Source organism: SAR86 cluster bacterium (genome assembly GCA_023703615.1).
In the GTDB taxonomy this organism is placed as follows: domain Bacteria; phylum Pseudomonadota; class Gammaproteobacteria; order Magnimaribacterales; family D2472; genus MED-G85.
The window spans coordinates 1,095,756-1,152,351 of sequence record CP097971.1; the positions used below are offsets into that span (position 1 = coordinate 1,095,756).

The 56,596-nt window shown below is 31.1% G+C and carries 68 protein-coding genes and 1 tRNA gene (2 of these 69 only partly in view); 37 read left to right on the forward strand and 32 right to left on the reverse strand.

Annotated features, from left to right (window positions below; translation table 11 throughout):
- The 11 genes in view from M9C80_05650 to M9C80_05700 are tightly spaced (at most 18 nt apart) and all read right to left on the reverse strand, a layout consistent with a single transcriptional unit that may run on beyond the window.
- Positions 1 to 250 carry the 5' portion of a DEAD/DEAH box helicase gene (locus M9C80_05650; protein URQ69417.1) on the reverse strand. It extends 920 nt beyond the left edge of the window, so the window shows 250 of its 1,170 coding nt (coding positions 1–250); the start codon lies at positions 248 to 250; its stop codon lies off the left edge, out of view.
- Entirely contained in the window at positions 247 to 996 is a 750-nt protein-coding gene (trpC, locus tag M9C80_05655; protein URQ69418.1) for an indole-3-glycerol phosphate synthase TrpC, read from the reverse strand. The genes M9C80_05650 and trpC overlap by 4 nt, the downstream gene beginning before the upstream one ends.
- Positions 996 to 2,006, reverse strand: a complete 1,011-nt coding sequence (gene trpD / locus M9C80_05660) for an anthranilate phosphoribosyltransferase (GenBank protein URQ69419.1) — start codon at positions 2,004 to 2,006, stop codon at positions 996 to 998. Before trpD ends, trpC begins: the two co-directional genes overlap by 1 nt.
- On the reverse strand, positions 2,003 to 2,566 hold the full coding sequence (locus M9C80_05665) for an aminodeoxychorismate/anthranilate synthase component II (protein ID URQ69420.1): 564 nt from the start codon (positions 2,564 to 2,566) through the stop codon (positions 2,003 to 2,005). The genes trpD and M9C80_05665 overlap by 4 nt, the downstream gene beginning before the upstream one ends.
- Positions 2,563 to 4,029, reverse strand: coding sequence for an anthranilate synthase component I (trpE, locus tag M9C80_05670; GenBank protein ID URQ69421.1), 1,467 nt, complete (start codon positions 4,027 to 4,029; stop codon positions 2,563 to 2,565). Before trpE ends, M9C80_05665 begins: the two co-directional genes overlap by 4 nt.
- Positions 4,022 to 4,468 (reverse strand): DUF192 domain-containing protein, encoded by a 447-nt coding sequence (locus M9C80_05675; GenBank protein URQ69422.1) that lies wholly within the window; start codon positions 4,466 to 4,468, stop codon positions 4,022 to 4,024. The genes trpE and M9C80_05675 overlap by 8 nt, the downstream gene beginning before the upstream one ends.
- Complete coding sequence (gene rpe / locus M9C80_05680) at positions 4,428 to 5,096, reverse strand: ribulose-phosphate 3-epimerase (protein URQ69423.1); 669 nt, start codon at positions 5,094 to 5,096, stop codon at positions 4,428 to 4,430. Before rpe ends, M9C80_05675 begins: the two co-directional genes overlap by 41 nt.
- Before the next feature lie 3 nt (positions 5,097 to 5,099).
- The gene (locus M9C80_05685; GenBank protein ID URQ69424.1) at positions 5,100 to 5,771 is read right to left on the reverse strand and encodes a nucleotidyltransferase family protein; all 672 of its coding nucleotides are present in this window, start codon (positions 5,769 to 5,771) and stop codon (positions 5,100 to 5,102) included.
- On the reverse strand, positions 5,768 to 6,724 hold the full coding sequence (locus M9C80_05690; GenBank protein URQ69425.1) for a phosphotransferase: 957 nt from the start codon (positions 6,722 to 6,724) through the stop codon (positions 5,768 to 5,770). The genes M9C80_05685 and M9C80_05690 overlap by 4 nt, the downstream gene beginning before the upstream one ends.
- A gap of 1 nt (position 6,725) precedes the next feature.
- Complete coding sequence (locus M9C80_05695; GenBank protein URQ69426.1) at positions 6,726 to 7,583, reverse strand: NAD(P)-dependent oxidoreductase; 858 nt, start codon at positions 7,581 to 7,583, stop codon at positions 6,726 to 6,728.
- Between the two features lie 18 nt (positions 7,584 to 7,601).
- Complete coding sequence (locus M9C80_05700) at positions 7,602 to 8,342, reverse strand: SDR family NAD(P)-dependent oxidoreductase (protein URQ69427.1); 741 nt, start codon at positions 8,340 to 8,342, stop codon at positions 7,602 to 7,604.
- Positions 8,343 to 8,384: 42 nt separating this feature from the next.
- Between M9C80_05700 and M9C80_05705 the strand changes: the two genes are divergently transcribed.
- The 9 genes from M9C80_05705 to M9C80_05745 are packed head-to-tail and all read left to right on the forward strand — an operon-like array spanning position 8,385 to position 17,966.
- Positions 8,385 to 8,984, forward strand: a complete 600-nt coding sequence (locus M9C80_05705) for a 2-hydroxychromene-2-carboxylate isomerase (GenBank protein ID URQ69428.1) — start codon at positions 8,385 to 8,387, stop codon at positions 8,982 to 8,984.
- 55 nt (positions 8,985 to 9,039) lie between these two features.
- Positions 9,040 to 11,370, forward strand: a complete 2,331-nt coding sequence (gene lptD, locus M9C80_05710; protein URQ69429.1) for an LPS assembly protein LptD — start codon at positions 9,040 to 9,042, stop codon at positions 11,368 to 11,370.
- Positions 11,371 to 11,377: 7 nt separating this feature from the next.
- Positions 11,378 to 12,616, forward strand: a complete 1,239-nt coding sequence (locus M9C80_05715) for a peptidylprolyl isomerase (protein ID URQ69430.1) — start codon at positions 11,378 to 11,380, stop codon at positions 12,614 to 12,616.
- The gene (pdxA, locus tag M9C80_05720; GenBank protein URQ69431.1) at positions 12,613 to 13,596 is read left to right on the forward strand and encodes a 4-hydroxythreonine-4-phosphate dehydrogenase PdxA; all 984 of its coding nucleotides are present in this window, start codon (positions 12,613 to 12,615) and stop codon (positions 13,594 to 13,596) included. Before M9C80_05715 ends, pdxA begins: the two co-directional genes overlap by 4 nt.
- Positions 13,593 to 14,360, forward strand: coding sequence for a 16S rRNA (adenine(1518)-N(6)/adenine(1519)-N(6))-dimethyltransferase RsmA (rsmA, locus tag M9C80_05725; GenBank protein URQ69432.1), 768 nt, complete (start codon positions 13,593 to 13,595; stop codon positions 14,358 to 14,360). Before pdxA ends, rsmA begins: the two co-directional genes overlap by 4 nt.
- Position 14,361: 1 nt before the next feature.
- The gene (locus M9C80_05730) at positions 14,362 to 15,168 is read left to right on the forward strand and encodes a symmetrical bis(5'-nucleosyl)-tetraphosphatase (GenBank protein URQ69433.1); all 807 of its coding nucleotides are present in this window, start codon (positions 14,362 to 14,364) and stop codon (positions 15,166 to 15,168) included.
- On the forward strand, positions 15,165 to 16,187 hold the full coding sequence (locus tag M9C80_05735; GenBank protein URQ69434.1) for a tRNA nucleotidyl transferase: 1,023 nt from the start codon (positions 15,165 to 15,167) through the stop codon (positions 16,185 to 16,187). Before M9C80_05730 ends, M9C80_05735 begins: the two co-directional genes overlap by 4 nt.
- The gene (locus tag M9C80_05740; protein URQ69435.1) at positions 16,180 to 16,908 is read left to right on the forward strand and encodes a pteridine reductase; all 729 of its coding nucleotides are present in this window, start codon (positions 16,180 to 16,182) and stop codon (positions 16,906 to 16,908) included. The genes M9C80_05735 and M9C80_05740 overlap by 8 nt, the downstream gene beginning before the upstream one ends.
- On the forward strand, positions 16,905 to 17,966 hold the full coding sequence (locus M9C80_05745) for a phosphotransferase family protein (protein URQ69436.1): 1,062 nt from the start codon (positions 16,905 to 16,907) through the stop codon (positions 17,964 to 17,966). Before M9C80_05740 ends, M9C80_05745 begins: the two co-directional genes overlap by 4 nt.
- A gap of 3 nt (positions 17,967 to 17,969) precedes the next feature.
- On the opposite strand, the gene M9C80_05750 is transcribed toward M9C80_05745, so the two are convergent.
- The 4 genes from M9C80_05750 to tsaD are packed head-to-tail and all read right to left on the reverse strand — an operon-like array spanning position 17,970 to position 20,301.
- On the reverse strand, positions 17,970 to 18,578 hold the full coding sequence (locus tag M9C80_05750; GenBank protein ID URQ69437.1) for a PepSY domain-containing protein: 609 nt from the start codon (positions 18,576 to 18,578) through the stop codon (positions 17,970 to 17,972).
- On the reverse strand, positions 18,579 to 18,953 hold the full coding sequence (gene folK, locus M9C80_05755; protein URQ69438.1) for a 2-amino-4-hydroxy-6-hydroxymethyldihydropteridine diphosphokinase: 375 nt from the start codon (positions 18,951 to 18,953) through the stop codon (positions 18,579 to 18,581).
- Entirely contained in the window at positions 18,953 to 19,300 is a 348-nt protein-coding gene (folB, locus tag M9C80_05760; protein URQ69439.1) for a dihydroneopterin aldolase, read from the reverse strand. The genes folK and folB overlap by 1 nt, the downstream gene beginning before the upstream one ends.
- A complete protein-coding gene (gene tsaD / locus M9C80_05765; GenBank protein ID URQ69440.1) occupies positions 19,297 to 20,301 on the reverse strand; it encodes a tRNA (adenosine(37)-N6)-threonylcarbamoyltransferase complex transferase subunit TsaD in 1,005 nt (334 codons plus the stop codon). The genes folB and tsaD overlap by 4 nt, the downstream gene beginning before the upstream one ends.
- A gap of 50 nt (positions 20,302 to 20,351) precedes the next feature.
- On the opposite strand from tsaD, the gene rpsU reads away from it, so the two are divergent.
- The 5 genes from rpsU to M9C80_05790 are packed head-to-tail and all read left to right on the forward strand — an operon-like array spanning position 20,352 to position 22,985.
- Positions 20,352 to 20,567, forward strand: a complete 216-nt coding sequence (gene rpsU, locus M9C80_05770; protein URQ69441.1) for a 30S ribosomal protein S21 — start codon at positions 20,352 to 20,354, stop codon at positions 20,565 to 20,567.
- A gap of 2 nt (positions 20,568 to 20,569) precedes the next feature.
- A complete protein-coding gene (locus M9C80_05775) occupies positions 20,570 to 21,013 on the forward strand; it encodes a GatB/YqeY domain-containing protein (protein ID URQ69442.1) in 444 nt (147 codons plus the stop codon).
- 16 nt (positions 21,014 to 21,029) lie between these two features.
- A complete protein-coding gene (rph, locus tag M9C80_05780; protein ID URQ69443.1) occupies positions 21,030 to 21,731 on the forward strand; it encodes a ribonuclease PH in 702 nt (233 codons plus the stop codon).
- Positions 21,732 to 21,734: 3 nt separating this feature from the next.
- Positions 21,735 to 22,373 (forward strand): orotate phosphoribosyltransferase, encoded by a 639-nt coding sequence (pyrE, locus tag M9C80_05785; GenBank protein ID URQ69444.1) that lies wholly within the window; start codon positions 21,735 to 21,737, stop codon positions 22,371 to 22,373.
- On the forward strand, positions 22,374 to 22,985 hold the full coding sequence (locus tag M9C80_05790) for a riboflavin synthase subunit alpha (protein URQ69445.1): 612 nt from the start codon (positions 22,374 to 22,376) through the stop codon (positions 22,983 to 22,985). It begins immediately after the preceding gene.
- On the opposite strand, the gene M9C80_05795 is transcribed toward M9C80_05790, so the two are convergent.
- From M9C80_05795 to M9C80_05840, 10 genes are all read right to left on the reverse strand, one after another.
- Entirely contained in the window at positions 22,965 to 23,870 is a 906-nt protein-coding gene (locus M9C80_05795; protein URQ69446.1) for an aspartate carbamoyltransferase catalytic subunit, read from the reverse strand. The two genes, M9C80_05790 and M9C80_05795, sit on opposite strands and share 21 nt — an antisense overlap.
- On the reverse strand, positions 23,863 to 24,249 hold the full coding sequence (locus tag M9C80_05800) for a RidA family protein (GenBank protein ID URQ70209.1): 387 nt from the start codon (positions 24,247 to 24,249) through the stop codon (positions 23,863 to 23,865). The genes M9C80_05795 and M9C80_05800 overlap by 8 nt, the downstream gene beginning before the upstream one ends.
- 71 nt (positions 24,250 to 24,320) lie before the next feature.
- Entirely contained in the window at positions 24,321 to 26,510 is a 2,190-nt protein-coding gene (locus tag M9C80_05805; GenBank protein ID URQ69447.1) for a bifunctional (p)ppGpp synthetase/guanosine-3',5'-bis(diphosphate) 3'-pyrophosphohydrolase, read from the reverse strand.
- A gap of 18 nt (positions 26,511 to 26,528) precedes the next feature.
- Entirely contained in the window at positions 26,529 to 26,804 is a 276-nt protein-coding gene (gene rpoZ, locus M9C80_05810) for a DNA-directed RNA polymerase subunit omega (GenBank protein ID URQ69448.1), read from the reverse strand.
- Positions 26,805 to 26,844: 40 nt separating this feature from the next.
- Entirely contained in the window at positions 26,845 to 27,465 is a 621-nt protein-coding gene (gmk, locus tag M9C80_05815) for a guanylate kinase (protein URQ69449.1), read from the reverse strand.
- Entirely contained in the window at positions 27,455 to 28,306 is an 852-nt protein-coding gene (locus M9C80_05820; GenBank protein ID URQ69450.1) for a YicC family protein, read from the reverse strand. Before M9C80_05820 ends, gmk begins: the two co-directional genes overlap by 11 nt.
- 44 nt (positions 28,307 to 28,350) lie before the next feature.
- A complete protein-coding gene (locus tag M9C80_05825) occupies positions 28,351 to 29,019 on the reverse strand; it encodes a hypothetical protein (GenBank protein URQ69451.1) in 669 nt (222 codons plus the stop codon).
- Positions 29,020 to 29,072: 53 nt separating this feature from the next.
- Entirely contained in the window at positions 29,073 to 31,043 is a 1,971-nt protein-coding gene (locus tag M9C80_05830) for a sodium-translocating pyrophosphatase (GenBank protein URQ69452.1), read from the reverse strand.
- 64 nt (positions 31,044 to 31,107) lie between these two features.
- On the reverse strand, positions 31,108 to 32,364 hold the full coding sequence (locus M9C80_05835; protein URQ69453.1) for a dicarboxylate/amino acid:cation symporter: 1,257 nt from the start codon (positions 32,362 to 32,364) through the stop codon (positions 31,108 to 31,110).
- Positions 32,364 to 32,534, reverse strand: a complete 171-nt coding sequence (locus tag M9C80_05840; GenBank protein ID URQ69454.1) for a rubredoxin — start codon at positions 32,532 to 32,534, stop codon at positions 32,364 to 32,366. Before M9C80_05840 ends, M9C80_05835 begins: the two co-directional genes overlap by 1 nt.
- Before the next feature lie 65 nt (positions 32,535 to 32,599).
- Between M9C80_05840 and M9C80_05845 the strand changes: the two genes are divergently transcribed.
- The 8 genes from M9C80_05845 (at position 32,600) to ntrC (ending at position 39,723) form a co-directional block, all read left to right on the forward strand.
- The gene (locus M9C80_05845) at positions 32,600 to 33,088 is read left to right on the forward strand and encodes a chorismate lyase (GenBank protein URQ69455.1); all 489 of its coding nucleotides are present in this window, start codon (positions 32,600 to 32,602) and stop codon (positions 33,086 to 33,088) included.
- 8 nt (positions 33,089 to 33,096) lie between these two features.
- Entirely contained in the window at positions 33,097 to 33,945 is an 849-nt protein-coding gene (locus M9C80_05850; protein URQ69456.1) for a 4-hydroxybenzoate octaprenyltransferase, read from the forward strand.
- 2 nt (positions 33,946 to 33,947) lie between these two features.
- Positions 33,948 to 35,087 carry a GNAT family N-acetyltransferase gene (locus M9C80_05855; GenBank protein URQ69457.1) on the forward strand — a complete coding sequence of 380 codons (1,140 nt, stop codon included), beginning with the start codon at positions 33,948 to 33,950 and terminating at the stop codon, positions 35,085 to 35,087.
- 2 nt (positions 35,088 to 35,089) lie between these two features.
- Positions 35,090 to 35,533, forward strand: coding sequence for a DUF1249 domain-containing protein (locus tag M9C80_05860; GenBank protein ID URQ69458.1), 444 nt, complete (start codon positions 35,090 to 35,092; stop codon positions 35,531 to 35,533).
- Complete coding sequence (locus tag M9C80_05865; protein ID URQ69459.1) at positions 35,526 to 36,095, forward strand: esterase; 570 nt, start codon at positions 35,526 to 35,528, stop codon at positions 36,093 to 36,095. Before M9C80_05860 ends, M9C80_05865 begins: the two co-directional genes overlap by 8 nt.
- A gap of 140 nt (positions 36,096 to 36,235) precedes the next feature.
- Positions 36,236 to 37,216, forward strand: coding sequence for a glutamine synthetase beta-grasp domain-containing protein (locus M9C80_05870; GenBank protein URQ69460.1), 981 nt, complete (start codon positions 36,236 to 36,238; stop codon positions 37,214 to 37,216).
- A 43-nt stretch (positions 37,217 to 37,259) separates the two neighbouring features.
- A complete protein-coding gene (glnL, locus tag M9C80_05875) occupies positions 37,260 to 38,348 on the forward strand; it encodes a nitrogen regulation protein NR(II) (protein URQ69461.1) in 1,089 nt (362 codons plus the stop codon).
- Complete coding sequence (ntrC, locus tag M9C80_05880) at positions 38,341 to 39,723, forward strand: nitrogen regulation protein NR(I) (GenBank protein URQ69462.1); 1,383 nt, start codon at positions 38,341 to 38,343, stop codon at positions 39,721 to 39,723. The genes glnL and ntrC overlap by 8 nt, the downstream gene beginning before the upstream one ends.
- A gap of 1 nt (position 39,724) precedes the next feature.
- Here ntrC and M9C80_05885 read toward each other — a convergent pair whose 3' ends face one another.
- A complete protein-coding gene (locus M9C80_05885) occupies positions 39,725 to 40,138 on the reverse strand; it encodes a rhodanese-like domain-containing protein (protein ID URQ69463.1) in 414 nt (137 codons plus the stop codon).
- Positions 40,139 to 40,188: 50 nt separating this feature from the next.
- Here M9C80_05885 and M9C80_05890 point away from each other — a divergent pair, with 50 nt between their 5' ends.
- The 8 genes from M9C80_05890 (at position 40,189) to M9C80_05925 (ending at position 47,452) form a co-directional block, all read left to right on the forward strand.
- Positions 40,189 to 40,806 carry a 2,3-bisphosphoglycerate-dependent phosphoglycerate mutase gene (locus M9C80_05890; GenBank protein ID URQ69464.1) on the forward strand — a complete coding sequence of 206 codons (618 nt, stop codon included), beginning with the start codon at positions 40,189 to 40,191 and terminating at the stop codon, positions 40,804 to 40,806.
- A 5-nt stretch (positions 40,807 to 40,811) separates the two neighbouring features.
- Complete coding sequence (locus tag M9C80_05895; GenBank protein ID URQ69465.1) at positions 40,812 to 41,822, forward strand: A/G-specific adenine glycosylase; 1,011 nt, start codon at positions 40,812 to 40,814, stop codon at positions 41,820 to 41,822.
- Positions 41,815 to 42,084, forward strand: coding sequence for an oxidative damage protection protein (locus tag M9C80_05900; GenBank protein URQ69466.1), 270 nt, complete (start codon positions 41,815 to 41,817; stop codon positions 42,082 to 42,084). Before M9C80_05895 ends, M9C80_05900 begins: the two co-directional genes overlap by 8 nt.
- Before the next feature lie 130 nt (positions 42,085 to 42,214).
- Positions 42,215 to 44,818 carry an FAD-dependent oxidoreductase gene (locus M9C80_05905; protein URQ69467.1) on the forward strand — a complete coding sequence of 868 codons (2,604 nt, stop codon included), beginning with the start codon at positions 42,215 to 42,217 and terminating at the stop codon, positions 44,816 to 44,818.
- A gap of 57 nt (positions 44,819 to 44,875) precedes the next feature.
- A tRNA-Phe gene (locus tag M9C80_05910) sits at positions 44,876 to 44,951 on the forward strand.
- 62 nt (positions 44,952 to 45,013) lie between these two features.
- Positions 45,014 to 46,285, forward strand: a complete 1,272-nt coding sequence (locus M9C80_05915; protein ID URQ69468.1) for a malonyl-CoA decarboxylase — start codon at positions 45,014 to 45,016, stop codon at positions 46,283 to 46,285.
- An 11-nt stretch (positions 46,286 to 46,296) separates the two neighbouring features.
- The gene (locus tag M9C80_05920; protein URQ69469.1) at positions 46,297 to 46,785 is read left to right on the forward strand and encodes an AAA family ATPase; all 489 of its coding nucleotides are present in this window, start codon (positions 46,297 to 46,299) and stop codon (positions 46,783 to 46,785) included.
- 1 nt (position 46,786) lies between these two features.
- On the forward strand, positions 46,787 to 47,452 hold the full coding sequence (locus tag M9C80_05925) for an NAD-dependent epimerase/dehydratase family protein (GenBank protein URQ69470.1): 666 nt from the start codon (positions 46,787 to 46,789) through the stop codon (positions 47,450 to 47,452).
- On the opposite strand, the gene M9C80_05930 is transcribed toward M9C80_05925, so the two are convergent.
- From M9C80_05930 to M9C80_05940, 3 genes are all read right to left on the reverse strand, one after another.
- On the reverse strand, positions 47,449 to 47,700 hold the full coding sequence (locus tag M9C80_05930; GenBank protein URQ69471.1) for a hypothetical protein: 252 nt from the start codon (positions 47,698 to 47,700) through the stop codon (positions 47,449 to 47,451). The genes M9C80_05925 and M9C80_05930 overlap by 4 nt on opposite strands.
- A 99-nt stretch (positions 47,701 to 47,799) precedes the next feature.
- The gene (locus M9C80_05935; protein ID URQ69472.1) at positions 47,800 to 48,024 is read right to left on the reverse strand and encodes a hypothetical protein; all 225 of its coding nucleotides are present in this window, start codon (positions 48,022 to 48,024) and stop codon (positions 47,800 to 47,802) included.
- Between the two features lie 14 nt (positions 48,025 to 48,038).
- A complete protein-coding gene (locus M9C80_05940; GenBank protein URQ69473.1) occupies positions 48,039 to 48,362 on the reverse strand; it encodes a YbjQ family protein in 324 nt (107 codons plus the stop codon).
- 36 nt (positions 48,363 to 48,398) lie between these two features.
- Here M9C80_05940 and hspQ point away from each other — a divergent pair, with 36 nt between their 5' ends.
- Positions 48,399 to 48,731 carry a heat shock protein HspQ gene (gene hspQ, locus M9C80_05945; GenBank protein URQ69474.1) on the forward strand — a complete coding sequence of 111 codons (333 nt, stop codon included), beginning with the start codon at positions 48,399 to 48,401 and terminating at the stop codon, positions 48,729 to 48,731.
- Here the strand turns inward: hspQ and M9C80_05950 are convergent.
- Positions 48,728 to 49,939 (reverse strand): aminotransferase class I/II-fold pyridoxal phosphate-dependent enzyme, encoded by a 1,212-nt coding sequence (locus tag M9C80_05950; protein ID URQ69475.1) that lies wholly within the window; start codon positions 49,937 to 49,939, stop codon positions 48,728 to 48,730. The two genes, hspQ and M9C80_05950, sit on opposite strands and share 4 nt — an antisense overlap.
- Positions 49,940 to 49,970: 31 nt before the next feature.
- Between M9C80_05950 and M9C80_05955 the strand changes: the two genes are divergently transcribed.
- Positions 49,971 to 50,861, forward strand: coding sequence for a DNA recombination protein RmuC (locus M9C80_05955; GenBank protein URQ69476.1), 891 nt, complete (start codon positions 49,971 to 49,973; stop codon positions 50,859 to 50,861).
- On the opposite strand, the gene M9C80_05960 is transcribed toward M9C80_05955, so the two are convergent.
- The gene (locus M9C80_05960) at positions 50,862 to 51,704 is read right to left on the reverse strand and encodes an FTR1 family protein (GenBank protein URQ69477.1); all 843 of its coding nucleotides are present in this window, start codon (positions 51,702 to 51,704) and stop codon (positions 50,862 to 50,864) included.
- Positions 51,705 to 51,814: 110 nt separating this feature from the next.
- Here M9C80_05960 and M9C80_05965 point away from each other — a divergent pair, with 110 nt between their 5' ends.
- On the forward strand, positions 51,815 to 53,038 hold the full coding sequence (locus tag M9C80_05965) for an FAD-dependent oxidoreductase (GenBank protein URQ69478.1): 1,224 nt from the start codon (positions 51,815 to 51,817) through the stop codon (positions 53,036 to 53,038).
- On the opposite strand, the gene M9C80_05970 is transcribed toward M9C80_05965, so the two are convergent.
- Positions 53,035 to 53,691 carry an HAD-IB family hydrolase gene (locus M9C80_05970; GenBank protein URQ69479.1) on the reverse strand — a complete coding sequence of 219 codons (657 nt, stop codon included), beginning with the start codon at positions 53,689 to 53,691 and terminating at the stop codon, positions 53,035 to 53,037. The genes M9C80_05965 and M9C80_05970 overlap by 4 nt on opposite strands.
- A gap of 12 nt (positions 53,692 to 53,703) precedes the next feature.
- Between M9C80_05970 and M9C80_05975 the strand changes: the two genes are divergently transcribed.
- The 4 genes in view from M9C80_05975 to M9C80_05990 are tightly spaced (at most 11 nt apart) and all read left to right on the forward strand, a layout consistent with a single transcriptional unit that may run on beyond the window.
- The gene (locus tag M9C80_05975) at positions 53,704 to 54,195 is read left to right on the forward strand and encodes an RNA pyrophosphohydrolase (protein URQ69480.1); all 492 of its coding nucleotides are present in this window, start codon (positions 53,704 to 53,706) and stop codon (positions 54,193 to 54,195) included.
- An 11-nt stretch (positions 54,196 to 54,206) separates the two neighbouring features.
- Positions 54,207 to 54,998 (forward strand): sulfite exporter TauE/SafE family protein, encoded by a 792-nt coding sequence (locus M9C80_05980; GenBank protein ID URQ69481.1) that lies wholly within the window; start codon positions 54,207 to 54,209, stop codon positions 54,996 to 54,998.
- Positions 54,995 to 55,792, forward strand: a complete 798-nt coding sequence (lgt, locus tag M9C80_05985; GenBank protein ID URQ69482.1) for a prolipoprotein diacylglyceryl transferase — start codon at positions 54,995 to 54,997, stop codon at positions 55,790 to 55,792. The genes M9C80_05980 and lgt overlap by 4 nt, the downstream gene beginning before the upstream one ends.
- On the forward strand, positions 55,789 to 56,596 hold the 5' portion of the coding sequence (locus M9C80_05990) for a thymidylate synthase (protein URQ69483.1). Its footprint extends 56 nt past the window's final position; 808 of the gene's 864 nt are visible here — the first part of the coding sequence; the start codon lies at positions 55,789 to 55,791; the stop codon falls past the right edge of the window. Before lgt ends, M9C80_05990 begins: the two co-directional genes overlap by 4 nt.

Genomic DNA, 56,596 nt, shown 5'->3' on the forward strand with positions numbered 1-56,596 from the left:
GCTCACCGCCTCCATTTAAAGCTATATCTTTGTTTTTAAAATTTAACGATATTCCTTCATACCATTGGTCTAGCAAAGCTATTGATGGAACAACAATTAAAATTGATTTGTTGGGTTCTTCTTCTAAATATTTTTTAAGACAATGAATAGCAAAAACCGTTTTACCACCGCCTGTTACAACCTTTATGATGCCTCTTTTTTTTGCCCACCATAAGGGAAAGGCATTTTCTTGCCACTCCCTTAATTTCAAACAAAATCTCCTTTCATGAGGCTCTCACCAATTAAGAAGACATTTATGTCATGCTCTTTTAGTGAATCAATATCACTTTGATTTTTAATGCCCGATTCTGCAACAAAAAGATTTTTTCCAGAAAATGAGCTCTTTAGATTAACTGAGTTATTGAGATCAACCTCAAAAGTTTTTAGATCTCTGTTGTTGACTCCAATAATTGCGTTTTCAAAATGCTCTACCCTTTTTAGCTCGTCTTCATCGTGAACTTCTATTAAATAATCAAGCTCGAGACTTTCAGCAACCTCAACAAATTGAGTAATTTCGTCATCTGATAAAACGCTCACAATAAGTAAAATACAATCAGCACCCATTAGCTTTGCTTCGAATATCTGATACTCATCAATCATGAAATCTTTTCTAATAATCGGGAGTTTAGAGACTGCCTTAACATCTATTAAAAATTGAGAACTCCCTTGGAAGAAATCTTCTTCGGTAAGAATAGATAAAGCCGATGCTCCAAAAGCTTCGTATTCTTTTGCTTTTTCAACTGGATTAAAATTTTCTGAAATAATTCCAGCGCTAGGTGATGCTTTTTTTATCTCAGCAATAATTGCCTGATCTTTATTGATAAGATTTTCTTTGAAGGCTCCCTTTGGAAGTTTAAGACTATCAAGCTGTAACTTTATTTTTTCTAAAGGAACTTCAATCTTCTTATGAACAAGCTTTTCTCGGGTATTTTGAACTATGTCATTAAGAATAGTCATTATAGATTTGAAACCCTCACATAAGCAGCTAATTTATCTTCAGCTTTACCATTATTCATCAAGGTAAATGCAAGCTCTACTCCATCAGCAATGGAATCTACTTTTCTAGCAATATACAAACCAGCACCAGCATTAAGAGCAATCATATCTTGGACACCAGACTTTTCGCCAGAAAAAGCAGCTCTAACTAGCTGTAAACTTTCTTCAGGAGTCTGAGCTGTTATTTCATCAAAATTACAATTGGAAAGGCCAAAATCGTTTGGTGATATTGAATATTCCTCAATTTTGTTGTTTTTCAATTCAGAAATTTGAGTTGGTCCTGTAATAGAAATCTCATCCAAGCCATCGTCTCCATGAACAACCATGACATGGTCCATATCGAGATTTTTAGCTACTGTTGAAAATGTTTTGAGTAATTTACTGTCGTAGACACCTATAACTTGTCTTCTTGCTCCACAAGGATTGGTATGAGGACCTAAAAGATTGAATATTGTTTTCTGGCCTATGCGCTGCCTAGCAGGCATTACGTATTTCATAGATTGATGATGAAGAGGAGCAAATAAAAAAATAAAACCAACTTCTTCAAAAACCTTAATAAGCTTTTCTCTATCGTGAGAGATATCAGCACCTGCGGCTGTTAAAAAATCAGCACTTCCCGATTTGCTAGAAATTGCTTTATTGCCATGTTTTGTAATTAAAGCTCCTCCAGCTGCAGCAACAAATGAAGATGCAGTAGAACAATTAAAAGTGTGAAGCCCAGTTCCACCGGTACCGCATGTATCAATATGTGTGCCATCTCCAATATCGAACTTTAAAGACTTATCTCTCATTACTGATGCAGCAGCAGTTATTTCAGGTTCTTCAATTCCTTTTTCATTTAAAGCTAAAAGAAAAGTCTCAATGTCATTATCTTCAACTTCGCCAGTCATAATGCTCTCAACAACGCTCTGCATTTCTTCAGATTGAAGATCTTTTTTATCTTTAAGTTTTATAAGAATATCTTCAATCATAATTTTAAAAAATTTTCTATTAGCTTGATTCCAAAATTAGTTTCAATAGATTCAGGATGGAATTGAACGCCATATATTGGTTTTTTTTTGTGTTCAATAGCCATAATTACTTCTGGATTATCTTCCAACACACCTGTAATTTCCAACTCATTAGGTAAAGAATCTTTTTCTATAATTAAGCTATGGTATCTCACAACAGAATATGGGCTATCAATCCCATTAAATATTTTTTTTTGATTGTGTTCGACTTTTGATAATTTTCCATGAAATATTTCTGGAGCTTTAATAATATTACCTCCAAATGCAGCTCCAATAGCTTGATGACCAAGACAAACTCCTAAAATCGGAACAGAAGATTTTTTAATTAGCTCAATCGAAATACCAGCTTCATTTGGTGTACAAGGCCCTGGAGAGATAACTATCTTTTTAGGATTGAGATCTTCGACTTGTTCTACTGTGATTTCATCATTTCTTACAACCATAACCTCATGACCACAGTCGCCAATGTAATGTACTAAGTTATAAGTAAAACTATCATAGTTATCTAGAACTAAAATCATGAAATCATCTCCATGGCATCTAAAAAAACTTTTGCTTTTTGTTTACATTCAAGCCATTCATTTTCAGGAATAGAATCAGCTACAATTCCAGCTCCAGCGCCAACATGAATAATATTATCTTTTATGACTGCAGTTCTTATTGCAATTGCGGTATCAATATTGCCATTCCAAGATATGTAACCAATAGCTCCCCCATAAATGCCTCGAGAGCTAGGTTCTAATTCATTAATAATTTGCATGGCTCTTATTTTTGGAGCTCCTGATAAAGTGCCTGCAGGCAAAGTTGCTTTGAGCGCGTCGATATAATCTAAATCTTCAGATAGATTTCCTTCTACATTTGAAACGATATGCATTACGTGTGAATATTTTTCTATTATCATTTTGTCTGTAACATTTACAGAGCCAATTTCAGATACTCTGCCAACATCATTTCTTCCAAGATCAATTAACATCAGATGTTCAGCAATTTCCTTAGGATCGTTTAATAAATCTTTTTCGTTGGCTAAATCTTCTGCAGGATTGGTGCCTCTTTTTCTGGTGCCAGCAATAGGTCTTAAAGTTACTTTATTTTCTTCAAGCCTTATTAATATCTCAGGAGATGCACCAACAACCTGACATTCCTCAAGATCAAGATAATACATATATGGTGATGGATTTAGTGCTCTTAGAGCTTTATATAGATCAAATGGATTTTTATTAAATGACAAAGAAAAATCTTGGGCCAGAACAACCTGCATGACGTCACCCTCTTTAATATATTTCTTTACTGAATCAACTGCATTTAGATAATCATTTTTTAAAAAATTAGAATCAAAAACTAGTTCTCCGGTGAGTTTGCTGAAGTTATCTTTAGAATCTTCCGAATCATTGCTTAATAATACTTCTAATTCTTTTATTGTTGCCTCTGCCTGTTCATATGAGCTTTCTAATGGATTTGTATTCACAACTATTTGAATAGATTGGTCAGAATTGTCATAAACAATCAATTTTTCTGCTTTCACTAGATAGATCTCAGGCATATGTTCTTTAAACTTAGACCCTTTATTTTTAAGTTCAGCTATTCTCTTTTCTGCATACTGAGCGCTTTCATATGCAAAAAAACCGACGTAACCTCCAAAGAATCTTGGTAAATTATCTATTTGAGGTGATTTATATTCGCTGGTTAAATTCTTAATTTCTTGAAGAGGGTTATCTGATTGAAAAGATAAAACCTCAGAGTCAACTCTAGTCTCTATAATGTTGCCAGTAACTTTAATAGTATCAATACAATCAAGGCCAATAATAGAATATTGAGCCCACTTTTCTCCTCCCTCGACTGATTCAAGTAAAAAAGTATTAGTTTTATTAGAAATTTTTGAATATAGATTTAGAGGAGTCGCTTGCTCTAAAGAGATATTCTTAGAGATAGGGATCATGTTATATCCCTGATCTACATAACTTTGAAATTCTTGTTTATTAATCATTTTGTAAAATTTTATCTAAATTTAAAATATCACCAACTTTGATATTATTTCTTTTAAACCACCCTCGATTAACCTCTAAAGCATATAAAACAGGTTTTTTAGAACAAACTGAAGCTTTTGATAATGGCACCATATCATAAATGTTAATTATTTTTCCGCTTCTATCCATATAAGCGACACTTAATGGTATATATGTATTTTTCATCCACATACATTGAACTTTGTTTAAATTCCAAATAAAAAACATTCCATAATTTTCTGGGATAGCTTTTTTATACATTAGTCCTCTCTGTCTATCTTGAGAATTAGTAACTACTTCTATATTGGGTAGTATTTTTTCTAATGAAATAAGCTCAGATCCGCTAATACTAGCGGCAAACAGAAAAAAGATCAGAAAATTAAACGATTTGAGACCGAAGTGTCTTGATTGTCTGCTCATAATTATCCATATTAAAGATTGCAGATCCTGCAACAAAAGTGTCGGCGCCAGCAGCAGAAGCTAGTCCAATTGTTTCGTTATTTATTCCACCATCAACTTCTAGACGAATGTCCTTGCCTGATGCGTCTATCATTTTTCTTACTTCAGATATTTTATCAAGCGAGCTATGAATAAATGATTGTCCGCCAAATCCTGGATTTACGCTCATTATTAAAACCAAATCTAAATCTTCGATAACATTTTCTAAAACATTTAATGAACTAGCTGGATTAAAAACAAGTCCTGCTTTGCAGCCTTGATCTTTAATAGCATGAATAGATCTGTGCACATGTTTAGAAGCTTCTGGATGAAAGCTGATTAGATCTGCTCCAGCTTTTATAAAGCTTTGAGCTAAATCATCTACTGGATCGATCATTAAATGAACATCTATAAATTCTGTAATACCGTAATCCCTTAATGATTTACATACCATAGGACCTATTGTTAAATTAGGAACATAATGATTATCCATTACATCAAAATGAACCCAATCGGCTCCAGCACTTAAGACATTCTTAACCTCTTCTCCTAAAGTAGCAAAATTAGAGGCTAATATTGAAGGTGCTATTATGTATTTTGAGTCACTCATATGCTAATTTTCGTCTTTATAAAAATTATTAGCAAGTTCTAACCGCTCTATTGTTCCTGTATCTATCCAATTCCTTTTAGTTACTTCGCCTGTTACGCACTGATTCTGTATATATTTTTTTAAAACTGAATTCCACATGTCAAAAGCGCCCTCCTTTTTTTTAACATCGTCAAAAATACATGGATTAATTATGGATATGCCACTCCAAGTAAGATCATTTTGGTCTTTTTTAATCACAACTTTGTTGCCATCAAGAGAAAAATCTCCATTAAGATTATGATTTGGATTTGAAACTCCAACAATATGAGCTTTTTCAGTATATTGTTTTAGATCTTTAATGTTAATGTCATGAAAAATGTCAGAATTTATCAATAAAAAAGGATCTTTTCCAAGAATATCTAATGCTTTCATAACACCTCCACCAGTTCCAAGAGGGATCTCTTCTTGCGAAAATTTAATATTAACTGACGGAAAACATTTTCTGACATGCTCTATGATCATAGATCCTAAATATGAAATATTTATTACTATTTCATCAAAACCAGAATCTATTAATGTCTCTATATTTCTTTGAATTAGAGTCTTATTAGAAACTTTTAATAAAGGCTTTGGAATTTCTTTTGTTACTGGCAATAATCTTTTGCCATAACCTGCAGCAAGAATCATAGTCTTCATATCTGATTTAGTTTATTTAAAAGTTGTGATTGCACATCAGAACAAAAATGATTTTTAAGAGATACATATTTTTTAGGGATCAGATCAATTAAATTGTTAAGAATCATTGGCAAATCTTTTAGTCTAAAAGATCGATTTTTACTAATATATAAGCTACTTAGAGTGCCGAGTATTCTCATGTTTCTTTGAATTGCACCCCACCTAACCCATTCAAATATTTCTTTTGAATTTAATTCAAATTTCATTAAATAACAATAATGATCAAGGCAACTTGAAATCATGTTATCTGAATATTTTACATAGTGATCAATAATTAATCCTGCGAGATCAATTCCAATTGGGCCCCTAGATAGATCTTGAAAATCAATTACAGCGATTGCATCATCATGTTTTATTAAATTTCGTCTCTCAAAGTCACAATGACAATTCATCCATGGCTGTTTAGCTAGTTCCTTAACTGCTTCATTTTGTAATTTATCAATATCATTATGGGGTAGCACGCCCAAGAAATTATTTAAAAACTCTTCATTAAATTTATGCATTTGAACAATAAGATCATCCGATTTTAGTATAGGGATTTGTGGAATATTAGCTTTTTGTATTTTTGCAAGCAGTGTTAATGACTTTTTAATTATTTTTTTGCTATTAGATGATAAATCTAAATCAATAAGACATTTGTCGCCAAGATCCTCTTGAATAGTTATACCTTTATTATTATTAAAATAAAAAATCTTAGGCGACTTTATTTTTTCCTTAAAAAAGAAATTGGAAACATGAAGAAAATTCTCATGGTCTCCATTTTTTGGATTTAGGTAACATAAAACTTTAGTTTCATTTGGCGTTAAATTTATTCTGTAATACTCTCTGCCACTTGCTTCAAGTTTTAAAGCTTTAGCTTTGGTAACTGAAAAACCACAATTCTTTGCAAGTTGAATTACTTCGGATTCTTTCAAGTTAACTGTTTTTTACTTCATCTGGAAGTGGTGTGTCATCTGGTACAAAAAAATCTGGCATAAGTTCTGCGAAAGGAACTTTTGCATATTTGGTAAAATCTTTTACTCCTGCTTCAAGTAAAACTAAATCGTCTATACAAAAATTTCCAGTAAATAATTTTGAATCTTTGGTTAAAATTTCATATGCAGCATCTGCCATAATATCCACATTTCTTGATAGCTTCATAATTTCATCACCGCCAAGATGATTTTGAACAGCAGCTGTAGCAATAGCAGTTCTAGGCCATAAAGCATTTACAGCAATTCCTTTTTCTGCAAATTCACCAGCCATACCAAGCACACACATACTCATAGTATATTTTGCCATAGTGTATGCAACGGTACCTGAAAACCATTTAGTACTCATATCAAGTGGCGGCGATATGTTTAAAATATGAGGATTCTCTGATTTTTCTAAATGAGGTAAACAATATTTACTTACCATATAAGTCCCTCTTCCATTAATTTGATGCATAAGATCATATCTTTTCATTTCGGTATCAGTCACATTAGTTAGTTGAATTGCCGAAGCATTGTTAATGCATATATCTATGCCGCCAAAATGTTCTACAGCTTTATTAATACAATCTCTAACGTTATCTTCATCTCTAATGTCGCAGACCATTGGTAAGGCATCTCCACCAACTTCAATAATTTCATCAGCAGCAGTAAATATAGTTCCGGGAAGCTTGGGATGGGGCTCACTTGTTTTAGCAGCAACTACAATTTTAGCTCCATCAATAGCGGCCTTTTTTGCCATAGCAAGTCCAATACCTCTGCTACCACCAGATATAAAAATTACTTTATCTTTTAAACTCATTTTTTTTCCTTATTAAAATTAAAATTTTTCCATGTAGGGTCTTAAATCTATTTCATGAGTCCATGCAGTCCTCCTTTGAGTATGAATGTTCCAATAGGTCTCTGCGATGTGCTCTGGGCACAGAATACCGTCTTTTTCTTTAAGTGCATATCTTTCTGGAAAGTTTTCCTTTATAAATGCTGTATCAATTGCGCCATCAATTATAAAGTGAGCAACATGTATACCCTGAGGCCCAAGCTCTCTTGCTATGCTTTGTGCCACTGCTCTCAGGGCAAATTTTGCACTCGAAAAGGCAGAAAAGCCAGAACTACCCCTAAGTGATGCCGTTGCACCGGTAAAAAATATACTGCCTTCGCCTCTTTTTTTCATATACTTCGCAGCTTCTCTACCAGTTAAAAAACCACTAAAAGCTGCCATTTCCCAAACTTTTTTAAAAACTCTAGATGTCGTTTCTTCTATCGGGAAAAATACATTTGCACCTGGATTAAAAATTACTACATGAATTGGAGCGACTTTTTCTTCAACATCAATAAAGAGTTGTTTGACTGCTTCTTCATCTCTTGCATCTACACCGAAACCTTTTGACCAACCTCCGGACTTATTTATTTCTTCTGACAATATATTTAATTTATCAATATTTCTTGGCCTTCTTACTGGACAAACTTTGTAACCATGACTTGCAAATTTTTTTGTCAATGCTGTGCCAGTGGCATCTCCGGCTCCAATTATAATCGCAGAATATTTTGAAAAATCTTTCATAAAAGTGTTTAATTGCTTTACTTTACAAAATTGTTAATAGAAATGAAAGTAGACTTTATTTATGACGTAGCGACTCCAAATGGATATTTAGCCCATAAGGTAGTTCCTTGGTTTGAAAAAAGAACTGGGGCAAAATTTAATTATATTCCTTGTCTTGCTGGAGGTATATTTAAACTAACAAACAATACTCCTCCATTAATCGCAACAGCAAACGTAAAGAACAAGGCAGACTATTTTTTTACTGAAATAAACAGATTCATCGAAAAACACAAACTAACAAAATTTAAGAATAATTCATACTTTCCTCAAAATTCATTGAATATTCAGAGGGGTGCAGTAGCTGCAGAGAAGCTGGGAATCTTGATGGAATATATTGAATGTACGATGACAGCAATGTGGGAAAAAGATTTAAATATACAAGAATTAGATGTGCTTAAGAAAGCCCTTAATGATGATGGTATTGATCACGAGACAATCTTTAATATGATCCAAACACAGGAATGCAAAGACAAATTAATAGCAAATACATCTTGGGCCGTTGAAAGTGGAGCTTTTGGTATTCCCACTTTTTTGATTGATGATCAGATTTTTTTTGGTAAAGACCACTTATATCAATTAGAAGAATATATAAATAATCGTTAAATATAAAACTTTTAACCAAATAACCTATCAAAGATAAAAAGTATAAAATATATATATGAAAAGATTAATTCATCAAATAAATCTTTTGCTGTTGGTTATATTTTCATTTCATGTCAGCGCACAAAAATCTGTTTTGAATTTCATTGAAAATAGCGACACAAATAATTCTTGTTTTAGTTATTCCCCATATCTAGGTGAGGTCAATAATGAAAATTATAAAATTAACTCTAAAAAATTTGATTTAACCGATGAAAATTTGATGATATTAAATGAGAACGTTGAGATTGATTTTAAAAATGGTCTTTTGTTAACAAATTATGCAAATCTTGATAAACAAAATTCAAAAATTATCTTTAAGAATGGGGGGTCACTTTTTTTAGAGAAATACGTTTTTGCAGCTGAAAGTGGTGATTTTATTAAAGAAAATGAGTCACTTTCATTAGAAGATGGTGAAGTTTTTTTTAAAGACAGTAATCTTATCTTTAATTTTAAATCTCTTAAAGGAAGTTTAGAAGATTCTATATATTTTGAAAATGTAAACATTACTTCCTGTTTTGATGCTTCCCAAGGTTGGAAACTATCTGCAAAAGAAATAGTTGTAAATTCCGATAAAAATCGTGGTGTCGCTAAAAGAGTAAAAATAGATTTACTAGACCGAACATTGATCAGACTTCCAATTATCCCCTTCGCAACATCAAATAAGAGAATGTCAGGATTCTTAGAACCTTCTTTGTCATTTTCTTCAGACGGTTTAGATTTTATGATTCCCTACTACAAAGTCATTTCAGATTCATCTGACATAACAATTGCACCAAGAAATATATCAGATAGGGGTGTTGGCTTGGAGACTAATTATCGCAAAGCTCACGGAAAAACTCGTAATTTAAGAAAACTGGATCTTATTTACTTTGATGAAGATGATGAATTTAAAAAACAAAACGTTGAGAACTTTGATTCTAGATGGGCTTTTTTGTTTAAAGACCAATTTAATTTTAATAACTCAAAAGTAAATATTGATTGGGCAAAATCATCTGATTCATTGGTATTAAGTGACATTCCTGGTGAAATTACTTCAATTGGTTCTCAAAGAAGTACTAACTTGCACCAGAATATAAAAATAAAAACATATTTTAAAAATTCAATGCTCTCAATAAATCATATTGGTTTTCAAACCCTCAATCCAATTCTAACAAATGGATATAAAAAATCTCCAGAGATAGAGTTTAATAAGATATTTAACTTTAAAAACTACTACCTCGAAGGATTAATAAATACTTCTTATTTTAAAGCAAATGAAATTCATGGTTTTTATGGTTTTCAAACTATGAATGGACAATATTTAAAATTAATTAACAATCCTTCAGAAGGAAGGAGAACTTATATTAAAATATCTGCAACAAATAAATTTAATTACAAAAATATAAATTTCAAAACTAACTTTGATGTAAAAAGTATTTTTTATGATTTAGATAGCTCGAATACAAAGGCACAAAATGTTTCAGTACCACAAGTATTAATTGACATCGATTCGCTTTTTTTTAAAAAAGAAAAAAATAATTCCATTTCTTTAATTGAACCCAGATTAGTTATTGGATATTCATCTTATGAAAATCAAAGTTCTAATCCTATATTTGATACTTATGATTTGGATAAAAATAATCAGTTGTTTAATAATGAAAGGTTTGTTGGTATGGATAGGATTGGTGATCAAAAATTTTATACCATTGGTCTTAGGTATCAAAAAATTCAAATGGGCATCACAAAACTTAATATGTCAATTTCACAAAAAACCTACTTTGAAGATCCTAAAGTTCATTTAAAAATGGGTCATATGGCAATGATAGGCAGTAAAAAAGGGCCAATAGTATTTATGTCTAGCTGGATGCCAAAAATGAATCAAATGTTAATGGGTTATGCAGGCTATCAAAATGATAAAGACCAATTGATGATGGCAGCACTTAGTTATAAAGCTAAATTTAATAAAAATACTTTTGGTTTTGCAAAAAGATATAGAAGAATGTCAGGAGATTTTAACGTAGTACTTAATTATTCTGAAATCTTTTCAGATATAAAAATTTCTGAAAAATTTAAATTTATTGCAAAGATAAAAAGAGATAATAAATATGATAAAAACATTGAAACTGTTGCTGGTTTTGGATATGAAAACTGCTGTTTTGCATTTAATCTAACCGCTAGTGACAAGAATTTTACGAGATATAACCAAGCAAATTCTGATATGAATTATCTTTATATTAATGAAGCATGGGATAACATAATTGAAATAGAAAATAAAAGTAGAATTAATTTTGAATTTAAATTGAAAGGTTTTAACTCTTCTTTTGATAAAAATCGTAATTTATTTAATAATTCCCTCTTCAATTACTAATATTAATATGAAAAATACATTTTTAGTCTTGTTTACCTTATCAATACCTTTATTGTCTAAAGTTGAAGTTTTAGACAGAATTGCTGTTATTGTTGATGATGGTGTAGTGATGGAGTCTCAAATAACAAAAAATTATGAGGCCATAGTTCAAAGATATGATGAGCAAAATATACCAAAACCACCTGTAAGTGAGTTAAAAACTCAGATAACTGAAAAATTGATTATTGAAGAACTCCAGTTACAACTGGCTGATAGAGCTGGTGTAAGAATAAGTGATTCTGAGCTAAATCAAACTTTTATAAGGTTAGCATCTAATAATGGAATGGAGCTTCAAGAATTTATCAACTACATTGAGTCTACTGGAGGTAATTACGAAGAAGTTAGAGAGGATGTAAGAAAAGAAATGATTATTCAAAGAATTCAAAGAGGAAGGGTAAATTCTGAAATTGATATAACCGAACAAGAATTTGAAGCATTTCTTGCAACAGATGAATCTATCAAAGCCTTACAACCAGAATTGTTAGTTAAGCAAATTCTTGTTGAGACAAATGATATTGCTTTAGAAGCCCTAGAAAGAATAACAAATGGTGAGAATTTTTCTGATATTGCCAAAGATATATCAATAGCTAGAAATGCCTCAAGTGGAGGAATAATTGACTGGAGAAAACCATCTGATATGCCTGAATTATTTGCAAATGATTTAGCTAATAAAAAAGTTGGTTATATCTCTGAACCTCTTCAGAGTGGTGCAGGTTTCCACATATTGAAACTTGAAAACAAAAGAGGAGAACTCGTTCAATATGAAGACCAATGGTGGACTAGACATATTTTGATGATACCTTCAGCAATACGAGATGATGAAACAACTATTAAAGAACTTTCAGAAATAAGAGACAGAATACTTAAAGGTGAAGATTTTGCAATTTTAGCTGAAGAATTTTCTGAAGATCCAGGCTCGTCTAAACTCGGAGGCGACCTTGACTGGCTTGGTATGGGTGTACTTGATGAAAATTTTGAAAAAACAATGTTAGCTACAGCCATAGGAGAGCTATCTGAAGTTTTTGAATCTCAATTTGGCTATCATTTTCTTGAAGTTCTTGGAAGAAGAAATCATGATATGACTGATGAGCTAATAAATGATAGAGCGTATAACGTACTTTTTGAAAGAAAGTTTGATGAAGAGCTTGAAAATACTCTCAGATCAATGAGAGCTGAAGCTTTTGTAGAATTTAAAGATCTAGATTGAAAACCATATTGTATTCACCTGGGGAACCATCAGGAATTGGAGTTGACCTGGTTATAAAACTTTGTAGCCTAAATTTTTGGGGAAACTTAAAATTACCAATAGTATGTATTGCTGACAGTAAATTAATATTAGATAGAGCAAAAGTGTTGGGAATTAAAATCAATATTGATGAACTTAAAGATATAAATAATGCTAAAAGAAATAAAAAGAACACACTTCAAATTTTCTTTGTATCAGTTTGCAAAGATACTCAACCGGGAAAACTGAAAAAAATAAATGCATCCTATGTTATTGAAAATCTAGATTTTGCAATAAATTATTCAAAAAATAATAAAAGAACTGCTTTGGTAACAGGGCCTATTAGTAAAGAAAATGTAATACACAAATATAAAAATTTTACAGGGCATACTGAAAGAATTAAAGAAAAGACTGATAGCAAAAGTGTTCTTATGATGTTAGCTTCATCAAAACTTAAAGTTGCACTCGCTACAACACATATTCCATTAAAAGATGTTCCTAAGAAAATCACTAAAAAGCTTTTAATGACTAAAATACAAATCCTTCATGAGGAACTCAAAAATAAATTTAATATAAAAAATCCTAAAATTAAAATGCTCGGTCTCAATCCTCACTCTGGAGAAAATGGTAAAATTGGCAAAGAAGAAAAGAGTATTCTAATTCCGACTGCAAAATATCTTAGAGGTAAAAATATTAACGTATCCCTCCCAATATCTGCAGATACTGCTTTCACAAAAAAAAACTTAATGTCAACAGACGCATATTTTGGTATGTACCACGATCAAGTTTTACCAGTTCTTAAAGCTCTTAGCTTTGGGAAATCTTTCAATATAACCCTTGGTACCTCAATTATAAGAACTTCGGTAGATCATGGTGTAGCCTTAGATATAGCTGGATCAAAAAAAAGTGATGAATCCTCTTTGAAAGAAGCTATAAAAATAGCAGCAAAGCTAATTAAATGAATACAAAAAATATTAGAAGGGAGTTTGGTCAAAATTATTTAATTGATCCTGTTGTACTTTATGAAATGCAAAAATCGATAAATATTTGTAATGGTGATAATTTTTTTGAAATAGGCCCTGGAAAAGGAGCTTTAACTAAAGTTTTAAACCAAAAAAATATAACAATTATTGCTATGGATATAGATAAAAAAAACATTGATTACTTATCAAAAGAAATTAATGGGCCAAGCAACTTAAAATTTGTTCAAGGTGACATCCTGAAAGAATCATTAGATTTCCTAAAACAAAACAAATATAGAATTGTAGGAAACCTACCCTACAACATTTCTACACAAATAATTTTGAATTTAATTACTTATTCAAATGACATAATAGATGCTCATTTTCTTGTTCAAAAAGAGGTGGCACAAAGAATTACTGGAAGTGTTGGTTCAAAAAATTGGGGCAAGCTTGGATTAAAATTATCTGCATTTTTTGACTCTGAAATTTTATTTGATGTCTCGCCAACAGCTTTTGACATAAAACCAAAAGTAACCTCATCATTCATAAGAATGTCTCCAAAAAATATCAGCTATAAAAAAGAACTAATAGAAAATTTTTTTAAAGTGGTAGACATGTCTTTTGCCTCAAGAAGAAAAAATATAAAAAATAATTTAAAAAACTTAAATATATGTTTTGAAGAAATAGGAATTGATCAAAATTTAAGACCAGAGGAAATTGATCTTAGTAAATATTTTAAATTAGCAAATATTTTTAAAGACTAAAATGGCAAATTATGTAGTTGGAGATGTTCAAGGTTGCTTTAAAGAACTCATGCTGCTTTTAAAAAAAATAAAATTTAACAAAGCTAAGGATAAATTAATATTTGCTGGTGATTTAGTTAATAGAGGCAATGAATCTTTAGAAGTTTTGAATTTCTGCCTTAAAAACAAAAAATGCGTAAGAGCTGTTCTTGGAAACCATGATTTTTATTTGCTTTATTTAATTGAGTTTAATAAAAAAGATAAATCTCTTGAAAAAGTGCTCTCATCTAAAAAAATTAATAAAATTAATTCGTGGTTAAAAAGCTTACCTTTGCTTATTAAAATTAATATTAAAGAAACTAATGAAACTTTCTGGGTATCACATGCTGGTATACCATTCTTCTGGGATTTTAAAACTGCTAAGAAACTTTCTGAAGAAGTTACCAGCAGCTTAAAAAATGATGCTACCAAGTTATTAAAAAATATGTGGGGAGACAAGCCATCGATTTGGGAAAGTAAATTGAAAGGTTATAAAAGATTAAGGGTGATTATTAATTATTTTACAAGAATGAGATTCTTATCTAAAAACGGAGCTCTTAAACTTAAGACTAAAGACGCAAAAAAGAAAAAGGGTCATGTGCCATGGTTTAATGAAACATATAAAAGATTAAAAGATAATGAATTCATTGTTTTTGGCCATTGGGCTGCACTTGAAGGTAAAACTAATTTGAATAATATAATAGGAGTTGATACAGGTTGTGTTTGGGGGAAAAAATTAACAGCTGTAAGATTAGAAGATAAAAAGAAATTTCATGTTAAGAAAAAATGAAAATATATGAAGTTGGTGGTGCTGTAAGAGATTCAATTCTTGGAATAGACCCAGTTGATAAAGATTGGGTTGTTGTTGGATCGTCTCCTGAAGAAATGATAGCTAATGGGTTTAAGCCAATAGGAAAAGATTTTCCTGTTTTTTTACATCCAAAAACTAATGAAGAATATGCTCTAGCAAGAACTGAAAAAAAAATTGGTGTTGGTTATCATGGATTTAATTTTCACTATGGAAAAGAGATTACTCTAGAAGAAGACCTTTCTCGAAGAGACTTAACAATCAATGCTATAGCAAAAGACGATAAAGGCAAGCTTATCGATCCTTTCGATGGTATGTCAGATATTAAAAACAAGATCTTTAGGCATGTTTCTGAAGCTTTTGAAGAGGATCCATTGAGAGCTATCAGATTGGCAAGATTTCATACTTACGAGCATCTAAGAAACTTTTATATAGCTAAAGAAACTAGAATAATGCTAAAAAAAATAGAAAAATCAAATGAAATATCCAATTTATCATCTAACAGAGTTTGGTTAGAAACTGAAAAATCTTTGAAATCATCAAATCCGAATATTTTTTTTGAAGTACTTTTAGAATTTAATCTGCACATGCCATATCTTGAGAATTTAAAAAACTGTTTTTGTAATACTAGTAACAATCCTCTTATAAGATGGTCAGAGTTACAAATAAATAACGCATTCAAATTAAATAAAAACCTTCCAATACCAAATACTTTTTTGCATGCAGAAGAGTTATTAAAAAAACTTTGTGTTATTGATCTAAAATCTAACAAAGAAGAACTGATTAATATAATAGATAAAATTCCTTTTAAAAGAGATGAGGCTTTAATTAAGCAACTTATTGAATTACCAAATCTTTCTAAATCAAAATTACTAATCACAAAGTTGCTTGATAACATAAAAAAGGTAGACTTCTCTATTCTTTCAAAATTTTCTAGTGAGAAAATTTCTAGGGAAAAGATTAAACTATTGAATCAGGTTGTAAGAAACTTAAATGAATAAAACAATATTAATTACTGGCGGTGCAAAAAGAATTGGCAAAGAAATTGCTCTAACGTATTCCAATTTAGGCTGGAATATCATTATTCACTATAATTCATCAAGAAGCGATGCAGAGGAGCTTGCAAGAAAAATTAACTCTAAAAATCCAGATAGTGCAAAAATTGTTCAGGCAAATTTAGATATAGATGATGATGTAAACAAGTTAATTAAAGAAACGAAAAGCATGTTTGATTCGATTGATATTTTAGTGAACAATGCTTCAACTTTTTACCCTACCCCCATTGAAGAAATTTCTGAGGAGCATTGGACAAAATTAATTGGATCAAATTTAAAAGGTCCCTTGTTTCTTATAAGAGGACTGAAAGATAAATTAAAAAAGTCTGGAGGCTCTATAATTAATATCACCGATACTAACTTATCCAAAGGAGTTGCAAATTATTCTATATATTCTGCGGCAAAAGGTGGTCTAGAGTCTATTACTAAGGGTTTAGCAAGAGAGCTGGCTCCAGAAATAACCGTTAATGCTATTGCTCCAGGCGCAATGCTTGAGCCACCTGGAATAGAATGGACAAGCGAACAAAAAGAGAAGGTTATTTCAAATATACCATTAAAAAAAATGGGTTCAGAAAAAGATATTGCAAATGCTGTGAAGTTTTTAGCTAGTGCTAGGTATGTTACTGGTCAAATTATTAAAGTTGATGGTGGAAGATCATTATCATGATGAGAGATGCCGAGAGATATGAAAAAATTTTTTCTGGTACAAAGCCGGTAGCAGATAATCTAAAAATCGATTTATTAAAATTACAACCATGGATTGATGAATTTGTTCCGAATGCAGGAGCAATTGATTCTGTAGAGCAGTTTAAAGGCGGTCAATCAAATCCAACCTATAAAATAATTACAAAAAATAAAAATTTAGTTCTTAGAAGAAAGCCTCCTGGAAAACTTTTACCCTCAGCTCATGCGGTTGATAGAGAATATAAAGTTATTACAGCACTACATAACACTGACGTACCAGTTCCAAAAACATATGGTTTGTGTGAGGACGAAGATGTTGCGGGTACAACCTTTTTTATGATGGATTGTTTAGATGGAGACATATACTGGGACCCAATGCTACCATCACTATCAAAAGAAAAAAGAATAAAAGTCTATAAAAATAAAAATAAAACACTTGCTGCTCTTCATAGTATTGATTATCAAAAAATAGGATTGCAAGATTATGGTAAGCCAGGTAATTATGTTGCTCGACAGGTCTCAAGATGGTCAAAACAATATCGAGCATCTGAAACAGATAACATTGATGCAATGAATAATCTTATTGAGTGGTTACCCAAAAATATACCTGATGACGACGAAACCTCAATTGTACATGGTGATTATCGTCTTGATAATATGATCATGAGGGATCAAGAGGTTATAGGAGTTTTAGATTGGGAACTTTCGACGTTAGGACATCCCATTGCAGATTTTTGTTATCACTGCTTAACATGGAGAACTGAAAATGTTTTTTATGATTTTCCGAAATTAAAGGAACTTGGTGTCCCAAATGAAATTGAATATAGAGACATGTATTCTGAAATGACAGGTAAAGATTTATCTAAAAATTGGGAATTTTATATGGCTTTTAGTTTGTTTAAAGTTGCTGCGATTTGTCAAGGGATATTAGGTAGAGTTAGAGATGGAACAGCTGCAAGTAAGCATGCAGAAGACAGAGGATTAAAAGTTTATCCTTTATCTGAAGGCGCTTGGTCAATCATAGAAAACAACCTTAAATAAAAATTATTTCCTACTAAAAAATAATACTATTCCTGAAACTGAAGTTACTAAAGCTAAGATTGAAAATATTTTTAGTAAAATATTGTTTATATTTTCTCTATCTTTGTAATCCATAATATGAAGTGCCCAAAAAAAGTCCCAGATCCTCCAAGAATCTGATCTTATTGATAATATATCGCCTGTCATAGGATTAACATATATATTAATTTTATCTTTTGTATCAGTAGAGATCTTATACAGTGGTAAAGGTCTGCCTCTATATTCACTTCCAGCACTATCTTCAGTTATTAAAGTTGCATTTATTGGAATTAGGGAAGTTTTAATTTTTGCTATAACTAATGCTTCTTCTTGTGTTAAAACATTTATTTTTTTGCCATCAGGGTATGTGCTATATGTTTTGATACCATTAATATTTTCTTCAATAATTTGTTGGTCTAATCTAGTAAAAATTCTGAACTCTTTATCCAATGGTAGGCGATACTGTTCTCCTCTAATAAGTTCAATTTTATTAAAAGCAAAATATATCCCTGAAATTGTCCAAAGTAAAAGTTGGATTGCTATAAAAATACTTAAGTACCTATGAATTTTTCTTATTGAAAAACTTCTATTCATTTAAATTATTTCTTTCAGTGGCTCTGAAACAAATGAATACTTCTCTATTTCATTACTTTCATAAAGTATTTCTTCGTCATCAATTTGCAAGATTATGTCAATATCAAGAGTACGGGAACTAAATTTTGGCATATCTCTTCTTCTGCCTGATTCATCCTCAATAGCTTTTAATTTTTTATTTAATTCTTCAAAGGAAATATTTGTCTCACCACACATAACTAAATTTAAAAAATCATCGCCCTCGAAGCCTTCTGCTTTTGTTTTATGAATAGATGAGTACTTAGTTGTTTCTAATATGCGTTGTAATTTTTGTATTGCAAAAATAATATTTGCTTCCGCATTTATATTGCTGCCAAGGGAAAGATAATACTTCATTATCGAGTAATAATTAATCCAACATCTTTAGAGCCTCTTATTGCTCCTGGTTTTGATATTCGAAGTCTGATAGATTTAACACCATAATTATTCTTGACCAAAGATGCTATTTCTTCAGCAAGGGTTTCTTGAAGTTGAAATGAAGAATCTTCAACAAACTTAATAACTCCTTTAGCAATAGCTTTATAGTCAATTGTATCTTCTATGGAATCAGTCTTAGCTGCCTTTTTGCAATCAAATGGAAATTCTAAATCTATACTTACCTCTTGTTTCACTTTCCTCTCCCAATCAAAAATTCCTATTATAGTTTTTACTCTTAAGTCTTTAATATAAATTATGTCTTTCATAGTGATAACTCAGTTAACGGCCATCTGGCTCTAACAAATGATGATTCTTTTTTAATTTTAACAGATGATCTAATTGAGCCAACAAATGCAATCATAGCTGCATTGTCACCACAATATTTTAAAGATGGATAATATACTTTTATATCCATTATGTTTTCTAAGTCTTTAATTGCTGTTCTTAAAGATTTATTTGCAGCTACTCCACCTGCAATAATTACTGTTTTTCTTTTAGAGCTCTCAACAGTCTTTTTTATTTTATTTAATAGCACATCAATGACAGCTTGTTGGAAAGACGCTGCTATATCTGCCTTAATATCATCTGAAGGGTTTTTAAAATCTTTTAATTTATACAAAACTGCAGTTTTCAATCCACTAAAACTTAGATCAAGATTATCACTATTAATCATAGGTCTTGGAAAATTAAATGCAGCCGGATTACCTTTCAGTGCAAGTTTTTCTATTTGTGGTCCGCCTGGATATGGTAAATCTAAAAGCTTAGCAACTTTGTCAAATGCTTCACCAACAGCATCATCTTTTGATTGACCAAGTATTTCGTAATTTCCTTTATCCATAACATCTACAATCATGCTATGTCCTCCGCTTACTAATAAAGAAATATATGGAGTATTTATTTCTGGAAATTCCATCAAAGGTGACATCAAATGTCCTTCAAGGTGATTTATCGGGATTAGTGGAATTTTCAAAGCAACTGACAATCCTTGTGCAAAGCTTTCTCCTATTAACAATGCGCCAAGCAGACCTGGCCCAGACGTATATGATATTTGATCTATATCAGCAAGTTTTATATCACCAAGAGCTGCTTTCAAAACGTTTACAATTTTTAAACAATGATCTCTTGATGCTAATTCTGGAACAACACCGCCATATGCAGCATGCATCTTACTTTGGCTATAGATAGACTCACCTATAATTCCATTTTCAGAATCATATATGGCGATTGCCGTTTCGTCACAAGATGTTTCAATTCCTAAAGTTTTCATAAAAAAGTTTTGCAAAAATACCAATCACAGCTTAAACTACGCGTCACATTATGCCTTCAATTATAATAAAAGAAACAGAACATTTTGACATTGGTTTAAGAAAGTTCAAGCGTGCATGCGAAAAGGCTGCAATTGTTCCAGAAATTAGAGCAAGAGAATTTTATGAAAAGCCAACAGAAAAAAGAAAAAGATTAATGGCTGCAGCTGTTAAAAGGGCTCGCAAGACTAATAGAAGATCATATCCTAGACTAAGATCTTTTAGGTAACTTTGTCACTTCTTCAAGAAATAAAAAATGACCTCAAGTCAGCAATGCTTGAGAAAAATATAATGGTCCGAGACACGCTTAGAATGTTTGTGGCTGAAGTGCAAAAGTATGAAATTGATTCAAAAGAACCTGCAGATGATTCAAAGGTATTACAAATTATTAACAAAATGATTAAACAAAGAATGGATTCTATTGATCAGTTCGATGCAGGTGGAAGATCTGATTTGGCAGAAAAAGAAAGAGATGAAGTATCAGTACTCTCAAAATATAAGCCCAAGCAATTAACTGAGGAAGAGATAGTCTCGATAGTTGAAAAGGCTATTAATGAAACTCAAGCAAATTCAATGCAAGATATTGGAAAAGTCATGGGTATACTAAAAAGTTCTATTGCTGGCAAAGCAGATATGGGTATAGTAAGTAAAATTGTTAAGGATAAATTGAGCTAAATTTATTTTAGATCTTATGGAAAGATTCAATAAAAGACATTCAGACGAATATCGGAAGTTAACAATAGAAAAAGATTTTAATATTCATGCTGAGGGTTCAGTTTTAGTCTCTTTTGGTAATACAAAAGTTATATGCACAGCAACTTTTGAAAATAATGTTCCAAGATGGATGAGAAACAGTGATGAAGGTTGGGTTACAGCAGAATATGGAATGTTACCGAGATCAACAAATGAAAGGATGGGAAGAGAGGCTGCAAGAGGTAAGCAATCTGGACGTACTCAAGAAATACAAAGATTAATTGGACGGTCTCTTCGTCAAGCTGTCAATTTAAAATATCTTAAAGGAAAAACTATTAATATTGATTGTGATGTTATCCAGGCAGATGGTGGAACTAGAACAGCTTCAATTACTGGAGGTTGTGTAGCTTTATTTCAAGCCATAAAAAATTTTCATGAAGATCAAAGAGCTATAAAAAATTTTGTTGCAGCTATTTCGTTAGGTGTTGTAAAAGGAAATGTCCTTTTAGATCTTGATTATGAAGAGGATAGTAGTGCTGATACAGACTTAAACTTAGTCATGACTGAAGAGTTAGAGCTTATTGAAATTCAAGGAACTGGTGAAACGTCAGCTTTCACTAAAAAACAGCTTAATGATATGCTTGATCTAGGATCCTCAGCTATTTCTGAGATTATAAAAATACAAAAGGCGTCTTTATAGTAAGTGAAAGGTTATCAATCAAAATTTCTCAATTTAGCTCTTGAGGCTAATGCTTTAGAGTTTGGAGAATTCACATTAAAATCTGGAAGAAAAAGTCCATATTTTTTTAATGCTGCAAAAATGTTAAATGGCATTGATCTTAGTATCATTGCAGAGTCCTATGCTGAAGCGCTCAAGGGTTGTCAAACTTCTTTTGATTGTATCTATGGACCAGCTTATAAAGGAATTTTTTTAAGCACTTTATTAGGTATGTATCTCAATAAAGATAGAAAAAAGTACCCAATTTCATTCAACAGAAAAGAAATAAAAAATCATGGAGAAGGCGGAAATATAATTGGCGCAATTCCTAAAGGAAACGTACTAATAATAGATGATGTCATTTCAGCAGGAACTGCAATTAGGGAATCAATTGAAAACATCAATAACATTGGAGCTATACCAAAGATAATACTAGTTGGTCTCGATAGACAAGAAAAGGGTTTGGGTAGCAAATCTGCTGCAAATGAGATACAAGAAAGTTATGGAATTCTTGTTCAATCTATAATCAATTTAGATACATTGATTAGTTTTTCAACTGAAAACAAAGATTTTCATAAATATCAGGATGAATTAATAGAATATAGAAAAAAATGGGGAGCCTAAATGTTTTCTGGAATTGTTGTTGGAACAGGAAAGGTTAATAAAGTCATAAAATTCGAAGACTATAATGTGCTTGAAATTTCTTATCCAAAAGAATTTACAAAAAATCTTAAAAAGGGAGCCAGTGTTTCTGTGAACGGGGTTTGTTTAACTTCGAAAAATAAAGGTTCAAAAATTCTTAAATTTGATGTCATCGAAGAAACATTAAAAAGAACAAATTTAAGAAATGTCTGTAAAAATGATTTTGTTAATCTAGAAAGATCTATCAGCGCGTCTACTGAAATTGGTGGTCATTTGATGTCTGGACATGTTCACTATGCGGCAAAAATTCTTGAAATCGTCAATAAGAAAGGTATTAAAGATATTAAGATTAGTCTTAATGAAAAATATTCAGATTATGTCTTAGAAAAGGGCTACATTGGTATAAATGGATGCAGCATTACTATTGGCAAAGTTAATAAAAACTCGTTTCTAGTTCATTTAATTCCGGAAACTTTAGAAATAACAAATTTAAACTTTATTCAAAAAAACGACCTTGTAAATATTGAAATTGATCAAAATACCATTGCCATAGTAGATACAGTAAAAAAAACCTTAGCTAGAAAGAAATCTTGATAAAACGGCCATTCTAATCGCTACTCCATTGGCAATTTGTTCTCTAATAACTGTATTATCTGAATTATAAACATTTTCAGAAATTTCAATGAAATTAACTGGTCCAGGATGCATAAGAATTACGTCACCTCTTGCCAAGTCCAATCTTTCAGAAGTTAATCCAAAAGACTGTTTATATTCATCAAGATTAAGACTAGTATCTGTTTCAAACCTCTCATGTTGAATTCTTAAAGCCATGATTACATCTGCATCAATAATTGCTTTATCTAAATTTGGTTCATATTTTCCTAAATTACTATTTTGATATTGAGTACACATCGATGGTTCTCCAGAAAATGTAATATTATTTGAAGAAAATTTTGATATTCCTTCACAAAAAGAGGTTGTAACTCTTGAGTGATCTAAATCACCAAAAATCAAAATATTTAGGTTATCTAAAGAACTTTTATAGTCTTTTATAGTCATTAAGTCTATTAGTGTTTGGGTAGGATGTGAAATAGTACCCTCGCCAGCATTTATAAAAATAATATCTTGCATATTAGGTGCTAATTCTCTTATGACTGAATCCTTATGCCTTAAAACACATAAATCTACCCCCATTAAGCTAAGAGCATCAATTGTTTCGTATATTGATTCGCCCTTTTGAATTGATGAACTAGCAACATCGAAATCAATAACTGTGCATCCTAAATTTTTTGCAGCAATTTCAAACGATGATTTTGTTCTTGTACTAGGCTCACAAAAAATATTTGCAATTGTCTTGTCGGGAAATAAATCTTCTTTTCTAAAAGATCCATCATCAGATTTAAATTGTTTTGCAAAATCAATTATTTCAATAATTTCTTTTTTTGAGAGATCTTCAATTGATAAGAAGTCTTTAATCATTTAAAGAAACAATTGCATCCATTTCAATACTTACTCCCAATGGCAAACCCGAGACTTCAACAGTTGCTCTTGCTGGATACGGTTCACTAAAATATTCCATCATTAGTTCATTTACTTCGGCAAAATTCGATAAATCTGTTAAATAGATAGTTAATTTTACAATATCATTTAAATCAGAATTTGATTCTAAACATATATTTCTGAGATTGCTTATTACTTGGATGGCTTGGTCTTTTATAGATCCCTCAACTAACTCACTAGTAACTGGATCTAAAGGAATTTGACCCGATACGAATAAAAAATTATTTGATTTTATGCCTTGTGAATATGGGCCAATTGCCTTTGGAGCTTTCTCAGTATAAACCCTTTCTTTGGTCATAATATCCTCAAGATTTTTTGTAGCACTCTCTAAGTATGCAATTGTACAGAAAAAACCCAAGAGAATCTTTATCATTTTTCATTTATTACTCTTATACAGCTAGAGGTAAATTTTTTAGACCTAACTTTTTGTGAAATTTTGTTTAACTCATTTAAATCTGTAACTTCAATACCCATATCAAAACCAGTAAAATTTGAATCAATGTCTTTTGTTTGAACCGAATCAATATTAATACCTGCTCTTGTGAAAATTGATGTTAAATCTGATAGAACTCCAACCTTATTTTCTGTGCTTATACTTAACTTAGCTATATATTGATTATTTTTTTTGCTTTTTCCCCACTTTGCATCTAGATATCTAGAATCTTTATCAATATACGGAGATACGCCTTTACATTTCTTATGGTGAATTACTATACCTCTGTCCGTATCAGAATGTGCAATAACACTATCGCCAAAAACTGGCGAACAGCATTTTGCATATACCACAGACACTCCTTCAATGTGATTATCAATTATTGTTAAAGCATTATTCGTTTCTAATTTTTTCTTCTTTCTTATTCTTAGACCAGAATAAAATCTCTCCGCAACAATATTACCTGTCCTTTTCCCTAGTCCTAAGTCAGTGAGAAGTTTGTTAAGTGAGGTCACTCCAATTGAGGATAATACTTGTTTCAAAACTTTACCTCTATAATCTGCAAGGCTTGATCCACTTCTTTTAAGTTCTGTTTCTAACATTACTTTTCCAGCTTTTCTTGCTGAGGAGACTTTTTGATTTCTAAGTCTAGATCTAATTCCACTTCTGGCTTTACTGGTTACAACAAAATTAAGCCAAACCGGATCAGCCTCAACAGTGCCATTTGAGGTAATGATTTCAACAGTTTGTCCACTTTGTAATTCAATATTCAATGGTGCCTCTCTTCTATTAACCTTACATCCAATGATTTTATCTCCTAAATCAGTATGAACCTCATAGGCAAAATCAATAGGTGTTGCTCCTGTTTTTAAACCATAAATATGCCCTTTTGGTGAAAATAAATATACTTCACTTGAATCTAAATCAGTCTTTATTGATTCAACAAACTCCATGGAATCAGATGATTTTTTGTGAAGATCTAATAATCCTTTTAACCACTTTCTTGCTCTTAATTCACTGCCTGGTTGAGAGTCCTTTGTTTTGTATCCCCAATGAGCAGCAATACCCATATTAGATGTTGCCCACATGGTTCTTGTTTGAATTTGAACCTCAATTGGAAATGCTTTTAAAGCGAGTAAGCTTGTATGCAATGCTTGATACCCATTAGATTTAGGAATAGCAATATAATCCTTAAACCTATTTTCTATTGGTGAGAAATAATTATGAATAACTCCAAGAGCTCTATAACAATCATCAATAGAATCGACTAAAATTCTGAAGCCATAAACATCTAATATTTCTGAAAAGGGTTTGTGTTTTGTTTTTATTTTGTTGTAAATGCTATAAAGATTTTTTTCTCTTCCCTTCACAGCTGGTCCATAAACACCATTATTTTTAAGATGTGATTTAAGCTCTTTTCTTATTTTTGTAATAATTTTTTTTCTGCCACCGCTAGAATTTTTTATAGCATTTTCTAAAATTGAAGCTCTCATGGGATGCAGACATTTAAATGCTCTATCCTCAAGTTCAGATCTAATATCTTGCATACCTACCCTAAGAGCAAGTGGACCATAAACTTCCAATGTTTCTTTTGAGATTTGTATTTGTTTATGTCTTGGAAGGTGTTCTATTGTTCGCATGTTATGCAACCTATCACAGAGTTTAACAAGAATAACTCTTACATCTTTAGCCATTGCAAGTGCCATTTTTTGAAAATTATTAGCATTTCTCTCTGCTTTATTCTTCATTTTAATTTTCCCAAGCTTGCTAACTCCATCAACAATATTTGCAACATCTTCGTTAAAAAGCTTGATGAGATTAGTTTTTTGTACGTTGCAATCTTCAAGAACATCATGCATTAGTGCAGAACAAATAGAATCTCTATCCATCTTTAAATCCAAAAGAATGTTAGATACCTCAACTGGATGAGTTATATATTTTGAACCATCTTTTCTTTTTTGACCGTCATGAGCATGAAAGGCAAAGGTATAGGCTTTTTGAATGATTTTTATATCTTTTGAATTTAAGTATGAAGAAGATGCCTTAAAAATTTTATTTGGTAAATTTAAGAGTTGAGTTTGAGAAAAGTTATTTATTAAGTGGTTTGGGAGAATTCTTTCACTCAAATTGATCCTCCCACAGAATTATCGATTGTTACTGTTATCTGTTTCGGGGTTCATAGGAGTAGAGAAACCATCAAGTAAAAGATCTTCTTCAAGTGTCTGTTCTAACATTTCGTTATCTATAAGACCTTCCTCTATCTCTCTAAGTGCAACCAAGGTTGGTTTATCATTATTCCATTCAACAAGAGGGTCTCTGGAAGTTGTTGCAAGCTGTCTTGCCCTTTTTGATGCCATGATTATTAAATCAAATCTACTTGGTATTTTTTGTAAACAATCTTCTACAGTAATTCTAGCCATATTAAACTCCTAATTGCGTATTTTAGTTCTTATTTGGTCATTAAGACAACAAATCTCTTAATATCTTTTTATTTTGAGTATCATCTTGTATTTCTTTTTTAAAGAAAATAATACTTTTTAATGCTTCAAATGCCCTATTAAAATCATCATTTAATACAATGCAATCATATTCGTAGGCCATATCTAGCTCTTTTTTTGCATTTTCAAGCCTTAATTTAATCACATCATTAGAATCTAAATTTCTTTCAATAAGTCTTTTTTCAAGCTCGATGATACTTGGAGGCAAAATAAATATTGATGTACTAACGATATTGCTTTCTTTGATTTGTTTAAATCCTTGCGTATCAATGTCTAGTATTAAATTAATATTAGCGTTAATCTTTTTTTCCACATACGATCGTAAAGTTCCATATTGATGATTATATACAATAGCGTGTTCCAAGAATGCATTCTTATTTTTAAGGTCATCAAACTCTTCTTTTGAAATAAAGAAATAATGCTCTGCATTTATCTCACCATCTCGTGGTGGTCTAGTGGTTGCAGAGACAGATAGTTCTATATTTTTTTCACTTTGGATTAAATGTTTTATAAGAGATGATTTACCTGTTCCTGATGGAGCAGACAAAATGAATAAACTTGTTTTATCCTCTTTACTCAACATTCTGTATTTGTTCTCGCATTTCTTCAACTAATAGCTTTGATTCTAAGCCGAGTTTCTTATATGTAGGATCATCTAATTTTACCGATAAAGTATTAGTTTCTCGAAAAAGTTCTTGTAATATAAAGTCAATTTTTTTTCCACTGACTTTTTTTAAGGAAATATCATTCTTTAAAGATATTAAATGGAAAGATATTCTTTCTAGTTCTTCTGCAACATCGTGTTTGAGTGCAAGTATTGCTACCTCTTGTTCTAATCTATCATTATCAATTTTAAATGATATTTCCCTTACTTTTTTTAAAATAGATTTTGATCTTTTAATAGAAAGCTTTTTTAATGCCTTTTGAATTTTAATAACATTATTTTGAATAATGTTAATTTTTTTAAGGATTATATTTTTTATTTTCAATCCCTCATCTGAGCGATTTTTTATTAAGTTGGATAAAGCTTTTTTGAAAACATTTTTTATAAAGACTTTATTAGTTTTTATATTTTGCTCTGATCTTATTATTCCAGGAACATCATTTAGATCTGAAAAATTTATTTCATATGAATTTAAAGCATCAATGGATTTTATTGTTCGTAGTAAATTTTTAAGAGCAAGTTTATCAACATGATAAGTTGTTGATAATGGAAACTTTAATTTGAAACGAATATCAACACTTCCTCTTTTAATATTTTTGGAAACTAAATTTCTTATAAATAAATCAACCTTATTATCAATATCATTTGGTTTCAATGAGAGTTCAAGGAATCTATGATTAACTGTTTTTATCTCACAAAAAATTTCAACGCCTTTATTTGAGTATTTTGACGAGCCATATCCTGTCATACTAAAAATCATAATATTTATTGTATTTTGGTTGTTTGATTTGTACTAGTTTAATATTAAAATTTGAACCCAATGTTTAAAAGTTTTTTATTTGATATTTTTCGAGAATTTAATGAATCGTCATCATTTTCACAACAATTAAAAAAACAATTTTCAAACTTATCAAAATCATTTTGGAAGAAAAAATTTATGATTTTAACAGCGCTATCTCTATGAATTCTATTTGGTGCGATGTTTTTAGAAGTATTAGAATATAGACCAGCCAATCTTAATATAATAACTTTCTTATTATATTGTTTGATAAGCAAATTTTCGTAACTATTTATAATTTTTGCTCTAAAGTCTTTTAGATTTAAATCTGAATTTTCATCAAATACTCCTGAAACGTCTGATCCATATACCCGCGTTGAAGATATTGCTATGACTTTTTTAAAACTTATATCTTTTATAGAATTAAAAATATTATTAGAGGAATCTATAAATCCTTTTTGATATCCAGAGGCATTCATTTCAGTTGGTTTTGGAACTATAACAATTAAGTCATAATATATTTTTTCTATAGGAGGTTTAGCATTAGAAGTCCAATCCCAAGCTATATGATTTGGTTTTATATTGTCTTTATTATTTCTGCTTATAGCATGAAGCTTGATATAACTTGGATTAAGTATTTTACTGAGTCTACTTCCTAAATCTCCATAGCCGAAGAAAAGAACATTTTTTTTCATCTTAAAATATAATCAAAAAATGATTTTAGGATCATATTTTAATTTAACTTGAACTAGAGTAATGGTGCAATTACCAAGCTCACTATTGCCATAACATTTATTAGAATATTCATTGAGGGTCCAGATGTATCCTTAAATGGATCTCCTACAGTATCACCAACAACTGCTGCAGCATGAGTCTCAGATCCTTTCCCACCAAGATTTCCTTTTTCAACATATTTTTTTGCGTTATCCCATGCTCCACCAGCATTTGCCATCATAAGGGCTAAAGATACACAACCAAGTAAACCACCAGCCAACATACCGCCAAGTGCTTGTGCGCCAAGACCAAAGCCAACAATAGCAGGCATTGACACAGCTATAACGCCTGGCAACATCATTTTTTTAAGTGCGGCTTGTGTGGCTATCTGAACACATTTTTCTGAGTCAGGGTCTGCTTGACCTTCCATTAATCCTGAGATTTCTCTGAACTGCCTTCTAATTTCATTTATCATTTCAAACGCAGCGTCTCCGACAGCAGTCATTGTAATTGATGAAACAAGAAAAGGAATGCAAGCACCAATAAACATTCCTACGAGAACAATTGGATTAGTTAAAGCTAAATTAAAATTATTATCATTTGCGGAAACTACTTCTGAATATGCTGAAATAATTGCAAGTGCTGCAAGAGCGGCTGCCCCAATTGCAAATCCTTTACCAATTGCAGCAGTAGTATTGCCTAGTTCATCTAAAGAATCAGTTATTTCTCTAACCTCTTCACCCATACCAGCCATCTCTGCTATGCCTCCTGCGTTGTCAGCAACAGGACCATATGCATCAATTGCCATTGTTATGCCTACAGTTGCAAGCATACCAACTGCTGCTATACCAACACCATAAACTCCTGAAAGTTGAGTCGAAACAAAAATAATTGCTGCTAATATGATTATTGGAACAACAACAGATTGCATTCCCACTGAAAGTCCAGAGATCATAACAGTAGCAGATCCGGTTTCTCCAGATTCAGCTATCTTTCTCACAGGACTTCCACCAGTATAATATTCAGTAATCAGACCTATTAACACTCCACCAACTGCTCCTGAAATAACACACCACCATACACTCATTTCTACGCCTTCAAATGAACTTATCAAAAAATAAGCCATAGCTACAAAAATTACTGGTGCCATTAAAGTACCAGATCTAAGAGCACTTGCAGGTGCATTTGCAGATTGAAGTTTTACAATAAAAATACCAATAATTGATGCTATTAGGCCAATCGAAGCTAGAGCTAAAGGAAGTATCATCATATCCTTGGTGCCAATCGTGTAAGCTATGGCAATTGAAGCTATCATTGACCCACAATAAGATTCAAAAATATCTGAACCCATACCAGCAACATCACCCACATTATCTCCAACATTGTCTGCTATCACTCCTGGATTTCTTGGGTCATCCTCAGGTATACCTGCCTCAATTTTTCCTACTAAATCTGCTCCTACATCAGCACTTTTAGTAAAAATACCGCCGCCTACTCTTGAAAATAATGCTACTACAGATGCACCCATGCCAAAACCTTCTAGAGCATGAACATTAGTTGCACTAAAAAAATAAAATAATGTACCAAGACCAATCAAACCAAGCGAAGCAACACACAAACCCATTACAGAACCACCATAAAAAGAAACTGATAATGCAGCTGCAGCGCCATCTTCTTGCGCAGCAGTTGCAGTTCTAACATTTGCTTTTGTTGCTGCATACATACCAATAAAGCCTGCCAGAGAGGAACATGCTGCACCAACTATGACTGCTATTGCAGAATATTGTCCAAGACTGATCCAAACTAAAAAAACTAAAATTGAAATAAAAATTAGAAGATATGTATATTCTGTTTTCATAAAAGCTAAAGCGCCATTATGAATTTGATCTCCAATTTTTTTTACCTTATCTTGACCATCCGGATACTTCATCACAAGTTTATAAATTACAAAAGCAAAGACCATCCCAATAACACCTAAAATAGGTGGATAAAGTAAAATATTCATATTTATAACCCCTTTTTTTAAAGCATTCTAACAAATAATTATATAGAAAACGTATATTTTTTATCTATTTGTTAAATATCGATCTATCAATTAGTTTTTCTGAATTTGCAACAATACATGCTACGGCTGCGTCACCACAAACATTTACTGAAGTACGAATCATATCTAAAATTCTATCTACAGCTAGTATTAATCCAATAGCATCAAGAGGCAATCCAAGTGTGCTTAAAATTAATGCTAGGGTTATTGTACCTGCGGAAGGTACTGCTGCAGTACCAATTGAAGCGACCATTGCAAGCATAACAATTTGAATATACTCAATTATTGACAAATCAATACCAGCCGTACTTGCAATAAACATTGTTGCTAGTCCTTGCATTATCGCGGTTCCATCCATATTAATTGTCGCACCTACAGGAATTACAAAAGAGGAAGCGTCTTTTTTTACACCCAAATCGTCAGTTACTGTTTTTAAAGTTACTGGCAGGGTCGCAGCACTTGATGAAGTTGAGAATGCGAATAAAGCGACATTTCTCATTTTTTTAAAAAAAATAATTGGATTTAAATTAGCGAAAAGTTTTAAGATTAGAGAATAGGTGAATAAAAGATGAAAAATTAAAACAAAAATTAATATGAGAACATACTGAATTAAATCACCAAATATATTTAAGCCATGATCCACTGCATAACTTCCCATCAAACAAAAAACTCCAAAAGGTGCAAAACTCATGATGATCAAAACGATTTTTAAAAAAACAATATTCAATCTTTCAAAATTTCTTGAGAGATTGTCAGTGAGATTATCTGTGAGATTTAGAGCAATTCCGAATAAAACACTTATAAAAACAATCCCTAGCATGTTGTTTTCAACAAAAGCACCAAAAATATTATTCGGAAATATCTTAATAACTGTATCGAATAAACTTGCATCACCTGATGGAGGATTAAATGAACTCAACTCCCCTTCATAACCAGAAATATTAAACACCCATCCAAAAAAAATAGCGAGGATAACTGCGAAGGCAGTGGTCAGAAGATAAAGTGATATTGTCTTAGTAGCTATTGAACCAAGTTTAACCATGTTTGATAGAGAAGAGATACCGGAAACTAAAGAGAAGAAAACAAGAGGAACAACAATTAGTAATAACAAGTTTTTAAAAATTTGTCCGCCTAAGTTAAATAAATACTTTTCAGTCGTTAAGAAAATTGAAGTAGGTATTGAATTTTGAAAATAGAAAAAGCATGCTCCTATAAGCACTCCAGCCAACATTCCAATCAAGACATTTCTTGTTAAATTTTTCGGAGGTTCTAATTGATTCATTATATTTCTATCATATCAAAATCTTCTTTTCCAACTCCACATTCAGGGCATAACCAATCATCAGGTACATCTTCCCATTTGGTACCTGGTTCAATTCCATCATCGGGCCAACCTTCAGATTCATCATAAATTAAGCCACAAACAATACATTCCCATTTTTTTAACTGCATAATAATTTTTACATTTTAATGTTACTAAAAACTTCAGCGTATAATATCAGATTTAATAATTATTAATGAATCTTAAACAGACATCTGATTGGCAAAATTTTACACAAATTGAATCGAATTCTTTAATAACTAAAAATGTAAGATCATGGCTTTTAGAAGAGGGCCCTATTACTAAGAGGATAAAATCTAATGGTAAATTTAGATTATCATTAATTAAAGATGAATATTCAAAAATTTCTGCATGGGAAAAAAATTTTTTAGGCATTTTAAATGAGCGAACAAAGGCGAGAGAGGTGATTTTATATTCTAATGAGAAGCCTTTTGTTTTTGCGAGATCAATAATACCGGAAGTGACGATTCAAAAAGGCTTAGACAAATTGGGTAATTTAGGATTAAAACCATTAGGTGATATATTATTTGAAAACAAATTTTTTACAAAAGATAAAACTTTTTTTGCATCATTCTCTGATCAAGAAAAAGCTTACATAGGAAGAACAACAAAATATTTAGTTAAAAATTTTCCATTGTCTGTTATGGAGATATTCTTAATTTAAGTCGATATATGTCAAAAGCTCTTAACTTCATAAAATTAGCTAGATTAGATAAACCAATAGGTATATATCTTCTTCTTTGGCCCTCAATTCTAGGTCTATTAGTTGCTGGTATTAATAATGAGATAACTTTAAAAAGCTTTATTATTGTAGTTCTAGGATCAATAATTGTTAGATCATGTGGTTGTGTTGTTAACGATATAAGTGACTATAAATTTGATAAATTTGTTGAAAGAACAAAAAATAGGCCCTTAGCATGTGGCGCTTTAACTTTAAAAGAGGCATGGGCTTTTTTTGTATTATTATCTGTATTTTCTCTGGTATTGCTGATATTCACTCCAATTATAACAATCAAAATTAGTTTAATTGTTGCAATATTTATTGTCTTATATCCTCTAACCAAGAGGTTTTTTAGAGCTCCACAATTAGTTTTGGGTTTAACATTTGGATCAGGATCTATAATTGCGTACTCTTTAGTATCAAATGATTTTTTGCCATCAATCTTCATACTATATTTTGGAATTATTTCTTGGATTGTAAGTTTTGATACTTTTTATGCTCTCGCTGACGAAGAAGATGATCAAAAAATAGGAATTTACTCGACTCCTTTGCTTTTTGGGAATAAAACTATCCAATTTGCAAAAGTTTTACATTTATTTTTTTATTTTTCCTTAGGGCTAATTGGTTATATAAATAATTTTTCATTATTTTTTATTATTACTATTTTAGTTCTCATAATCATGTATTTTATACAAATGAATTATCTAAAAAAAAATGAATATTTGAATATATTTAAATTTAATAACTTAATTGGTTTTGTCGCGGTAGTTGGCTTTTATGTTGAAATAATTTTGCTGTGAATATGCAATCAAAATTCATAAAAAAAATAAGTGAAATAACATCTGAGGATTTTAGCAAAATACCTAACGATGAAAACTATTCTCCATTTTTTAACTTTGAATTTTTAAAAGCACTTGAAGATTCAAAATCTGTTTCTGAAGAATCTGGATGGATTTCTAATCATTTAGCAATTTTTAATAAAGATTTACTAGAAGGATTTATGCCTATTTATCTTAAAAACAATAGTCAAGGTGAATTCGTTTTTGATCATCAATGGTCATATGCATTAACTAGAGCTGGTAGAAATTATTATCCAAAATTATTGACCGCTATTCCATATACACCATGTGAAACAAATAAAATTTTAAAAACTGAGAATATAAAATACGAAACTTTTATTTTAGAAACTAAGAAGTTAATGGAAAAGGAAAAAATAGAAACATGGCATATACTTTTTCCAGCTTTAGAATTACATCAAATGCTATTAAAAAATAATTTTATAAAAAGAAGTGGTTACAAATTTATTTGGGGCAATAAAGACTATAAAACTTTTGATGATTATCTGAACATTTTTACATCAAGGCAAAGAAAAAATATACGAAACGAAAGAGATAAAATAAAAAAGGCTGGTATAAGTTTTATTGTCAAAGATAAAAATAATTTAGCTTCAGAAGACTGGGACGATTTTTATCATTTTTATAAAAATACTTATTACGAAAGGATGCAAAAACCTTATCTAAATCTAAATTTTTTTAAATTAGTACATGAAAAAAGACATGAATTAAATCCCGTGATTTTTTTTGCAGTGCAAGATAATATTAACATTGCTGCTTCTTTATGTTTTAATGGCAAATCAGTACTTTATGGAAGACATTGGGGTGCCCTAAAAGATATCAATAGCCTGCATTTTGAATGTTGCTACTATCAAGGAATTGAATATTGTATAAAAAATAATATTTCATATTTTGATCCTGGTGTTCAAGGTGAACATAAGATTAGGAGAGGATTTGAAGTGACTGAAACAAGTTCATTTCACTTAATTATAAAAGAAGACTTTAGAGACGCTATAAAAAATTTTTGTGAAAAAGAGAGAGAGGAAATATTACGGTATATTGATGCTTGTAAAAAATATACACCAATAAAAAAAGAATATAAAATTTAGTAATGTTAAAAACGCTCCCAATTACGTCTCATTTTCTTGCATTGTGTACAAAAAATTATATTAAGTTAGAAAAACTATTATTAAAATTTAAGAAAAATAAATATAAGTTTGAGATATTAAGTTCTGATGATAAAAATTTAGATATTGATTTTTTAATTTTGAATAAAACTAAACATACTATTTTGTTAGAGGCTAAACAAAAAGAAGGTTTTATTAAAAATAAAATACTAATATTAAGAATACAAATAAGCTTAGATGCAAAATTAGCAGAAGTAATTTCATATCAAGGTGAAAAACCAATTCCTTTTTTTTTAAATCAAACAAAAATACAATCACCAGATGAAAAAATTCAACAAAATATTTTCTTAACTGAATGGCTTGAAAATATTTTTTCTTCGGGCATGTCTGATATAAATAAAATAAAAAATATTTTGAAAAGTGGATAGCACGGTTTTATATTTTCATGGCTTTAAATCATCATCCGATTCAAGCAAAGCAAGACAATTTAAAAATTTTGTTGCTGATAACACAAGCAACACAAAAGTTATAATTCCAGATTTAAAAGATGATTTTAGGATGGCTTTTAAGCAAATAAAAAATCTTGTAAAAGAAAGTGGCTCTAACATACATTTTGTTGGTAGTTCTCTTGGTGGCTACTATGCGTCTTTTTTTGCTAATAAAAATAAGTGCAAATGTGTATTAATTAATCCTGCTATTCCACCCTTAAAGGATTTTGATATTTATTTAGGCGAGAATGAAAATTATGATACCAAAAAGAAATTTTTAATAAAAAAAGATGACATAGAATTTCTGAGATCTAAAAAATACATAAAAAATCATGAAAATATGCTTATTTTGCTTGAAAGTGGCGATGAAGTATTAGATTTTCATGAGTGTATATCATTTTATAAAGGCTGTTTTGTTGACGTATTTTTTGGTGGGGATCACTCATTTGTATCGTTTAATAGTAAATTATTAAAAATTTCAAACTTTTTAGACCTAAATTAATGCATTTATTTTTGGCATAAATTACTATTTTGCACATAAATATAGCATAATATGATCAATACTAGTGCAATTTGTGTAACTTTTATGGCACATAAATTGCTTATTTAATATTGTTAATATTTTTTTTCGAGGAGTAATAAATGGCAGACTATAAAACTTATGAATATATTTGGTTAGATGGCTACAAACCAGAACCTTCCATGAGAAGCAAGGTAAAAGCAACGGATGATGAAACTCCACCAGACTGGTCTTTTGATGGTTCATCAACTCAACAAGCCGAAGGTGGAAGCTCAGATTGTTTATTGCTTCCTGTTCAAACCTACTCAAATCCGAACGGGCATGATTTAGTTATGACACAGGTTCAATCTGCAGATCATACGACTCATCCATCAAACTTTCGAGCTGCTGCAGCAGAATTGGTAACTGACGAATGGTGGTTTGGTTTTGAGCAGGAGTTCTTTTTTACTGACCCTCAAACAGGCGAGCCTCTCGGTTGGGAAGACGGAGAACCAAGAGAACAAGGAGAATACTATTGCGGTGTTGGAGCTAGTAATGTGGTGGGTAGAGAAATCTCTGATGCTCATCTTCAAGCGTGTTTAGATTTAGGTATCACACTTACTGGTACTAATGCTGAGGTTGCTCTTGGTCAATGGGAGTATCAGTGTTTCGGGAAAGGTATAAAAGCTGCTGATGACTTATGGGTTAGCAGATACCTTTTATATAAAATTGCAGAAGAGTTTGGTGTTGGAGTTAATATTCATCCAAAACCAAAAACTGGAGACTGGAATGGATCAGGTATGCATACAAATTTTTCAAATGAAGAAATGAGATCTAACGGATCTGAAGAATTATTCTCTTCAATGTGTGACAAACTTGGTGAGGTTCATGAAGAAGGTATAGCGGCTTATGGTTCTGATAATGATATGAGGCTAACCGGTTTACATGAAACTCAAAGCATCGATCAATTTTCATATGGTGTTAGTGATAGAGGCGCTAGTATTCGTATACCAGTTTACACTGTTGAGCATGATTGGAATGGATATCTAGAAGATAGAAGGCCTGCATCTAATGCAGATCCATACAAGATTCTTGCACATATAGTTGGAACTCTAACAAAATAGAACTATTCAGGCTCCTTTTTTTCAAAAAAGAGGAGTCTTCGTTATGTTAAATATAAGTAGTTTAAATACGTCGTTACTTAATCAATTAAAGTCTGAAATTTTAGTTTTTGATAAAGGCCTCAATGTCAGATGGTTGAATGAATCTGCCATATCAAGTGAATGGAAACTAATAAAAAAAGAGCCGGCTCCATTATCAACACAATTGGAATCAGAATCTCTTAAAGATTTTAATGAAATTATTTTTGATACTATTAAAAATAAAAATACATCTACGAAAAGAGATTTTAAGATTAATTTCAATTCTAATAAAAATAGAATTGTAGACCTCACAGCTTCATGGTCTGATAAATACAGCATTGTTATTGTGGAAATCTTATGTGTTGATAATCTAAACAAAATTATTGACTCAACAAAGACTTTTTCTACTCAAAAAATTGCTGCAAATTTAGCAAGAACGCTTGCACACGAGGTAAAAAATCCTTTATCAGGTATCAAAGGTAGTGCCCAAATACTTAGTAATAAATTATCTGATGATTTTTCAAAAAAATTCCTCAAGATAATTATTGACGAAACTGAAAGGCTGAATGGTATAGTTACAAAAATACTAACTCCACCAAAAAAACCTAAACTTGTGCCGTTTAATATTCATTCTGCATTTGAGAAAGTCTTCGGTCTAGCTGAAGCAGAGTCTGAAAACTTTAACTATCTGGAATTAAAAAGAGACTATGATCCAAGCATTCCTGAATTAAATGGTGATGAGGATCTCTTTATTCAAGCTATTCTAAATATTGTAAAAAATGCACAGGAAGCATTAATGAAAACAGAGAAACCTATCATTACAATTAAATCAAGAATCTCTTATGGTCAACCTATAAATGGAAATGTTTATGGTACTTTGTGTAATATAAGTGTTATTGATAATGGTCCTGGTATTCCAATCGATATTCATGATCAATTGTTCTTCCCAATGGTTTCATCTAAAGATAATGGTTCTGGTCTCGGGCTATCTATTTCTCAAGACATTATTAGAATCCATGGCGGCGCCATAAACTTTAATAGCAAGCCTGGCCAAACAATATTTTCTATATTGATTCCATTATCAGTTGAGAACAAAGAGATAAAAAGTGCATAAAGTTTGGGTTGCTGATGATGATAGTGCTATACGTATAGTACTTGAAGAAAGTCTTTCTAGTGCTGGCTTCGAAACAAAAACATTTGCAACTGGTGACGATTTGGTTAATCAGCTTGATATAGAACAACCTGATTTAATCCTTACTGATGTTCAAATGCCTGGAATGCTTGGTTATGATCTACTAAAACATATCATCAATAATTTTGAAAACCTTCCTGTCATAGTTATGACTGCTTTTACTGATATGCAGGCAGCTGTAGATTCTTATGGTGGTGGCGCATTTGAATATATTCCTAAGCCTTTTGATCTTGATGAAGCAATACAAATTATTAAAAGAGCATTGGAAAAGAAACCAAAAACAAGGGGTCTAAAAGGACTAAAAACTGCTGAAATGATTGGAGAAGCGCAATCGATGCAAGTTGTATTCAGAGCTATTGGTAAATTATCAAATACTAATGCTACTGTTCTTGTTCAGGGAGAATCAGGAACTGGTAAAGAACTTATTGCAAAATCATTACATAAAAATAGTCCAAGATTTGATATGCCTTTTATAGCACTTAATATGGCAGATATTCCAAAAGAATTAGTTGAATCAGAATTATTTGGTCATGAAAAAGGCGCATTCACTGGGGCTGTAGATAAACGGATTGGAAGATTTGAGCAAGCTAATGGAGGAACATTATTTCTTGATGAAATTGGAGATATGCCGCTTGATTCACAAACAAGACTTTTGAGAGTCCTGTCAAATAAAGAATTTTATAGAGTTGGTGGTGATAAACCCATAAAAGTTGATGTAAGAATTATTGCAGCAACTCATCAAAATCTTGAAAATCTTGTTTTTGAAAAAAAATTTAGGGAGGATTTATTCTATAGATTAAATGTTATTAAAATTGATGTTCCTGCGCTAAAAAATAGAAAAGAAGATATCGCATTACTATCAAAATATTTTCTTAAAAATCATGCTGATTCATTAGGTGAAGAATTAAGAGTTGTTTCAGAAGAAGCTGAGGAATTTTTATTAAAATATGATTGGCCTGGAAATGTTAGACAGTTAGAAAATGTTTGTTATTGGTTGACTTTAATGAGTCCTACTCAAAATGTTAAAGTTCAAGATTTGCCAACTGAAATTAAAAATTATGAAATAACTGAGCTGCCATCATCATCATGGGAGGATAGCTTATCTTATTGGTTAAAAAATATTTCAAAAGATTTTGATGGTGAATTATCTAACATTGCAAATAATAAAATAGAAAAAATTCTTATTAATGTTGCACTAGATAGAACAAATGGTAAAAAGAACGAAGCTGCAAAACTTCTTGGTTGGGGACGCAATACATTAGCAAAAAAAATGAAGGAAATGGGTATTGGGGGTTGAATTAATTTGTTACTAGCGGCAAATTTGATATCTTCCAACTGTTTATTCCACCTCTAAGGATTAATATATTTTTATATTCAAGTTTCTTTAGTTTCTCACCTGCATTTGGTGAATTCATTCCCATATCACAAATTAAAACAAGAGCTTTCACTTCGTCATTTTTTATTTCATTTGATCTAGTCTCGATGTCAAGAAAAGGAATATTTTTTGATCCAACTATATGTCCTAATTCAAATTCATCTGAATTTCTTAAATCAATTAAATTTGCCATATCTTTATTACATAATTCAACTAAATATTCTGGATCTATTTTTTTTCCACCTTTTCTTGAATTAGATATGAAGAATAGAATTATTAAAATTATTAATGGGCCAGAGTAATAATAGTGATCAATCAAAAAATTAAATATTTCCATTAGTATATTATCTATTAAAATAGAGAAAATTAGTTTAAAAGATTAAAAAAATGAAGCAACGAAATTTAATATTAATCAGGCATGGGCAAAGTGAGTGGAATGCTAAAAATTTATTTACTGGATGGGAGGATCCTGGTCTTACCCCAAAAGGAGTTTCAGAAGCAAAAAAAGCTGGTATTGTTATTAAAAACTTGGGTATAAGTTTTGATCTCATATTCACTTCAGCATTAATTAGAGCGCAATTAACAGGCTCAATAATTCTAGATGAAATTGGAATTGTAATTCCTACAATTCAAAATGAAGCCCTTAATGAAAGATATTATGGAGATCTTCAAGGATTAAATAAAGATGAATGTAGAAAAAAATGGGGGGAAGAAAAAGTTCAAATCTGGAGAAGAAGTTATAACTCTGGTCCGCCTGGAGGTGAATCACTTAAAGATACTAGTGATAGAGTTTTACCTTATTATTTAGATGAAATTCATCCTCTAATTTTAAGTGGCAAAAATATCCTCATAGCTGCTCATGGAAATTCTCTTAGATCGCTAGTAAAGCATTTAGATATAATTTCTGAAAAAGAAATTGTTGAACTAGAAATTCCAACTGGTGCGCCAATTCATTACCTATTTGATAAAAATGGTGAGGTTATAAAGAAAAAAAACTTAATTTAAAAATTTTGAATAAGTCCAATAACACATTTTCAGAAAAAATTATTAGCTGGTATGAAATCAATGGCAGAAATGATTTGCCATGGAGAAAAAATATCTCTCCATATAGAGTTTGGATTTCAGAAATAATGCTTCAACAAACACAAGTTAAAACGGCTATACCTTACTTTAAAAGATTCATTAAGCAATATCCTAATTTTAAGCAGATCTCCTTCGCTTCTGAGGAACAAATTTTAGCTCTTTGGACAGGATTGGGGTTTTATAAAAGAGCAAAAAATATTTTTAGAACCAAAGAAATCATAAAAAAAGATTATAGAAATAAATTCCCTTCAACATTTGATGAACTGATGGCTTTGCCAGGAATTGGGAGATCAACAGCAGGCGCAATTATGTCAATTGCTTACGGAGGCTCCTATCCAATTTTAGATGCTAATGTAAAAAGGGTAATTTCAAGATATAGAAACATTAATTTGTATGATAAAAATGCTATAAAAGAGTTATGGTTGTTATCAGAATCTTTAACTCCAAAGAAAAATATCTTTGAATACACCCAGGGAATAATGGATTTAGGTGCCCTGATTTGTAATATCAGATCACCAAATTGTAAAGAATGCCCTTTAACTAATTCATGCATAAGTGCATTTCAGAATTTTGAATTTAATTCAAAAAAAAAGAAGGATAAATCAAAAAGAAAAATTCACTTTACACTTGCACATTCTAATAATACCTTTTTATTATTCAAAAAAGATGAAAAGACTTTTTGGGAAAGTCTTTGGGTACCATTTGAAAATGAAAATCTCAAAAAGACTAAAATTTTTAAAAAACCAACTAATTCAGTAACAAAAAACATTAGTCATGCTTTGTCCCATATTGATCTTGATATCACAATTGAAATTTTTAACTATAGTGCGCCATTTAAAGTTAAGACAAATCAAGAACATCGATGGGTTAGTAAAAATAAAATACATAATTTTGGTATGCCAAAACCTATAAAGACTATAATAGAGGAATATGTCTAAAAAAATTTTATGCAAAAAACTAAATAAAGAGCTACCTGCTTTATTAGTGCCGCCAATGCCCGGTCCAAAAGGCCAAGAAATTATGAATTCTATTTCAGAAGAAGCATGGGAAATGTGGAAATCTCATCAAACCACATTAATAAATGAAAAACATTTAGATATGTCTGATCCTAAAAATAGGAGATGGTTGATAGAACAAATGGATAAATTTTTTAATAATGAAGAGTACGAAAAGGCTTCGGGTTTTAAAGCTATAGATTAATTAATATTATTACTTAGGTTGTATTTTTTGTACCATTTATAGTTTTGATGATTGGTAAATTTTTTGATTTACAAAATAAAAAAAATAACGTTTAATCAATAAGGTATTTCATTTACAAGGGGTGCAAAGTTTGTCAGATAAAACTAATTCTAAATTTCCTGCTGAAGCAGATGTTGTAATCGTAGGAGTTGGAGGAATTGTTGGATCAATGTTGGCATACTGGCTAACAGAACTTGGTCAAAAAAATATTGTCGGGTTAGAAAAGTCCTCCGTAATTCCATCGGATATTGCATCTACCGCTCATGCTTCTGATTTTGTTTACAATACAACCCATGACAAATTAGGTTGCTGGACGACAGCATTTAGTAGAAAGTTTTATGAGGATAATGGCTTCTTTTTAAAAAAAGGAGGCCTAGAAATCTGTCGAAAAGATGATGAGGCTCGTTGGGAAGAACTCAAACGAAAAGTATCTTCTGGTAAGGCCTTTGGAAGCAATGTTAAATTAATTTCAGCAGCGGAAGCTAAAGAAAAATTTCCTTTATTAGAAGAAGACTCAATGCAAGGTGCGATGTGGGATCCAGATGCAGGCTTAGTTATTCCTCGATCTCAAGATGTTGTTAGTTTTGCGGTAGAAAGTGCTAAAGAAAAAGGTGCACTTAAAACATTCACTGATACTCCTGCACTTGACTTTGAAATTGAAAATGGACATATCGTGGGAGTAAAAACCGATAAAGGAATAATTAAAACTAAAAAAGTTGTTATCGCATCCGGCATATGGGGCCCGTTAATGGGAAAAAAAGCGGGGGTTTCAGTTCCATTAATGCCGCTAGAACATCCTTTGTTATTTTTTGGTCCGCTACCAGAAGCGCAGGATGCGGAAGACTTTTTGATATACCCTCTTCTTCGTGATCAGGGTAACTCTGCTTACGTAAGAGATACAGGAAGGCTTCATGGAGGAATGCTTGAATGGGGTTTTTATGAAGACAAAAACCCTAGGCTTGTTGATCCTGAAGATATTGGAAATCCAGAAAAAACAATGGGATCTGATTCAATGAGATATCTAGATCTCGAAGAAGTTGCTGAACCTTTAGAAAAAGCTTTTGAAACTACCCCTATACTTAATGAACTGGGCTGGGATGAAAAAAGTTCATTCAATGGGCTTTTGTCGGTAACCCCCGACGCTGGTTCTTTAATAGGTGAAAGTCCTGAAGTAAGAGGATTTTGGATGTGTGAAGCTGTTTGGGTTAAAGATGGGCCTGGATGTGCCAGGTTATGTGCAGAAGCAATGGTAAACGGTAAAACTCAGGTTGACATGCATTCATTTGATATATCTAGGTTTTATCCAGAGCAAAAAGAAAAAGAATTTGTAAAATCAAGAGCCTATGAAAATTCTCAAACAATTTATACACCTGCTGTTCATCCAAGAGAACCATATATTAGTCAAAGAGAAAAATTTGTAAGCCCTTTTTATGAAAGAGAAAAAGAACTTGGAGGATATTTTGATAATGAAGTAGCTTGCTGGGAAAGAGCTTTTGCATATGAAAGTAACAAAGAAAAACTTATCAAATATGTGAATCAGATACCAGTTCGAGAAAATGAGTGGGACAGACGACATGTACCATATGAAATTGCTAATGCTGAGCACCTGGCAATGAGTGATTCAGTTGGAATGATCAATTTATCACACTTTCCTATCATGGATATTAAAGGTCCTGATGCAGAGAGAATGTTAGAGTATCTTTCTGTTGCTAAAGTTGGAAGTAATACTCCTGTTGGTAAAGTTATTTACACTAATTTTCTTGATGAGGATGGTGGTGTTCATGCAGATTTGACTATCTCTAGATTAGGCTTAGATAGTTATCGTGTAGTAACTGGGGGAGCTGATGGAAACCGCGATTGGGTTGCACTGCGAAATTATCGTGATGATCACGAATTGGATGCTGAAATAAATATCAGAACTCATGATATAGCAACTTTAGGTTTATGGGGCCCAGAAGCAGAAAAAGCTTTGAATAATTTTATTGATCCAAATGAAGTAAATATTAAAAATTTTCCTTTCGCTTCATCAAAAAATCTTACACTTAATTTGTCAGGTGGAAAAAAAATTGATGTTTGGGCGGGAAGAATTTCATATGTTGGTGAAAGTGGATGGGAAATCTATCTTAATAATGATAGTGAAGACGGCTTAGCCTTATATGACTCTCTACTTGAAGTTGGTGCTGTTCCTGTTGGAATAGAAACTTATGCTAATAGTAGAAGGCTTGAAAAAAGCTTTAGACTTCAAGGAGCTGACTTAGAAACAGAATACAACGCAATTGAATCAGCCATTCAAAGACCATTGGTCAAGGAAGCAGATTTTCATGGCAAAGCAGCACATCTTTCCCAAAGAAAAGAGGATCCGTGCGCTATTCTATGCACTATGACATTAGATAATCTAAATGTTTCAGGCAATACAAGATATCCAGTAGGTATTTCACCAATTATCGATCCTGCAACAGGCGAAGTACCTATAGATAGTAAAGGTCGAAGATCGTATACCACTGGGATGTCATACTGCCCTTCTATTAAAAAATTCGTAGTAATGGGATATCTTCCAAAAGAGATTGCTGTTCAAGGGAAATCACTTTTAATTGAGTATTTTAATGAAGATGGTGATGGTTTATATCCAATGACTGTTCAAATTGTTGGCAAAGGATCTCTTTATGATCCTTCAAATGAAAGAGTTCGCGCATAACTATTTCACTTGATGACAACACCTTTAAACTTGCCTATAATCCAAAGTTCAATTTAAGCCCAGATAGCTCAGTTGGTAGAGCAAAGGACTGAAAATCCTTGTGTCGGTGGTTCGATCCCACCTCTGGGCACCATTTTATAAGTTTATAAAAAATATACCCTCTTTAAATGTTTCAAATAATGGCATAATTACTATATGAGTTTTTTTCAAAATATTTTATCTTCACTAGTTAAGAGTACTCGTCGGCTTAATCGTTTTGGCTCAAAGGGTCTTGGAAAGCTTCATAATAATATAGATAAGGCAGTAGATTCGGTTATGTCAACAACTGGAGAAGTATCAACTCTTGTTTATGCAGAACATTTATTAAATCTTATTGAAAAAGAAAATGATGAAGGGCTTTCAAAATTTCTTAAAAATTTATTAGCTAATCATGATATTGATACCAAAGCATTAATGAAAGATGTAAAAAATTATTCAAATGAAAAAAGTGAACAAAACTTGAAAAAAATAAATATCTCAGCTGAACCAAAATGGATTGAATTATTTAGAAGGCTGAATTCGACCTCAAATGGAACATCAAGATTAGTAAAATTAAGAGAAAGAATTCGAACCTTAAATGATCCTGAATTGAAAACTTTTGATTCTGGATTATTAAAACTTTTTAAATATTGGTTTAATCCATCATTTTTAGTTCTAGAAAAAATTGATTGGGAAACTCCTGCAAATATCCTTGAAAAAATTATTGAATACGAAGCTGTACATGAAATAAATTCATGGGATGATTTGCGAGCTAGATTAGCACCAACCGATAGACAGTGCTTTGCATTTTTTCATCCATTAATACCTAACGATCCTCTAATATTTGTTGAAGTTGCCTTATGTAAAGATATTCCTAAGTCTATTCAAGAAATCATTAAGATTGATAGAAATGAAATTGATATTGAGGATGTAAATACTGCTATTTTTTATTCTATTTCAAATTGTCAAAATGGTTTATTAGGAATTTCTTTTGGTAATTTTCTTATAAAAAAAGTTGCAAAAACTCTCAAACGAGAATTACCTAACCTTAACCAATTTTTAACACTATCTCCCATCCCTGGTTTGATGAAATGGATGGAAGAATATGCGCCGATTACATTTGAAAGATGTTCTGAAAAGAGCTGTAGCGATGAAGAACTACTGAAAAAAACAATACTATACTTAACAGAATCTGACAGGTCTGACAATATGCCTAACGATCCTGTGGGAAGATTTCATATTGGTAACGGTGCAAGTTTAGAAAGAATAAACCTTAATGCTGACCTTTCAGAAAAAGGATTGACTCAATCATATGGGGTTATGGCTAACTATTTATATGATCTTGATGTTGTTGAAGAGAATCATGAATTATTTTTTAAAAATAAAATTGTCCCTGTTTCAAATGAAATTAAATCCATTAAAAAAAATATTCATAAGAAACTTAAATAAATAAATTAACTATGGAAAACATTTCACTAATTGGCATGGCTGGATGTGGTAAATCAACCCTAGGTAAAGCATTATCCAAAGAACTAAATGTTGAGTTTTTAGATACTGATAGCCTCATCGAAGAAAAGCATCAATTAACACTCGAACAAATAAAAACAAAATACGGTTATCAATTTTTAAGAAGTGAAGAAGAAAAAGTAATAATGAATATTACTTCGACTATTAAAATTATTTCTACTGGTGGAAGTGCAGTATATTCTGATAAATCTATGCTTCATCTTTCAAAATTTTCTAAAATTATATATCTTGATACCCCTTTTGATATTATTAAAAATAGAATAGAAAATGGTGAAGATAGAGGTCTTGCAGTTGTGCCTGGTACTTCAATTGAAGACGCTTATAAAGAAAGAATTGTATTATATGAAAAATGGGGTGAGCTTAAACTGGATGGATCATTAAGCATCGATGAGTTAGTTAGTCACACCTTAAGTATAATTTAAAATGCAAAAAAATATATCTTTGGTTATAGGTTCTTCAGGTTTAGTGGGTTCATACATATTAAAAAATCTTGAGGAGACTGATGAGAAAGTAATAATACTTTCTAGAAAACCCAATCTAAAAAAGGATTATAGTACTGAAGAAATAATTACTGATTTCACTAATTTAAATATTTTACCAAGTGCAGATACTTTATATGTAGCTATTGGATACAAATTATCTATATTTGATCTTATGTTTATTCCTCATAAAAAGAGGCAGGAATTTATGAAAGTTGATTTTTCAACTGTTTTAAAAGTGGCGAGATTAGCTTTTGCGAATGGTACTAAGCAAATTTTAGTTGTCTCTGCAGTTGGTGCAAACCCTAATTCAATGAACTTATATTTAAAGACAAAGGGCGAGCTTGAGGAAGAAATAAAAAAAATTGGATATGAAAGCATCACATTTGCACGGCCTAGTCATTTATTGGGCAAAAGATTGAATCAACCGCACGCAAAATTAATTGAGTTTATAGAGTTTTTTTCAAAACTTGTTCAACCATTAATGATATCTGGCTTAAAAAAATTTCGAAACATAGAAGCAAAAAAGGTTGCTGCAACAATGGTTAAAAGTTCAAAAAACTTAAACAGTATTCAAATTTTAGAATATAAAGATTTTGTTAAAAATTAAATTTTTCTTCTTTTCGATTTATGTATTTTTTTTAAAGCAATAAAAGAATTAATCAGCCAAAATCCAGAAGCAAATAAAAAATAATACAAACCAGAATAAAATTGAACAATCATTGCCAATAAGCTTCCAGTAATAATAGCCAAAAGTCCAATAGCTCTTTTTTTTACTTTTTTAGAGACAAGAAGCGGTGCAGCTAAAACTGTTCCAAAAATAACACTACTAATTTGAATAAATTCTATGATATTCATATTAATAAATGTAAAGAATTAACATTTATAAATATAAATATCGGAGCATTATCCTCCTTTAAATATAGATGTAAATAGTTTTTTTGAAAAAAATATCTACTAAAATCTACCTCTTTTAAATCGCATTCGTATTGAAAATACCCTCACAAGCGCAACTACTGTAATAATAGTTTGGGTAAACAACGAAATTGTTAAAGGGTTTGACCATTTCCAACTGTCAATGGTTAACCATAACAGAAAGGTCTGTAATGGAAAGTTAATAATTGCACCCATAAGAACAACAATTAATGCCTCTCTGAAAGCAGTCTTCTCAGTTTTATTCATAGTGATTCCTTTTTTTAAATTTTTACCGCAGTACCAAAAGCTAATATTTCAGAAGCTCCATCAGTAATTGTTGAGGTTTGATATCTAAAAGCAACCACAGCATTGCCGCCTTTTGATTTTGCATCTTCTATCATCCTCATTAAAGCCTGTTCTCTTGTTTTTGATAAAAGTGATGTATACCCTACCAACTCACCACCAACAATATTCTTCAGTCTAGCTAAAAAATCTACGCCAATATTTCTTCCTCTTACTGCACTACCTTGAACAATCCCAATGTGCTCTTTAATTTCTACATTTGAAATACTGTCTGATGATACAATTAAAAAATTTTCTTCCATGACTTTTTTCCTTAAATAGTTTAACTTACAAATATAATGCAAGAAGTAATAGAAGCAAAGTTTTCAATTGGAAATATTGTTAAACACCGTTTTTTAAATTTTAGAGGTGTCATTTTTGATTTAGATCCAAAATTTAATAATACTGAGGAATGGTATCAAGCAATTCCTAAAAATCTGAGACCTAGAAAAGATCAACCTTTTTATCATTTGTTTGCTGAAAATGAGGAAATTTTCTACATTGCATATGTATCAGAACAAAATTTATTACATGACGCTAGTAATAAAGAAGCAAGTCACCCAGACATAAAGAAAGTTTTTTCGCACTATGACGGTAAAAATTATATACCTTTTAATAGGTCAAAGAATTAATACTCAATATCGAAATGGGCAATTTGAACTGCTGTTATGAAGATATTCATTGCAAGTTCTAATTTATTAACAGATACATAAGTAGGAGCAATACGTAAAACATTATCTAGACATTTTCCTTTTGGAAATAATGAGCTAGCAGGAGTTATATATAAACCCATTTCTTCACAAATTGTCTGTACTTTCGTCGCAATTGGTTTATTAAAATTGAAAGTCATAAAGTAACCACCTGTTGGATTTGAAAAAGATCCACACTCTGAGGGAATGTCAGATAATATTTTTTTAACTGCCTCAAATTTTGGGAGAATTAATTCAGCATGTTTTTTCATATGGTTTGTAATATTGTCTATATCTTTTAAAAACATGACATGTCTTTTCTGATTTATCTTGTCTGGACAGATAATCATAGATTCACGCATCCGTTTTATAAGATTAAATGATCTTCCTCCAGATAAAATAAATGAGAGACCTCCTCCTCCAAATGTTACTTTTGAAAATGAGGTAGCCACAACGCAATTATCGGTAACTTTTTCTGTTGTTGCTATGCTCCATATTGGTGTTTGTTTTATAGTTGGAAGAAAGTCGTGAACTAAGTAAGCATGATCAAATATAAATAAAAAATTATCTGAATATTCTTTACCAATCTTAAAAATTTTTTTTATATTTTCGTCTGTAAACGTCTCACCAGATGGGTTTGAGTGTCTTGGTACTGATAAAATTCCACAAACATCATTGTTTTCTTTAAGAATTTTTGTATATTCTTCAATATCAACGCCATCATCTTTCAAAGGGACAGTAATTACCTCAATATCAAAATCTTCTAATATTCTGAAATGTCTATCAAAACCTGGTACAGGATAAATAAATTTTTTTGATTTTCTTTTTTTCCATGGATCGTCTGAAAATAAATAGTAGGACAAAAATGTTTGGTAAGTTAATAGTAAACTAGATTGCTCTGCTGCTATTATATTTTTAGATGGAGCACCTAAAATCTGGGAACCTAGTTCTCTTGCTTCTTCGATTCCAAGTGGCTCGCCGTAATTTCTAAGATCAATACCACTTTCTGTTATTGGATCAACTTTTAAGCTCAATAATTCATTAGAAATGTCTAATTGCAAGCCTTCAGGTTTGCCCCGCGTTATATCAATATTAATTGACATATCTTTATATTTTTTAAAATGAGTTAAAATAGAGTCAGCTGAATTCATATTATATATATTTTATAGGATAAATTCATAAGTGCTATACATAACAATCTTATTAATTGTAATAATATTATTGCTTGCGATACTTCTTTATATAAGCGTTAGGAATAATTCAAACTACTTTGATCCTAGAGATTCGATAAGAGACATAGATAAAGCTGTTGAAAGACAAGAATCCACATTGTTTGATCTTTCCAAAGATATTCAATCATTTCAAGACCCTTTAAATAAATTAAATAGATATCTATCGGGTGGAACATTAGCAGGGAAATTTGGTGAATGGTCTCTTGAGGCTATCATAAAAGATATATTTCACTCTCAACAGTTTTTAAGTAATTATGAAGTCATACCTGGATCTGGGAAAAGAGTTGAATTTGTTATTAAGCTTCCTGAGGGTTTACTATTACCAATTGATGCTAAATTCCCTTCAGGACTATTCGAAAATTATCTTACTGCTATTGAACAAAAAGATGAAACTCTTGTAAAAAGAACAAAAGATGACATAAAACGCCATATTTTAAAAGATGCAAATGATATCAAAGATAAGTATATTCAAACAGGTGTTACTGTAGATTTAGGTATTATGTATATACCAAGTGAAAGTCTAATGCAGCTGATTGATTCTATTGAAAATATTAGAGAAAAAATTTTTAGAGACCATCGTATTTTAATAATGGGGCCTAATTCACTAGCGGCATACCTTATAAGTGTTCATATGGGATTCAGAACTCTAGCGTTAAATGAAAGAGCTGGTGAAATCATGCAGGAATTTGGAAAAATGAAAAAAGAATTTGAAAAATTTGGCAACTCTACTGAGGATCTTATGAAAAAGACTGATGCATTATTAAAAACAGTGAATGAACATGCAACTCGAGAAAGACAAATGAAAAAATCAATTAAAAATATGGATCAACTTGATTCTTAACTAGTAGTAAAATCTTCTCCACATATTTAACCCAAACATAAGCGCAAGGACCCATAAGAGAACTTCAGGAATATTTGGATTGCTGTTGTAGCCAAAAAAACCTTTTAGAAAAATGCCAATGTTTCCTTTATCATGCATAGGATGATAGAGAGTTGTCCCTGTTTCAATATTTGAAGTTGGTTCAAGGATATTCCATGCTCTTGTAATTTCTGAGCTTTGTATTTTTTCAGACTTCACATAATATTCCTCAAACTCATGAGTACCGTATGCAACCATACCAGCTGCTAAGAAGACTAAAAGTAAAGTAGTATATTTAAAAACATATCGTAAATTAATTCTTCTACCCTGTTGAACAATAAGATAACCAATTAAAACCGCCAAAAAAGCGCCAACTGAAAATCCTATATATGAAAATTTTCCAGTTATAGAGAAGCTTGATATTAAAAAAACTGCCGTTTCAAAACCCTCTCTAAGAATTGCAAAAAACACAACAAGAAAAACGCCCCAAGAAGAAAGTTTTATCGCATTTATGGTACTTTCCTCCAACTTCTTTTTATCACTTACATTTTTAGATAACCAAAAGATAACATACCAAATTAATATTGCTGTAACGTATAAGAATATTCCCTCAAATAATGCCTGAACAGAATCATTTCCTAGTGAATTTTTGGCTTGTATCACTAAATACCCAACAAAAATACTTGCTACAATTGATAAAAATACTGCAAACCATAATTTTGGCAAATGACTTTTTTGATTAGTTTTTTCTAATAACAAATATATAATTCCGACGACTAGAGCTGCTTCTAAAACTTCTCTAAAAACTATAATAAATTCACTCATAATGTAAATCCTAAATGAGAATGATTCTTGTTTAGATTATATATAAAATAATTTAAAGGTAAAGTAACAAATTAAATCGATTTAAGTTCATAAAACTGAGACAATAAGTTATGAAAAAAATAGCGATAATTGGTGCCGGAATTGCTGGTATTGCTACTGCTTACAAGTTGTTGCAAAAAAATCATAATGTAACTATTTTTGATGCAAGAAGCTCTGCAGCAATGGAAGGTAGCTACGCAAACGGCGCTCAATTAAGCGTTAGCAATGCCGAAACTTGGAACACTCCAGGTAATCTTGTCAATGGGTTGAAGTGGATGTTTAAAAAAGATGCTCCATTACTATTGAATCCAGCCCCAAGCCTTCAAAAATATAAATGGTTAATAGGTTTTTTTCTATCAACTATTAATGGAGAACATAGAAATAACACATTAAAAACTATTGAGCTTGCAAAGAAAGCTCGGGAAATATATTTTCAAATTGCAGATGAAGAAAATATTGAATTCGATCTATTAAAAAAAGGTATTCTAAGATTTTATGATTCAAAAAAATCATTTAAAGAAGATGCCAATAAAGCATCTTGGATGCAGCAAGATGGATTAGAATGGGATGTCATTTCATCTGATGAAGTTTTTTCATTGGAGCCGGCGTTAGCAAACAATCCTAAATTAAATATTATCGGCGGAATATATACGAAGTCTGATGCAAGTGGTGATATTCATAAATTTTGTGTTAACCTCCAGAAGGTTTTAGTTGAAAAATACTTTGCTAATATTGAACTCAACACACTTGTGACAAATATCTCTAAATCGAATGACAAAATTATTGTAACTATAAAAAATGATGACAACGAAAATGATATGAGTTTTGATAATGTTGTAGTTTGTGCTGGCGTAAATACACAAACTTTTGCTGATAATCTTGGTGATAGTATGAACATTTACCCAGTGAAAGGATATAGCGTTACTATTGATCTGAAAGATGAACAATCGAAAAGATATGCACCTATTATCTCTCTTATCGACCAGCCATTAAAAATTGTTTCTAGTAGGCTTGGAAATAAATTGAGGATTGCTGGAACTGCAGAAATCTCAGGATATGATCCCAAGGTTAATATTGAAAGAATTCAACCGTTATTAGCATGGGTAAACAATTATTTTCCCAATATAAAAATTGAAGACTATAGCTCATGGGGAGGATTTAGACCAATGTCATCAAATATGATGCCAGTCTTAAGTGAAAGTAAAGTTAAGGGAGTTTTTTATCATTCTGGTCATGGCCACTTAGGATGGACATTAAGTGCAGCCACTGCAGAAATAATTGCAGATAAAATTTAAGGTAAGTCTTTTATCATCCAGTTCTTTTCAATACAAATTTGTTTTAATTTTGTATCTGGATTTACTGCGATAGGATTTTGTACAACTTTTAACAACGGAAGATCATTTATTGAATCTGTATAAAAAGTGACATTATTAAAGTCTAAAAAATTGTTCTTTTTCATCCATTCTTTTACTTTTAAAAGTTTGCCTTCGCCAAGGGCAGGTATTCCATTAATCTTGCCAGTATAAACATCATTTATAGTCTCAACTTCAGTTGCAACTATGTTTGAGAACCCTAATCTTTTTCCAATTGGTTCAACAATGACATTGTTAGTGGCGCTTGCTAATAGCAAAACATCATCTTTATGATGATGGTCATGAATAATTTTTAGAGCATAAATATTAATCATAGGCTCAATTATTTCTGCTAAAAAAATATCTAAGAGTTTTTTCACAGTACTTATATCTTTATCTTTTATTGTAGAAAGAGCAAATTCTGCCCACTCATAATAATCTAAATTGCCTTGATAGTATTTTTGATAAAAATATTCATTCTTTTTTGTATATTCTTCAACATCAACACGATTTGAATCTATCAGAAATTTAATCCAAGAATAATCAGAATCACCATTAAGAATGGTATTATCAAGATCAAATATTGTTAAATTCATGTAATTTTCAAAATGGTCAAAGATTCAAATTATCGTTTAAATGTTGGAATAATTATTGTTAATGATAATGGCAAATTGCTTTTATGCAAAAGAAGTAATTCAAATAATTGGCAATTCCCTCAAGGAGGAATTGATTTTGGAGAAAAACCTTTGAATGCTGCAATTCGTGAAACATTCGAAGAAGTTGGTATTAAGTCAAATTGTATAGAAATGATTGCAGAAACTAATAATTGGTATAAATACGATGTGCCAATAAATAAAAGAAAAAAAAATTTTTTACAAAAAAAATTTTTAGGTCAAAAACAAAAATGGTTTTTATTTAAATTAATAAAAAATTGTAAAGTATCTTTTGCTAATGATCCTGCGAATGAATTTGAGGAACATAAGTGGGTTTCATATTGGCATCCTATTACCAAAATAGTTTCTTTCAAAAAAGATGTTTACAGAAATGCACTTCTAGAATTCAAAGAAACATATTCAAATATGTTCTCGAATAAAAATTAAAATATGGAATTATGATTGAGGAATTTTTTACATACGGAGTGCTAGGAATATTTGCTGGTCTGATTGCAGGCATGTTTGGTATTGGTGGAGGTCTAATTATTGTTCCAATTCTTATTGCATCATTTATCGGTTCAAATTTTGATGGTGAGATAATTGTTCATTTAGCAATTGGCACTTCAATGGCAACAATCGTATTTACTGGCCTTGCATCAGCATATACTCATTATAAAAATAAAGCGGTTGTAAATTCCTATTTTAAATTTATAAGTTATGGGATTGTTTTTGGCGCTTTAACAGGAGCTTTATTTACTGTTCAAATTCCTGGTGAGTATGTTAAAAAATTTATTGGGATTCTTATAGGTCTAATTGTCATCCAGATTTTTTTTGATTTAAAATTTAGGTTAACTAACAATGGTCCAAGCCAAAGGCTATTAGTTTTATCTGGTTCAGGAATTGGATTTTTATCATCAATATTAGGTATAGGAGGAGGACTTTTTACTGTACCCTATTTAAAAAATATTGGATTAAGCCTTAAAAAAAGTATTGGAACATCCTCTGCATGTGGAATTCCTATAGCAATATTTGGATCTTTAGGATATGTAATCCTTGGTCTTAATGAAGCCAAACTTCCAATGCTTAGTTTTGGTTATACATATTTACCAGCTGTAGTTGGTATATCCATAACAAGTGTATTCTCAGCTAGAATTGGCGGAAATTTAGCGCATTTTTTCTCAACAAATACTTTGCGAAACCTTATGTGTATACTATTAATTTGTATAGCTTTTTACATGTTTTCAATATGATTATAGAACTTTCTAATTTTTTTAATAATCCAAGCATTATCAAAATAGGTTCCTTCAGCATCCAATACTATGCTGTAACTTGGGCTTTATCTGCTTTCTTTATTTTGATTTTTTTACAGAGAAGCAGAATTATTTCTGAGCTACATATAAATAAAGAAAAAGTTAGTGATATGGTAATTTTTTATGGTCTTTTTTTAGGTGCAATATGTGGTGGAAGGATAGGTTATATGTTTGTTTATGGTTTAGATCAATTATTAGCAAACCCTTTATCGATGTTTTTTGTATGGCAAGGTGGTTTAAGTTTTCATGGAGGATTGCTTGGTGTCGTTATTAGTCTTTTTTATTTTTCAAAAAAAAATCATATCAGCTTTTTGCGACTTTTGGATGCTGTTGCAGTTGCAATGCCTATTGGTCTTGGTTTAGTTAGAATTGGGAATTTTTTAAATGGGGAGCTTTATGGCAGGCCTACGAATGGTGAATGGGGTTTTGTTTTTCCGACAGACCCTTATGGGCTTCTAAGACATCCATCACAATTGTATGAAAGTTTTGGAGAGGGAATTATTTTATTTTTAATCTTATATTTCATAAGCATTTATTCAAAAACAATTGGAGTTATAAGCTCATCATTCCTGATATTCTATGGGGTTATAAGATTTGCAATTGAATATTTTAGACAACCTGATTCACATCTAGGATATGTAGCTTTTGATTCGCTTAGTATGGGTCAAATCTTATGCATTCCTATGATAATAATCGGTATAATTATGTTCATATTTTCTAGGAAAAAAACATGAAGGCATATCTAGATCTTTTAAGGCATATTATTGAAAATGGTGAAACAAAAGATGACAGAACTAATACAGGAACAATATCTTCATTCGGACATCAACTAACTTTTGATCTTTCAAATGGCTTTCCAGCTGTTACGACAAAATCTCTTGCATGGAAGGGAGTTGTTTCAGAGCTTTTATGGTTTCTTGAGGGATCAGGAGATGAAAGAAGACTGGCAGAGATTAGGTATTGTAAAAATAGAGAGGAAATCAAAGATCTTTCAAAATATTCAACTATATGGACAGACAATGCAGAAAATCAGGGAAAAGATTTAGGTTATATAAATAATGATGTTAAAAAGGAATTAGGTCCAGTTTATGGAGTCCAATGGCGCGATTGGAACGGAATTGATCAAATTAAAGACCTTATACATAACTTAAAAAATAACCCTAATGGAAGAAGACATATTTTATCTGCGTGGAATGTAAGTGAAATAGAGAAGATGGCTCTACCCCCATGTCATGTAATGAGCCAATATTATGTTCATGAGGGTGAAATAAGTTGTCATATGTATCAGAGGAGTGCCGATATGTTTCTTGGTGTTCCTTTTAATATTGCAAGTTATGCCCTTCTATTATCAATATTTGCTGAAATATTAGATCTTAAGCCTAAAAAATTCGTTCACTCTTTTGGGGATGCTCATATTTATTTAAATTCTATTGATCAGGTAAAAGAACAACTTGATAGAAAGCCTAAAAAACTACCAAAATTAATTTTACCTAAACTAAAATGTATTAGTGATCTTAAAGAATATACAGTTAATGACT

What these genes read in the sequence shown, in the direction of transcription:
- trpC (URQ69418.1), bottom strand. Translation starts at nt 996, where the DNA reads ATGACTATTCTTAATGACATAGTTCAAAATACCCGAGAAAAGCTTGTT.
- trpD (URQ69419.1), bottom strand. Translation starts at nt 2,006, where the DNA reads ATGATTGAAGATATTCTTATAAAACTTAAAGATAAAAAAGATCTTCAA.
- M9C80_05665 (URQ69420.1), bottom strand. Translation starts at nt 2,566, where the DNA reads ATGATTTTAGTTCTAGATAACTATGATAGTTTTACTTATAACTTAGTA.
- trpE (URQ69421.1), bottom strand. Translation starts at nt 4,029, where the DNA reads ATGATTAATAAACAAGAATTTCAAAGTTATGTAGATCAGGGATATAAC.
- M9C80_05675 (URQ69422.1), bottom strand. Translation starts at nt 4,468, where the DNA reads ATGAGCAGACAATCAAGACACTTCGGTCTCAAATCGTTTAATTTTCTG.
- rpe (URQ69423.1), bottom strand. Translation starts at nt 5,096, where the DNA reads ATGAGTGACTCAAAATACATAATAGCACCTTCAATATTAGCCTCTAAT.
- M9C80_05685 (URQ69424.1), bottom strand. Translation starts at nt 5,771, where the DNA reads ATGAAGACTATGATTCTTGCTGCAGGTTATGGCAAAAGATTATTGCCA.
- M9C80_05695 (URQ69426.1), bottom strand. Translation starts at nt 7,583, where the DNA reads ATGAGTTTAAAAGATAAAGTAATTTTTATATCTGGTGGTAGCAGAGGT.
- M9C80_05700 (URQ69427.1), bottom strand. Translation starts at nt 8,342, where the DNA reads ATGAAAGATTTTTCAAAATATTCTGCGATTATAATTGGAGCCGGAGAT.
- M9C80_05705 (URQ69428.1), top strand. Translation starts at nt 8,385, where the DNA reads ATGAAAGTAGACTTTATTTATGACGTAGCGACTCCAAATGGATATTTA.
- lptD (URQ69429.1), top strand. Translation starts at nt 9,040, where the DNA reads ATGAAAAGATTAATTCATCAAATAAATCTTTTGCTGTTGGTTATATTT.
- M9C80_05715 (URQ69430.1), top strand. Translation starts at nt 11,378, where the DNA reads ATGAAAAATACATTTTTAGTCTTGTTTACCTTATCAATACCTTTATTG.
- rsmA (URQ69432.1), top strand. Translation starts at nt 13,593, where the DNA reads ATGAATACAAAAAATATTAGAAGGGAGTTTGGTCAAAATTATTTAATT.
- M9C80_05730 (URQ69433.1), top strand. Translation starts at nt 14,362, where the DNA reads ATGGCAAATTATGTAGTTGGAGATGTTCAAGGTTGCTTTAAAGAACTC.
- M9C80_05735 (URQ69434.1), top strand. Translation starts at nt 15,165, where the DNA reads ATGAAAATATATGAAGTTGGTGGTGCTGTAAGAGATTCAATTCTTGGA.
- M9C80_05740 (URQ69435.1), top strand. Translation starts at nt 16,180, where the DNA reads ATGAATAAAACAATATTAATTACTGGCGGTGCAAAAAGAATTGGCAAA.
- M9C80_05745 (URQ69436.1), top strand. Translation starts at nt 16,905, where the DNA reads ATGATGAGAGATGCCGAGAGATATGAAAAAATTTTTTCTGGTACAAAG.
- M9C80_05750 (URQ69437.1), bottom strand. Translation starts at nt 18,578, where the DNA reads ATGAATAGAAGTTTTTCAATAAGAAAAATTCATAGGTACTTAAGTATT.
- folK (URQ69438.1), bottom strand. Translation starts at nt 18,953, where the DNA reads ATGAAGTATTATCTTTCCCTTGGCAGCAATATAAATGCGGAAGCAAAT.
- folB (URQ69439.1), bottom strand. Translation starts at nt 19,300, where the DNA reads ATGAAAGACATAATTTATATTAAAGACTTAAGAGTAAAAACTATAATA.
- tsaD (URQ69440.1), bottom strand. Translation starts at nt 20,301, where the DNA reads ATGAAAACTTTAGGAATTGAAACATCTTGTGACGAAACGGCAATCGCC.
- rpsU (URQ69441.1), top strand. Translation starts at nt 20,352, where the DNA reads ATGCCTTCAATTATAATAAAAGAAACAGAACATTTTGACATTGGTTTA.
- rph (URQ69443.1), top strand. Translation starts at nt 21,030, where the DNA reads ATGGAAAGATTCAATAAAAGACATTCAGACGAATATCGGAAGTTAACA.
- M9C80_05790 (URQ69445.1), top strand. Translation starts at nt 22,374, where the DNA reads ATGTTTTCTGGAATTGTTGTTGGAACAGGAAAGGTTAATAAAGTCATA.
- M9C80_05795 (URQ69446.1), bottom strand. Translation starts at nt 23,870, where the DNA reads ATGATTAAAGACTTCTTATCAATTGAAGATCTCTCAAAAAAAGAAATT.
- M9C80_05800 (URQ70209.1), bottom strand. Translation starts at nt 24,249, where the DNA reads ATGACCAAAGAAAGGGTTTATACTGAGAAAGCTCCAAAGGCAATTGGC.
- rpoZ (URQ69448.1), bottom strand. Translation starts at nt 26,804, where the DNA reads ATGGCTAGAATTACTGTAGAAGATTGTTTACAAAAAATACCAAGTAGA.
- gmk (URQ69449.1), bottom strand. Translation starts at nt 27,465, where the DNA reads ATGTTGAGTAAAGAGGATAAAACAAGTTTATTCATTTTGTCTGCTCCA.
- M9C80_05820 (URQ69450.1), bottom strand. Translation starts at nt 28,306, where the DNA reads ATGATTTTTAGTATGACAGGATATGGCTCGTCAAAATACTCAAATAAA.
- M9C80_05825 (URQ69451.1), bottom strand. Translation starts at nt 29,019, where the DNA reads ATGAAAAAAAATGTTCTTTTCTTCGGCTATGGAGATTTAGGAAGTAGA.
- M9C80_05830 (URQ69452.1), bottom strand. Translation starts at nt 31,043, where the DNA reads ATGAATATTTTACTTTATCCACCTATTTTAGGTGTTATTGGGATGGTC.
- M9C80_05835 (URQ69453.1), bottom strand. Translation starts at nt 32,364, where the DNA reads ATGAATCAATTAGAACCTCCGAAAAATTTAACAAGAAATGTCTTGATT.
- M9C80_05840 (URQ69454.1), bottom strand. Translation starts at nt 32,534, where the DNA reads ATGCAGTTAAAAAAATGGGAATGTATTGTTTGTGGCTTAATTTATGAT.
- M9C80_05845 (URQ69455.1), top strand. Translation starts at nt 32,600, where the DNA reads ATGAATCTTAAACAGACATCTGATTGGCAAAATTTTACACAAATTGAA.
- M9C80_05850 (URQ69456.1), top strand. Translation starts at nt 33,097, where the DNA reads ATGTCAAAAGCTCTTAACTTCATAAAATTAGCTAGATTAGATAAACCA.
- M9C80_05855 (URQ69457.1), top strand. Translation starts at nt 33,948, where the DNA reads ATGCAATCAAAATTCATAAAAAAAATAAGTGAAATAACATCTGAGGAT.
- M9C80_05860 (URQ69458.1), top strand. Translation starts at nt 35,090, where the DNA reads ATGTTAAAAACGCTCCCAATTACGTCTCATTTTCTTGCATTGTGTACA.
- M9C80_05870 (URQ69460.1), top strand. Translation starts at nt 36,236, where the DNA reads ATGGCAGACTATAAAACTTATGAATATATTTGGTTAGATGGCTACAAA.
- glnL (URQ69461.1), top strand. Translation starts at nt 37,260, where the DNA reads ATGTTAAATATAAGTAGTTTAAATACGTCGTTACTTAATCAATTAAAG.
- M9C80_05885 (URQ69463.1), bottom strand. Translation starts at nt 40,138, where the DNA reads ATGGAAATATTTAATTTTTTGATTGATCACTATTATTACTCTGGCCCA.
- M9C80_05890 (URQ69464.1), top strand. Translation starts at nt 40,189, where the DNA reads ATGAAGCAACGAAATTTAATATTAATCAGGCATGGGCAAAGTGAGTGG.
- M9C80_05900 (URQ69466.1), top strand. Translation starts at nt 41,815, where the DNA reads ATGTCTAAAAAAATTTTATGCAAAAAACTAAATAAAGAGCTACCTGCT.
- M9C80_05915 (URQ69468.1), top strand. Translation starts at nt 45,014, where the DNA reads ATGAGTTTTTTTCAAAATATTTTATCTTCACTAGTTAAGAGTACTCGT.
- M9C80_05920 (URQ69469.1), top strand. Translation starts at nt 46,297, where the DNA reads ATGGAAAACATTTCACTAATTGGCATGGCTGGATGTGGTAAATCAACC.
- M9C80_05925 (URQ69470.1), top strand. Translation starts at nt 46,787, where the DNA reads ATGCAAAAAAATATATCTTTGGTTATAGGTTCTTCAGGTTTAGTGGGT.
- M9C80_05930 (URQ69471.1), bottom strand. Translation starts at nt 47,700, where the DNA reads ATGAATATCATAGAATTTATTCAAATTAGTAGTGTTATTTTTGGAACA.
- M9C80_05935 (URQ69472.1), bottom strand. Translation starts at nt 48,024, where the DNA reads ATGAATAAAACTGAGAAGACTGCTTTCAGAGAGGCATTAATTGTTGTT.
- M9C80_05940 (URQ69473.1), bottom strand. Translation starts at nt 48,362, where the DNA reads ATGGAAGAAAATTTTTTAATTGTATCATCAGACAGTATTTCAAATGTA.
- hspQ (URQ69474.1), top strand. Translation starts at nt 48,399, where the DNA reads ATGCAAGAAGTAATAGAAGCAAAGTTTTCAATTGGAAATATTGTTAAA.
- M9C80_05950 (URQ69475.1), bottom strand. Translation starts at nt 49,939, where the DNA reads ATGAATTCAGCTGACTCTATTTTAACTCATTTTAAAAAATATAAAGAT.
- M9C80_05960 (URQ69477.1), bottom strand. Translation starts at nt 51,704, where the DNA reads ATGAGTGAATTTATTATAGTTTTTAGAGAAGTTTTAGAAGCAGCTCTA.
- M9C80_05965 (URQ69478.1), top strand. Translation starts at nt 51,815, where the DNA reads ATGAAAAAAATAGCGATAATTGGTGCCGGAATTGCTGGTATTGCTACT.
- M9C80_05970 (URQ69479.1), bottom strand. Translation starts at nt 53,691, where the DNA reads ATGAATTTAACAATATTTGATCTTGATAATACCATTCTTAATGGTGAT.
- M9C80_05975 (URQ69480.1), top strand. Translation starts at nt 53,704, where the DNA reads ATGGTCAAAGATTCAAATTATCGTTTAAATGTTGGAATAATTATTGTT.
- M9C80_05980 (URQ69481.1), top strand. Translation starts at nt 54,207, where the DNA reads ATGATTGAGGAATTTTTTACATACGGAGTGCTAGGAATATTTGCTGGT.
- lgt (URQ69482.1), top strand. Translation starts at nt 54,995, where the DNA reads ATGATTATAGAACTTTCTAATTTTTTTAATAATCCAAGCATTATCAAA.